At 40.4% G+C, this 57,671-nt stretch carries 39 protein-coding genes, 1 pseudogene and 1 riboswitch (1 of these 41 only partly in view); of the genes and pseudogenes, 32 read left to right on the forward strand and 8 right to left on the reverse strand.

Features of this window, described 5'->3' with window-relative positions; genetic code table 11:
* Both BW724_RS23925 and BW724_RS03315 read left to right on the forward strand, forming a co-directional pair.
* A partial coding sequence (locus BW724_RS23925) for a hypothetical protein (RefSeq protein ID WP_205160356.1) occupies nt 1-213 on the forward strand: 213 nt, incomplete at its 5' end.
* A 61-nt stretch (nt 214-274) separates the two neighbouring features.
* Nucleotides 275-1,207, forward strand: coding sequence for a S1C family serine protease (locus BW724_RS03315; protein WP_088073665.1), 933 nt, complete (start codon nt 275-277; stop codon nt 1,205-1,207).
* A 658-nt stretch (nt 1,208-1,865) separates the two neighbouring features.
* Here BW724_RS03315 and BW724_RS03320 read toward each other — a convergent pair.
* Nucleotides 1,866-3,058: pseudogene (locus BW724_RS03320) on the reverse strand (IS3 family transposase).
* Nucleotides 3,059-3,914: 856 nt separating this feature from the next.
* On the opposite strand from BW724_RS03320, the gene BW724_RS03330 reads away from it, so the two are divergent.
* Both BW724_RS03330 and BW724_RS03335 read left to right on the forward strand, forming a co-directional pair.
* Nucleotides 3,915-4,409, forward strand: coding sequence for a DUF4352 domain-containing protein (locus tag BW724_RS03330; protein WP_088073666.1), 495 nt, complete (start codon nt 3,915-3,917; stop codon nt 4,407-4,409).
* Between the two features lie 294 nt (nt 4,410-4,703).
* Nucleotides 4,704-7,259 carry a DUF2339 domain-containing protein gene (locus BW724_RS03335; RefSeq protein WP_088073667.1) on the forward strand — a complete coding sequence of 852 codons (2,556 nt, stop codon included), beginning with the start codon at nt 4,704-4,706 and terminating at the stop codon, nt 7,257-7,259.
* A 79-nt stretch (nt 7,260-7,338) separates the two neighbouring features.
* Here BW724_RS03335 and BW724_RS03340 read toward each other — a convergent pair whose 3' ends face one another.
* Genes BW724_RS03340 through BW724_RS03350 form a run of 3 tightly spaced genes read right to left on the reverse strand, consistent with a single transcriptional unit; the run spans nt 7,339 to nt 10,473 of the window.
* Entirely contained in the window at nt 7,339-8,373 is a 1,035-nt protein-coding gene (locus BW724_RS03340; RefSeq protein WP_088073668.1) for an ABC transporter permease, read from the reverse strand.
* Nucleotides 8,345-9,316 carry an ABC transporter ATP-binding protein gene (locus tag BW724_RS03345; RefSeq protein ID WP_088073669.1) on the reverse strand — a complete coding sequence of 324 codons (972 nt, stop codon included), beginning with the start codon at nt 9,314-9,316 and terminating at the stop codon, nt 8,345-8,347. Before BW724_RS03345 ends, BW724_RS03340 begins: the two co-directional genes overlap by 29 nt.
* A 2-nt stretch (nt 9,317-9,318) precedes the next feature.
* Entirely contained in the window at nt 9,319-10,473 is a 1,155-nt protein-coding gene (locus tag BW724_RS03350) for a COG1470 family protein (protein ID WP_088073670.1), read from the reverse strand.
* Nucleotides 10,474-10,714: 241 nt separating this feature from the next.
* Here BW724_RS03350 and BW724_RS03355 point away from each other — a divergent pair, with 241 nt between their 5' ends.
* From BW724_RS03355 to BW724_RS03395, 9 genes are all read left to right on the forward strand, one after another.
* A complete protein-coding gene (locus tag BW724_RS03355; protein ID WP_088073671.1) occupies nt 10,715-11,281 on the forward strand; it encodes a sigma-70 family RNA polymerase sigma factor in 567 nt (188 codons plus the stop codon).
* Between the two features lie 17 nt (nt 11,282-11,298).
* Nucleotides 11,299-12,132: an anti-sigma factor gene (locus tag BW724_RS03360; RefSeq protein WP_088073672.1), complete on the forward strand. Its 834-nt coding sequence runs from the start codon at nt 11,299-11,301 to the stop codon at nt 12,130-12,132.
* A gap of 879 nt (nt 12,133-13,011) precedes the next feature.
* The gene (locus BW724_RS03365; RefSeq protein WP_088073673.1) at nt 13,012-13,746 is read left to right on the forward strand and encodes a DUF1287 domain-containing protein; all 735 of its coding nucleotides are present in this window, start codon (nt 13,012-13,014) and stop codon (nt 13,744-13,746) included.
* A gap of 311 nt (nt 13,747-14,057) precedes the next feature.
* Nucleotides 14,058-14,169, forward strand: a riboswitch (SAM riboswitch).
* 145 nt (nt 14,170-14,314) lie between these two features.
* On the forward strand, nt 14,315-15,457 hold the full coding sequence (locus BW724_RS03370; protein WP_088073674.1) for a methionine biosynthesis PLP-dependent protein: 1,143 nt from the start codon (nt 14,315-14,317) through the stop codon (nt 15,455-15,457).
* Nucleotides 15,450-16,730, forward strand: coding sequence for a cystathionine beta-lyase (gene metC / locus BW724_RS03375; protein WP_088073675.1), 1,281 nt, complete (start codon nt 15,450-15,452; stop codon nt 16,728-16,730). The genes BW724_RS03370 and metC overlap by 8 nt, the downstream gene beginning before the upstream one ends.
* Nucleotides 16,731-18,722, forward strand: coding sequence for a bifunctional homocysteine S-methyltransferase/methylenetetrahydrofolate reductase (locus tag BW724_RS03380; protein ID WP_088073676.1), 1,992 nt, complete (start codon nt 16,731-16,733; stop codon nt 18,720-18,722).
* Nucleotides 18,706-22,167, forward strand: coding sequence for a methionine synthase (metH, locus tag BW724_RS03385; protein ID WP_088073677.1), 3,462 nt, complete (start codon nt 18,706-18,708; stop codon nt 22,165-22,167). The genes BW724_RS03380 and metH overlap by 17 nt, the downstream gene beginning before the upstream one ends.
* Before the next feature lie 1,211 nt (nt 22,168-23,378).
* A complete protein-coding gene (locus BW724_RS03390; protein WP_088073678.1) occupies nt 23,379-24,668 on the forward strand; it encodes an MFS transporter in 1,290 nt (429 codons plus the stop codon).
* Nucleotides 24,669-24,753: 85 nt separating this feature from the next.
* Entirely contained in the window at nt 24,754-25,740 is a 987-nt protein-coding gene (locus BW724_RS03395) for a DUF4003 family protein (RefSeq protein ID WP_176371271.1), read from the forward strand.
* A 65-nt stretch (nt 25,741-25,805) separates the two neighbouring features.
* Here the strand turns inward: BW724_RS03395 and BW724_RS23930 are convergent, their stop codons facing one another.
* On the reverse strand, nt 25,806-26,516 hold the full coding sequence (locus BW724_RS23930) for a YecA family protein (RefSeq protein ID WP_088073680.1): 711 nt from the start codon (nt 26,514-26,516) through the stop codon (nt 25,806-25,808).
* A 204-nt stretch (nt 26,517-26,720) separates the two neighbouring features.
* Between BW724_RS23930 and BW724_RS03405 the strand changes: the two genes are divergently transcribed.
* The 6 genes from BW724_RS03405 (at nt 26,721) to BW724_RS23440 (ending at nt 31,733) form a co-directional block, all read left to right on the forward strand.
* Nucleotides 26,721-27,173, forward strand: coding sequence for a MarR family winged helix-turn-helix transcriptional regulator (locus tag BW724_RS03405; RefSeq protein WP_088073681.1), 453 nt, complete (start codon nt 26,721-26,723; stop codon nt 27,171-27,173).
* 337 nt (nt 27,174-27,510) lie between these two features.
* Entirely contained in the window at nt 27,511-28,461 is a 951-nt protein-coding gene (locus BW724_RS03410; RefSeq protein ID WP_088073682.1) for an ABC transporter permease, read from the forward strand.
* On the forward strand, nt 28,454-29,404 hold the full coding sequence (locus BW724_RS03415; protein ID WP_088073683.1) for an iron chelate uptake ABC transporter family permease subunit: 951 nt from the start codon (nt 28,454-28,456) through the stop codon (nt 29,402-29,404). Before BW724_RS03410 ends, BW724_RS03415 begins: the two co-directional genes overlap by 8 nt.
* On the forward strand, nt 29,398-30,156 hold the full coding sequence (locus BW724_RS03420; RefSeq protein WP_088073684.1) for an iron ABC transporter ATP-binding protein: 759 nt from the start codon (nt 29,398-29,400) through the stop codon (nt 30,154-30,156). Before BW724_RS03415 ends, BW724_RS03420 begins: the two co-directional genes overlap by 7 nt.
* 340 nt (nt 30,157-30,496) lie before the next feature.
* Nucleotides 30,497-31,501, forward strand: a complete 1,005-nt coding sequence (locus tag BW724_RS03425; protein WP_088073685.1) for a siderophore ABC transporter substrate-binding protein — start codon at nt 30,497-30,499, stop codon at nt 31,499-31,501.
* A gap of 82 nt (nt 31,502-31,583) precedes the next feature.
* On the forward strand, nt 31,584-31,733 hold the full coding sequence (locus BW724_RS23440) for a hypothetical protein (RefSeq protein WP_176371272.1): 150 nt from the start codon (nt 31,584-31,586) through the stop codon (nt 31,731-31,733).
* Between the two features lie 1,140 nt (nt 31,734-32,873).
* Here BW724_RS23440 and BW724_RS03430 read toward each other — a convergent pair.
* Both BW724_RS03430 and BW724_RS23445 read right to left on the reverse strand, forming a co-directional pair.
* The gene (locus BW724_RS03430; RefSeq protein WP_176371273.1) at nt 32,874-33,722 is read right to left on the reverse strand and encodes a nuclease-related domain-containing protein; all 849 of its coding nucleotides are present in this window, start codon (nt 33,720-33,722) and stop codon (nt 32,874-32,876) included.
* 611 nt (nt 33,723-34,333) lie between these two features.
* The gene (locus BW724_RS23445; RefSeq protein WP_176371274.1) at nt 34,334-34,510 is read right to left on the reverse strand and encodes a hypothetical protein; all 177 of its coding nucleotides are present in this window, start codon (nt 34,508-34,510) and stop codon (nt 34,334-34,336) included.
* A 324-nt stretch (nt 34,511-34,834) separates the two neighbouring features.
* Between BW724_RS23445 and BW724_RS03435 the strand changes: the two genes are divergently transcribed.
* From BW724_RS03435 to cydC, 5 genes are all read left to right on the forward strand, one after another.
* Nucleotides 34,835-35,587, forward strand: coding sequence for a response regulator transcription factor (locus tag BW724_RS03435; RefSeq protein ID WP_088073687.1), 753 nt, complete (start codon nt 34,835-34,837; stop codon nt 35,585-35,587).
* 977 nt (nt 35,588-36,564) lie between these two features.
* A complete protein-coding gene (locus BW724_RS03440; protein ID WP_088073688.1) occupies nt 36,565-37,929 on the forward strand; it encodes a cytochrome ubiquinol oxidase subunit I in 1,365 nt (454 codons plus the stop codon).
* Nucleotides 37,926-38,948 carry a cytochrome d ubiquinol oxidase subunit II gene (cydB, locus tag BW724_RS03445; RefSeq protein WP_235848881.1) on the forward strand — a complete coding sequence of 341 codons (1,023 nt, stop codon included), beginning with the start codon at nt 37,926-37,928 and terminating at the stop codon, nt 38,946-38,948. Before BW724_RS03440 ends, cydB begins: the two co-directional genes overlap by 4 nt.
* Before the next feature lie 9 nt (nt 38,949-38,957).
* Entirely contained in the window at nt 38,958-40,742 is a 1,785-nt protein-coding gene (gene cydD / locus BW724_RS03450) for a thiol reductant ABC exporter subunit CydD (protein WP_088073689.1), read from the forward strand.
* Nucleotides 40,729-42,441, forward strand: a complete 1,713-nt coding sequence (cydC, locus tag BW724_RS03455; protein WP_088073690.1) for a thiol reductant ABC exporter subunit CydC — start codon at nt 40,729-40,731, stop codon at nt 42,439-42,441. The genes cydD and cydC overlap by 14 nt, the downstream gene beginning before the upstream one ends.
* A gap of 1,481 nt (nt 42,442-43,922) precedes the next feature.
* Here cydC and BW724_RS03460 read toward each other — a convergent pair.
* Nucleotides 43,923-45,383 (reverse strand): glycoside hydrolase family 5 protein, encoded by a 1,461-nt coding sequence (locus tag BW724_RS03460; protein ID WP_088073691.1) that lies wholly within the window; start codon nt 45,381-45,383, stop codon nt 43,923-43,925.
* A gap of 394 nt (nt 45,384-45,777) precedes the next feature.
* Between BW724_RS03460 and BW724_RS03465 the strand changes: the two genes are divergently transcribed.
* The 8 genes from BW724_RS03465 to BW724_RS03500 form a co-directional block, all read left to right on the forward strand.
* Nucleotides 45,778-47,130, forward strand: a complete 1,353-nt coding sequence (locus BW724_RS03465; protein WP_088073692.1) for a GH1 family beta-glucosidase — start codon at nt 45,778-45,780, stop codon at nt 47,128-47,130.
* A 190-nt stretch (nt 47,131-47,320) separates the two neighbouring features.
* Nucleotides 47,321-48,646 carry an extracellular solute-binding protein gene (locus BW724_RS03470; protein ID WP_088073693.1) on the forward strand — a complete coding sequence of 442 codons (1,326 nt, stop codon included), beginning with the start codon at nt 47,321-47,323 and terminating at the stop codon, nt 48,644-48,646.
* A 293-nt stretch (nt 48,647-48,939) separates the two neighbouring features.
* On the forward strand, nt 48,940-49,884 hold the full coding sequence (locus BW724_RS03475; RefSeq protein WP_088073694.1) for a carbohydrate ABC transporter permease: 945 nt from the start codon (nt 48,940-48,942) through the stop codon (nt 49,882-49,884).
* A gap of 13 nt (nt 49,885-49,897) precedes the next feature.
* Nucleotides 49,898-50,746, forward strand: a complete 849-nt coding sequence (locus BW724_RS03480) for a carbohydrate ABC transporter permease (RefSeq protein WP_088073695.1) — start codon at nt 49,898-49,900, stop codon at nt 50,744-50,746.
* A 119-nt stretch (nt 50,747-50,865) separates the two neighbouring features.
* On the forward strand, nt 50,866-51,465 hold the full coding sequence (locus BW724_RS03485; protein ID WP_088073696.1) for a YesL family protein: 600 nt from the start codon (nt 50,866-50,868) through the stop codon (nt 51,463-51,465).
* Nucleotides 51,466-51,554: 89 nt separating this feature from the next.
* A complete protein-coding gene (locus tag BW724_RS03490; protein ID WP_088073697.1) occupies nt 51,555-52,577 on the forward strand; it encodes a LacI family DNA-binding transcriptional regulator in 1,023 nt (340 codons plus the stop codon).
* A gap of 1,083 nt (nt 52,578-53,660) precedes the next feature.
* Entirely contained in the window at nt 53,661-56,531 is a 2,871-nt protein-coding gene (locus tag BW724_RS03495) for a carbohydrate-binding domain-containing protein (protein ID WP_235848882.1), read from the forward strand.
* A 104-nt stretch (nt 56,532-56,635) separates the two neighbouring features.
* On the forward strand, nt 56,636-57,671 hold the 5' portion of the coding sequence (locus BW724_RS03500; protein ID WP_088073698.1) for a gluconokinase. 509 nt of this gene lie beyond the right edge of the window; only the first 1,036 of its 1,545 coding nucleotides appear in the window; it begins with the start codon at nt 56,636-56,638; its stop codon lies beyond the right edge, outside the window.

Genomic DNA, 57,671 nt, shown 5'->3' on the forward strand with positions numbered 1-57,671 from the left:
CACGGAATGGAGACTGAAATAGAGCGGAGGAGCGATTTGAGTCTTCATTTTCACGAAATGGAGACTGAAATAGAGCGGTGGTGTGAATTGAGTCTTCATTTTCACGGAATGGAGACTGAAACAGAGCTGGGACAGGATTTGAGTCTTCATTTTTTTAATTTGAGGGAATATAGTAGAGCTTCCAGTGCCCCGACAAAGAATGAATACCACTAGGACTCAGAACAACAAAGGCCGGGCAGTTTTTGCCTGGTTTTCTTAGAACTTTTCATATTTAATGTTTGAGCAGTATAATGAAATTATAGTTCCTTCAATAGAAAACAGATATCATTTTGTGGATCCATGTCAGGAGGGGGACATTATTAGTTATAGAGACGATGAAAATAGTACGAATAGCCATGACGAAAAACAACATAAAGCAAAGGAAGATGAGCTTTATTTTGATGGCGAAAAGTATTATACAAGGGAAGAGTTTTTTAATCCGGAAGATGAAGAAGAGACAAAGCCACCTAAAAAGAAGAGATGGTTAAGGGTTACGATTGCTTCTATTTTGACCATTGCATTATTAACAAATGTTTGGCAAATGTGGCCACGACTGTTTAATTTTGATTCCATTGAATTTATACAAATATCAAGGGAATTATCGCAGAATGATGACGTGCAATTGTATAAGGAATCAATTGTTGTCGTCAGGGCAGGTGGTAGTAAAGGAACGGGTTTCTACATTTCAGAGGATGGATATATCATTACCAACCAACATGTTGTCGATGATGCGAATGTTGCCACCGTTACGTTTCAAGGTGGAGATGCCTATCGTGCAGAGGTAATTGAGACAAATGAAGAGATAGATATTGCTGTTTTACATATCACTGATGATGCACCAGATCATCCCGTCTTGGAGTTTCATGATACTTGGGAAAGGGACATGGACGTTTATGTTATAGGAAACCCATTATTTTTTAATTTCATCGCAAACAGAGGTCATGTGATTGGCATGACGGAAGGCCGAGAAGTGCCATTCCTCATGCTGGATGCACCAATTTATAGAGGGAATAGTGGTAGCCCAGTGATTAATCAAGATGGAAAAGTCGTGGGCGTGGTCTTCGCTACGAGTCGAATAGATGTTGATGGCGAGCGCATGCGGGTGGGCCTCTCCGTGCCAGTGGATTATTTAAAAAACTATTTAGAGTTTGAAATAGAAGTAGACTAGAACTAGAGTGCCATAGAGTGTGCTCATTTCATAAGGTTGATTATTAGAAGGGTAAGTAGTTAATGAAGGAGGCGCCATTTTAACTTTGGTGGTCTCTTTCAATGTTTTGAGCATAGAAAATTGATTTTTGGGGGGGAAACTGGTAGTGAGGGTCTGGAGTGATGGCCGCAGACTTTGGAAATGCGGACTGAAAAATGAGTATGTATGAAGTTCAGTCCGCAATCTTAGAAAATGCGGACTGAAAACTGAGAATGTATGAAATTCAGTCCGCAATCTTAGAAAATGCGGACTGAAAACTGAGAATGTATGAAATTCAGTCCGCAATCTTAGAAAATGCGGACTGAAAAATGAGTGTGTATGAAGTTCAGTCCGCAATCTGGTCCTCTGTCAAGAAAGTAGACAAAAATTAGAGAGAAATATCGGTTATATGAGTTGATTTTACAAACTTCCGTTAAAGAATTCTGATACTTAATATTCTTATAACTTGGTTAGATGTCCATCAGCTGGGTTCTCTCGTTTCTTCGCAACTTGACACGGAGCCTCTGCGGGCATGTGTTCCTAGCCACGAAGCCACATAGGTTACAGAACCTGTGGCTCGCCAAGGAGGCTAACATACCCGCCACTCCGTGTAAAGTTGCTTTGTGTCTGCCACTTGAGATTATGCGGCACTTTCTCCTTTGTCTGCTTTTTGCTTATTGCCATGGAGTTTTTCGTACTCATTTGGCGATACATAGCCTAATGTCGAATGGCTCCTTCTTGCGTTATAAAAGCTCATGATGTACTTCCATATTTCCTTAGCTGCTACTTCACGGTTCTCAAACTTCTGTCTGTACACTAGCTCTTTTTTAAGTGAGGAAAAAAATGACTCCATGCACGCATTGTCATAACAGTTTCCTTTACGACTCATACTTATTTGCATGTTACATTCCTTAAGCCGATCAATGTAATCCTGAGAGGTATACTGACTTCCTCGGTCAGAGTGGTGGATTAACCCTTCCCCTGGTTTTCTTGAACTAATAGCTCGTTCCAAAGCTCTTAATGGCAATTCTTTTGTCATCGTTTTATCTGTAGCCCACCCTATGATTTTTCGGGAGAACAAATCCATCACTGTCGCTAAGTACAACCAACCCTGCATTGTCCAAATATACGTAATATCCGTTACCCAAACACTATTTGGTTTGTCTACTTCAAACTGTCTATTTAATAGATTAGGGTAAATTGGATTTTGATGCTTAGAATCCGTTGTTACCACAAACTTTTTCTTCGGTGTTGCTCGTAACCCCATTTCCCGCATATATTTACCAACAGTTCTTTCAGCTATTTTAATCCCAAGTTTCCATAATTCCCTGGTAATCCTAGGGCTACCATAAACAGACCTATATTCAAAGAATAGCCTACGGATCTTTGCCATTAACCTCTTTTTTCTTTGCTTACAAGGCAAGTTGTTTTCTTTGCTGGTTTTTATCCATTTATAATATCCACTCTTTGAAACCTTTAGGACTTCGCACATCTTCACAACTCGAAATTCCTTTCGGTGCTCATACATAAAGTTAAACTTAACTATCGGCCTTTCATGAAGATGTGCGCCGCCTTTTTTATAATCTCATTCTCCTCCTTTAATTCATTAATTTGATCTAGCAGTTCTTTCTCACGTTTCTTGTACTCTCCAGGTGTAATATATTCTGTTCCTTCTTTACTTTGCTTTAACTTTTCCCGATACTTTTTTACCCAGCGATATATGTTTTTGCTTGAGATATCCATTTCACTACTAACCTCTGTAGCTTTCTTTCCTTCTTCTACTACTAACTTAGCGATATACTCTTTAAACTCCTCATCATAGGTTTTAATCATTTTGACACGCTCCATTTCTAGATTATGGTTTTATTCTCTCCATAACGTGTCCACTTTATAGTCTAGACCCAATCTTAGGAAATGTGGACTGAAAAATGAGTATGTATGAAGTTCAGTCCGCAATCTTAGAAAATGCGGACTGAAAAATGAGGTGGTATGAAATTCAGTCCGCAATCTTAGGAAATGCGGACTAGATTTCGAGTTAGAGTAGAATCTAGTCCGCAAAACTAGAATGTCCAATTACATGATTACATTACCCCCTGCCAACATGACAATAGTTCCCCCCTCTCCCACACCATCCAGCCTTTATTAGTAAAAAATGAAACTGTTTAATGATTTTTATCGTATTTATTAGTAGGTGGATTTTTCAATAGGAGGAGATGGAGCACAGAACACAGAGCGCAGAACACAGAGCGCAGAGTGCAGAGCGCCGATTTGGTTTCACTTTACACCGACGTAAACGATGACTATTGTAGGTAGAATTTCATCCTATTGTTTCCAGTATTTAAAAGGGGGTATAATTAAATTATAGGAGATTTTATCTAGGGGAGGTGGACTCTTCAAGGTAGTAATAAAGGAATTCATTAATTTTTCCGAGCCTCAGCAGTTGAAGTCATTCAACTACAACCGTAACTCATACACTCCATTGCCTCAATGATTTGTGTTTACAAATTATGACACTAGCACATGAATTGGTTCGCAAGATTCGCAACTTCGCAACTTCGCAGATTAGCACATTCATATACTCATAGAATGAGATACAAACTTCATTTTGAAACAATACTTCGTTAAGTAAGTAGAGAAGGTTTTTTCACATTACCATTTTTCTTAAAAAATAACATGGGGGGAATTTGGAATGAAGAAATTATTGCTTCTTTTCATCACAGGGCTCTTTATTATAGCTGGTTGTGCGGAGCAAGCGACTAGCACATCAGCAGATGAAGGGGAATTCCTAGCACTTGGTGAAACTGGCGCCATATCCAATATGGCAGGAGATTATGAAATTACCGTTGAACGAGTTCAACGATTTGAGGAGTATGACGGACGTACACCAGCAAAAGACTATTTTTACCTTATTGATATCGAAGTAGTGAATACAGGAGATAGTGTATTGATCGGCAACGATATTATACGTTCAACCCTTGTTGGTGATAATTGGGAAATATCGGAAAACTGGTATAGTGCTTTCTTGAAGGAGATTCCAGAGCAACTCCAACCAGGGGAAAGTGCTGAAGTGGAACTATTTTTTGACCAAGTTGATTCAGAATCCTATCGATTAAACTTTGCAATTGGCTTAGCGAAGCCATCGAGTGAAAGCAGATGGCAGTTTTCAAAAGGAGATATAGAGTAATAATTTAGGAAAGCAATAAAAAGAAGGGACAAAGCTGATGATTGTACACAGCTTTGCCCCTTTTTTTTTCACCAAAAAAATCTATTATAGTATGTTTCGAATTACAGATTGACTAAATAATTCCAATTAAAAAAGGATATCTAATTCCCCTATCGAATAAGAATGTAAATACTACCTCGGATACGACAAAAGTGCGCAGAGTTATTGGAAATCAGAGGGTTGTTAATACTATATACCAGCAACCAGCATGTTTATTGACTAACCTATTCTATTAACCGGTTGGGGGTAATAATAATGGACGAGTATAAAGAACGGCTCCAACGAATGATTGATCAACATAACATATTGGAAAAGGAGCTAGAAAGTGCACTGAAGGAGTATGAATCCCACGATTTTATGAAAGAAAACAAAGAGCTACGAGAAAAGTATGAGGAATTTAAGAAGCAACTTCAAGTTCTTAAAGAGAAAGAAGCAACTCTACGCATCGAAAACGGAAAGCTGCGATCAGCGCTTCAAGAGCAAATATTGGATGAAAAACTCAGTATTCTAAAAGTCTCCCAGGAAAAACTTGATACATATTTTCAAAAAAGATCCGGTTCCCATAAAAATGAGTTACAGTTGTTTGAAGAGGAGACCCAAAGGAAAATAGATAAATTAGTAAAGGAAGCGGAAGTAAATCTAGGCAAGGAAAAGCATCAAGTTTATATGGATCTTAAAAAAGTATCTCATGAATTAAATGAACGAATTGCCCAACATCGAGCGGAACAGGCAAAGAAAGAAAGGGAATTATTAAGGGATACTGCGAATCAATTTCTGGAGCATGGAGAGGGAGAGATCCCTGAAGAAGTGATTCAAAAACGTATAAAACAAAATCAAGTTGAAATGAAAATCGGGCTGAACTGGATTAACAGACTAGGAATCCTATTGATTATTCTAGGAGTTGGCGCAGCGTTTCGTTATTCATATGCAAACTGGTTTAATGATTATTTCAAAGGTGGGTTATTCTTTCTCCTTGGACTCATCATGATTGCTGGTGGAGAGTTCTTCAGTCAACGTCAGAAACGCACCTTCGCTTTAGGGTTACTTGGTGGAGGAATAGGAGTCCTATACGGTTCTATCTTTTTTAGCTATTTCTTACTTGAGATCATCGGATTATTTCCGGCTTTATTATTGTCCGTGTTAGTAACAGCAACGGCAGTTGTTTTATCTGTTCGATATCAGTCCCGAACGATTTGTTCTTTTGGACTCATCGGTGGGTACTTGCCACTATATTCGTATATTCTTGCCTTCGGTCTAGAAGGGGCAGCTGTTTATATGGCTATGGGGTACTTATTGATCTTAAACTTGTCGATCTTGATCATCGCTTTCCAGAAACATTGGACAGTCGTACACTATATAAGTTTTGCATTTAACATTCCGTCTATGTTTGTACTCATTGCCCTTTCATCAAGTGATTACATGAATTTGATCTATTCTGTATTAACCTTCCTAATGTATCTTGGTATCACGATTGCCTATTCGTTTACAAAGAAGGTTGCACTTAAACTTCTGGATGTCATTTTGTTAGGCTTGAATACATTTATCAGTTGTGTCGTTCTTTACTGGCTATTCAACCAGCTTGCATGGGATGATTTTAGAGGTCTTCTCGCTTTAATATTTAGCGTTGTTTACGTTGGATTAGGGAAGTTTGTAATGACGTATATGCCTAAAGAGCGAATAACAATGGTCTTGTTTTATGGAACAGCACTAACATTTGCAATTCTAATGATTCCATTCCAGTTCCAATTTGAGTGGGTCGTACTTGGGTGGCTGATCGAAGGGGTTGTCCTAATCGCTTATGCACATTGGGCAAAAATAAGGTCGGTGGAACGGGCAGGTTGGCTTATTTTCGTACTCTGTCTCAGCATTTTTTACATTGAAGCATATTGGAATGTCGTATGGAGTTGGGATATTAGCACGCAATTTAACCTGAAATACTTCTCAGTAATGCTCGGTATGTTATTGATCATGGTGTACTATTTGCTCCAACAACAAAAGTTGGGAGCAACAGCAAATGTTTTCCCAAGCGTTAGGGGATTCATTGATTATTATAAATACTTTGTATTAGGAAACTTGTGGTTCTATATGATTTATCAATCACGTTACTTTTACTATGAATGGGTACCAGTAGATTTCACACATTTTTCCTTTTATGAATGGATGATGATGTCATTTTTAACAATCGGTTTGTCTTATGCACTTACGAAAATTCCATTATTATATGACCGCACCGTTAAGTATTATTGTTTAGTGCTTTATGGCATTGGTTCTTTCCTTGGGCTGATGGTGACGATGTTTTTGCCAACATTACAACAAGAGTTCAGTCAAAACACGACAGTTGAGTTTCTTGCCTTAGGGCTGTTAATCGTATTTAATGTTCTTGTCTTTTTTAGCGGTAGAGATCTCTTACTTACTATCATTCGTCAAAGGTATCAAAACTTGGAACTCTATCCACTAATTCTAGGGGTTTACTTATTAGGGGTAATGGCTGCCTTTTTAACCGTACAATTTCACCTAGGTGATGTGAGTCTATTATTTACTTCCGTCTTCCTAGTGATGGCCATCAGCTATATCTCTTATGGCTTTATGAAAAAATTTGTGTATATCCGCCGGCTCGGTTTAGGATTAACGATCCTTTCCACAGGAAAACTCATACTTTATGACTTGTCTTTTTTAACCGAAGGCAGCAAAATAATAGCTTATTTCAGCTTTGGAGTTGCTTTGCTTGGTATTTCCTACATGTATCAAAAGGTCTCGAGTCAGCAAGATGGCCAATCGAAAGAGGAGTCAGGGAAAACGTTAGGGCAATAGAAAAAAGTAGTGCAGGTCAAACTCAGCACGAGTAATTCCTGCACTACATCTTCCTTCAAGTATCATGATATTCCGCGACCTAAGCCCTAATCTCCTGTCTCATAAAAATGACGTACGATAAAGCAAAGCACAGGAGAGTTGCAGCAATTAACCCAGTTAGTTGTGGCCAGATGAGAAGGAGGCTCTGACCTAGGGGTAATGTGCTAGGGATAGCCCCCACCACTTGTTCCATCGTTAATGGGCCAACAGAACGAATAGACGGTGTTAATAAGATTGTTGTTATATCACTGAATAGGTAGTTAGGGTTTAAGTTTGATAAAACTTGAGTAAATCTGCCATCAGCTTCATTTCCAATACCACCAATAATGTTGACTATCATGGAATAAAAGACACCGAAAAACAACCATATGGCAATACATGAAATGGCTGAAGTGGCCGGCTGCTTAAACCTGATAGAAAACAAGATGGATAGATTCAGCCAAAAACCGATGTAAACGATGCTCATGAGCATGAATACAATAATGCGCCAGAATTCATCCCAAGTAGGCGGCAGACCAGTTGCTAAAATACCGAAAGCCATTACGAGAAAACCTAGAGTGAAAATTAATACTGCAATCATAATTAGTGTAGCTATATATTTGGCATTGATTAAATAATCACGTTGAATTGGCTGAGATACGATTCTGCTTAGCGTACCCCTATTTCGCTCAGCATTAATAGCATCAAATCCTAGGGCAATTCCTAGTAATGGACCTAGAAAACTAATAAATGTGATAAAAGGTGGCAACGTGCCGTCAGGGTCAGAGATCGTAAATAGTCTCAAGAACAAAAAGGCATTATTGGCATCAATATTAGCTGCAACGTCTCGTATGTTTGTTAAGGCAGTGTAGAGTGAGCCGAGACAAGTGAGTAAAATAATCAGGAACAGAATCACAAATCGCCAACTCCTGATTTGGTCAGCCATCTCTTTTTGCACAATCACCCAAAAAGGATGTGGAGCCCTTTCACCCTGGTTTCTTTCTTCAATATGTGCATCTGTATTTGCCTCGTCTCCATTCTTTAATTTGACCTTTTTTCCAGTGAAACTAAGTCGTTCTAGGAATGGGAGCTTCATGATTACCACCTCCTTGGAAGTACTGATGGTAAATTTCATCTAAACCATATTCTTTTATAGAAAGTTCGAGTAGGGATTTCCCTGAATCCATAATAAGGTGGACAAGGCCTCCTGTGACGTCTGTTTCACTTTTGACATGAAGGTTTTGCTTATCAACTTTCTCCACTTCAAAAACACTTGGATGATTTTTTATCATCGTTATGAGTTCGTCACTCACTTCTGAAACCTTCACAATTGTCGTTATTCCCTCTTTTGAAAACAATTCTTGAGACAGCTCATCTAGTGTACCTTTAGCAAGCAATTTACCATCTACAAATAGACCAACTCTGTCACATATTTGTTGGACTTGGTGTAAATGGTGGGAGGATAGGAGAACTGTAATCCCTTGTTCCTTACTAAGTTTTTCAATAAGCTGTAGTAAATCTTGTACCCCTTGAGGGTCGATCCCTAAAGTTGGTTCATCGAGAACAATCACGTCTGGTTCTTTAATGAGAACATCTGCGAGTCCGAGACGTTGCTTCATTCCTCTAGAGTATTTTCCGGTTTTTTTATTCATCGCTTCCTCTAGACCAACTTCTTTTAGAAGTCTCGTAGCCCGTTCAGTAGCTTTTCCCCGTGGAACGCCATTGAGCATTGCAGTAAGAACGAGGTTTTCTAGTCCTGTCCGATCCTCGTAAAAGCCGACGCTGTCAGGTAAATAACCTACCCTTTCCTTTACTTTTTTAGGTTCCCTTGTTGAGTTAAAACCACAAACCTTGACTTGACCTGAGGTTGGCTCTGTTAGTCCAAGCATCATTAATATCGTTGTAGATTTCCCTGCACCGTTTGGACCAAGGAGGCCGAACACTTCACCTCGCTCAACCGTTAAGCTTAAATGGTCCACCGCGAGAACACCATCATACTTTTTTGTTAAGTTCTCAAAAGTAATGATCGGTTCAACCATCGTTATCTCCTCCCATACTTACGTATTAAAAAGAAGATACCTGTGATAACTCCAAGGATAATTAGGATACTGATCCAGCCCCAAAGCATCGATGTCTCCACTTGGATTCGGAATTCCTTCTTAGATTCTGCTTCGTCAGTACTTGCTGTCATTTCCACAACGTAATCTCCAGCAATAGCATTTTTACTTGCAGATATGGTTGCCCTAACAGTTTGTGATTCGCCTGGCTCTAATGTACTAATCGTACCTGGGGAAAACTCTACATCCCAATCCATTGGTGTATTGGAGCTGAATGAAATATCCGTCAGGTCACGAGTACCGGTGTTTGTTACTTCCATCTCAAATGTTTTATCACGCCCAGCAGTAATATTACCGCTTAATAGCCCACTAGGAGTGGAAAAATCAATATCGTATTTTCCGGTAATGACGGCTTCTAACTCTAGATCAGCACTAGTGGCGTTAGTTGATGCACTGACTGGAATGATATATTCACCAGCTTCTACAGATGGTGGTGGGAAAACTACCACATTTATATTCTCCGTTTCATTGGAGTCAACGGAAACAGATGTTACATTATTTCCACCTACTTGGAAGGTTACATTCCAACCAGGCCCAGCTTGCGCTCTCAAAGAATAGTTTTGCTCTTCAGCTGTTCGGTTCCTAAGGGACAAGCTGTATGAAAAAGACGCATCTGCATCTCCTTCCATGTTGGCTTGTTCCGTTGTTAATTCTGTTTCAAAGGTTCCCCTTTCAGAAATAGTTAATGTAATTGGTAGATTTTCAGAAACACCTGATTCCGAAGATGCAGCAACGGTAAAACGATAGTCACCTTCTTCCACCTCTAGGGGAACATTCACGTCTACTGAAATAGATTGTTCCTCATTTGGTCGGATTGCCAATTGATGAAGTTCATTTCCTGATGCTGTAATATCGTAATCCCAGTCACCTGGAAGCCCGTTTACTTCAAAAGAGACGAGCTGAATTTCATCTGTGTGGTTGGTAATATCGAAAGAGTAGTTTACATTTTCTCCAGGTGTTACGGAGATTCCGGTGTAAGGTGTATAAAGTGTTAAACCAGTTTGTGCCAATGCACTGGACCCAATGGCCACTATGAAAGTAGTTAAAAATGACATTACTAGAATGAGTTTTTTTAACATGTGAGATTACCCCCTTAATATTTTTTCAATAATGGTACGTCAGTAAATGCTAGGTTGGATTTATAAATTTTAATTTTTATTTTGGAGGGGCTTTACATTTGAAATTATATTGGGAATGGTAATACGATTTAATTAGTAAATTAAAAAAGTTTTCAAAAATAGAAATCCATTTGATCGGAAATTACGTAATATAATAGAGAAGGATAAAATGAATTGATATTGTCATTAGGGGTGAATTGTCGTGATTCATACACCTGAAAGCAGTAAACAATTGATGGAGGAAGTCAAAAACGGTTCACCTGTTGCCTTTGAACAGCTCTATGACCGTTACTCCAAACTTGTTTTTAGCATAGGGTTGAAGATGTTAAAAAACAAAACGGACGCGGAAGATCTTACACATGAAGTTTTCATAGAAATCTATCGAAATCCATATAGTTATGATTCGACCCGTGGGACCGTTGAAGCTTGGATTGCAGTTAAGGCGCGCAGTCGAAGTCTTGATTTCCTACGCCGGAGTAAACATGATAAGACAGTTTACGGTGATGAATTAATGATGGACAGGATTACTGATCCAGGACTAGTGGAAGAAGAAGTGTTGACGAAGGCTGAAAGGGAGGAATTGTTAGTTGCTATGAAGTCCTTACCGGAGACTCAAAGGAATGTCGTATATAGTAACTACTTTCAAGGAGAATCCCATCGTGTTTTAGCTGAAAAACTTAATCGGCCTATTGGAACCATTAAATCTCTTGTAAGATATGGCATAAATAATATGAAAAAGTATTTTGAAGCCCAGCAAAAAAGTTTATGAACAAGAGGTGAAGCAAAATGAGCTGTAAACACGGATTTACTGAGGAACTAATATATGACTTTGTCGCTGGGAATCTAGACGTTGTTTTTGCAAAACGGGTAGAAAAACATTTAAAGGTGTGTGATGATTGTCAATCAATCTATCACACATGGGTAGAAATATATGAGGGAAATACTAGTGTAGTGAAGGGACAACCGCCTACTAGTGTGAAAAAGCGAGTGATGGGAACCGTCAGAAAAGAGCGTAGTCGTGTATCATTTCTGAAACAACCAGCCTTCCTTTTCTTGAGTGTAGGTGTCACGATAGTCTTTTTACTTATTGGTGTCACATTGGGACAAACGACCTCTTATGAACTAAGTGACGGGGACGAAGGGCTTGATGGCGTGCATGGTGGCGGGATTGAGGTTACGGAAGGACTTGGGGGGCTTCCAGCAGAGAGGGAGGATGTGGAATTTTCGGCTACTGCGAGGTCGGAATTGGAATACAAGGAGCAAATGGAATCTCTGCAGCCGTTCCTAGTGAAAGAGGAAACGAATGTTTATGAGATACTCCCAGAATACAATGAAAACATTAAAGGTTACGTATGGATAAATCAAGATTCAAATGAGTTGATGCTTTTTGTAGATGGACTTCCTCCAGTTGCGCTTAAAGATTACCAAGGGTGGGTTCAAACTGCGAATGAGGTTAAGAATGCAGGTGTCATTAAGACTTCTGGAGAAACAGGGTTAGTTTATTATCAAGACCGAAGTATTAAAACATTAGAACATATTATGTTAAGCAGGGAGCCACTAGGTGGCAGTGATGAACTGACGGACCCTAACCCTGTGTTTATCCAGCTTAACTCAAGGTAGTTGGGGCGGGGCATTATTGAGAGTGGAGCGGATAGTTCACTTTGTGAGGTAATCCCTTTGATTTCGGGCACTATGACGTGGTTATAGTGCCTTTTGTATTTGTCTCATTGAGGTTTCGGGCGCTATTGATGGTGGATAGTGCCCGGAGCGAGGTGTGCTTATTTGATTCGGGCACTATTGGGAGCGGATAGTGCCCGGAGCGAAGTGTGCTTCTTGGTTTGGGGCACTAATGATGGTGGATAGTGCCCGGAGCGAAGGGTGTTTATATGTTTGGGGCACTATTGAGGTCGGATAGTACCCGGAGCGAGGTGTGCTTGTATGTTTCGGGCACTATTGAGAGTGGATAGTGCCCGGAGCGAAGTGTGCATATATGTTTCGGGCACTAATGATGGTGGATAGTTCCCGGAGCGAGGTGTGCATATATGTTTCGGGCACTAATGATGGTGGATAGTACCCGGAGCGAGGTGTGCTTGTATGTTTCGGGCACTATTGAGAGTGGATTGTGCCCGAAGCGAGGTGTGCATGTTAGTTTCGGGCACTATTGAGGTCGGATAGTTCCCGGAGCGAGATGTGCATGTTAGTTTCGGGCACTATTGAGGTCGGATAGTGCCCGAAGCGAAGTGTGCTTCTTGGTTTGGGGCACTGTTTGATGGTGGATAGTGCCCGGAGCGCGCGACCCACGCAGTTTTTGGGCACTAATGCGATGGAATAGTTTTCTTCACCTCAAACCAAAAGTCACCTAACAATACAAACCGTATACAACCATGAATTACCTCAATTTTGAAACATTTTCTTTCTTCATTCCGTCTGTTTAGTAAGAAGAGCGATTAGTACGGAGTAAAGACTAGAACAAGGTACTTTACGAGGAGGGGCTAGCCTATGAAGAAGGAAAAGAAACGCAGAAGGTTTAAGAAATCGTGGCTTAAAATAGCTACAATAGCTATAATTCCTATCATATTAATTCTTCCTTTCTATAAAAACGGTATAATTCTAGATTTCTTAGGATTTGAACTAGATAATCCGTTCGCTACGAGTATAGAAGTCCCTGATGATTTTTCACAAATAGATTCAAATAATAGTGGCATTCCAGATCCAATTGAGATGGTTGTGGAAGCACGAAAAGAAGTGGAGCAGAGGACTACTTATAGAAGTGGGTATTATGCAGGTGGGTATCCGCCTGATGATGAAGGAGTTTGTACAGATGTCATTTGGCGCGCTTTAAAGGCGATTGATGTGTCACTTAAGGATTTAATGGATGCTGATATTGAGGAGAATACAGAATTATATCCTAGAGTGGACGGTAGGCCTGAGCCCAATATAGATTTTCGTCGTGTCCCAAATCAATATGTGTTTTTTGAGAGATTTACGGAGTCCTTAACCACCGAAGTTATTCCGGGCGATGTTGAAAACTTGAGAGAATGGCAGCCAGGAGATATTGTTTTGTTTCTGGAAGGCTTTCATCACGTAGGTATTATTTCAGATCGGCGAACAAAGGATGGCGTTCCTTATGTAATACACAACACATGGCCCCATGCGGCAGAAGTGAAATTAACCTCCTTTAGTACACCGATTGCTGGCCACTACCGATGGAACTATGAAGCACAAGATTTATAGATTTAGAGTGTTGATAAAACTCGGGTGTTTTATATAGATTGATACAGCTTTAATTTAAAGACCTTCCCGAACGTGAAAGCCCACTCCACAAGGTGGGAGTATCAGGCTCTAGGCTCTATTAAACTCTGCTGTTAAAAAAAACTAAAATTAAAACGTAAGCATGTTTATTTACTTGATTGCATATTCTCAAGTATTATCAGAGTAGGATGTACAACCCTTGAAGTTTTGCAAAATTAATTTTTTTCAGTAAAATCGTTGACGTAAATCAGAATAACACTTATAATCACATTTAACTAATTGAATAAGATGGACTCTTATCAAGAGAGGTTGAGGGATCTGGCCCTTTGACGCCTCGGCAACCATTGAATTTTTATTCAACAGGTGCCAAATCCAGCAGAACACTGCAGTTCTGAAAGATGAGAGGTCCGACGAACGGATTATTCTAAATAATTCAGATGATGTCGACCTCTTTTATTATAGGGGTCGATTTTTTTCGTTTACACGATGCAGTTATTAAGAGGCAGCGCTAAACGAATCAAATCCCTAAGATAGATTTGGAGGGTATACAATGAGAGATGGAAAAGAAATACCATGTTGTACCAAAGAAACAGAACTTGTTCAGATTGGAAATAATCAAGATTTGAAAACTGGGGCAGTAAATACGCCAGTTTATTTTTCCACAGCATATAGGCATACTGGGATTGGAGAATCTACAGGGTATGATTACTCTAGAACAGCTAATCCGACACGGACAGTTTTAGAAGCGGCGATTGCAAAGCTAGAGCATGGGGACAGGGGATTTGCCACAAGTTCAGGAATGGCAGCGATCCATACAGTATTCGGACTTTTTAAACAAGGTGATGAAATCATTGTTTCGAAGGACATATACGGAGGAACTTATCGACTGTTTGAGCAGGTGTTGAATCAGTACGGGATCAGCTTCAAATATGCAGATATTCGGAAGCCAGAAGCGTTTGAAGCACTCATAACTGAAAATACAAAGGCATTATTTATTGAATCACCTACGAATCCATTGATGCAAGAAGCGGATATTAAGGTTTTTGGGGAGTTGGCAAAAAAGAAAGAAATACTTCTGATCGTAGATAATACCTTTTATACACCGTTATTACAGCAGCCAATCAAGGACGGAGCGCACATCGTTATTCATAGTGCTACGAAATATTTAGGAGGGCACAACGATGTTCTTGCAGGATTGATCGTTACTAAGGGAGAAGAGCTTAGTGACAAAGTATTTACACTCCATAACGGAATCGGTGCGACATTGTCTCCGATGGACAGCTGGCTGTTAATACGGGGTATGAAAACATTAGCCTTAAGGCTGCAAAAACATGAGGAAAATGCAAAATTAGTTGTGAAATACTTAGAAGACCATGAAGCAGTGCAGGAGGTTTTATATCCAGGTAGAGGTGGGATGATCTCCTTCAGAGTGAAGAAGGCGGAATGGGTTGACTCCTTTTTACGTAGCTTGCAGCTCATTACTTTCGCAGAAAGCTTAGGGGGCGTAGAAAGCTTTATTACGTATCCAGCAACTCAGACCCACGCAGATATTCCCGAAGAAGTAAGGTTTGAAAATGGCGTGTGCAATAAACTACTTCGTTTTTCTGTGGGGATTGAAGGGGCGGAAGACTTATTGAAGGATTTAGATCAGGCGCTACAAGCAGCTCGTAAGGAGGCTACTACAAATGAGTAACGACAAATTACATTTTGAGACAAAATTGATTCATAACGATCAAGCGTTGGAGAAGGAGCATGGTGGTGTTAGTGTACCAATTCATCACACCTCCACCTTCCATCAGTTTGAAATAGATTCATTTGGAAAGTACGATTATTCCCGTTCTGGTAATCCAACAAGGGAGGCTCTTGAGGAAACGATTGCCCACCTTGAAGGAGGAACGAGGGGCTTTGCTTTTTCATCAGGAATGGCAGCTATCTCTACTGCTTTTTTCCTCGTATCCAAGGGAGATCATGTGCTCATTTCTGAAGGTGTGTATGGTGGAACTTTTCGATTGGTCACGGAGGTCCTTGGTCGATTTGGGGTGGAATACACCTTTGTAGATGCATCTGATGTGGAAAAAGTAGAGGCGGCTATTCAACCAAATACAAAAATTGTGTACCTTGAAACGCCCTCCAATCCACTGTTGAAAATTACAGATTTAGAGGAAGTTTGCAAGATTGCGAAAAAACACGGCTGTTTGACTTACGTTGACAACACCTTTTTAACACCAGAGCTTCAAAAACCTCTAGAGCTTGGTGCTGATGTTGTGCTACACAGTGCCACAAAGTTTTTAGCGGGACATAGTGATGTCGTGGCTGGTCTGGCTGTAGTAAAGGACCCTGAGCTAGGGGAGCGCCTTGGTTTTCTCCAAAATACATTTGGGGCAGTGCTTGGCGTGCAGGATTGCTGGTTAGTACTAAGGGGATTGAAGACGCTACATGTACGGATGAAGCATTCTCAAGAGTCCGCATACAAGATTGCTAGATATTTAGAAACGGTACCTGAGGTGAAGGAGGTTTATTATCCTGGCTTGGAAAACCAAGAAGGATATTTGACACAAGTGAAGCAATCTAAAGGTGCTGGAGCAGTGTTATCGTTTTTGCTAGAAGATTACGATGCAGTTAAAGTTTTCTCTAAGCACGTTAAGCTTCCAGTTTTCGCAGTAAGTCTCGGGGCGGTAGAATCTATTTTGTCTTATCCTGCTAAAATGTCCCATGCTGCTATGCCAAAGGAAGAAAGGGAGAAAAGGGGCATTAAAGACGGCTTGCTCCGTTTATCAGTAGGGTTAGAAAATGTGGATGATTTGATTGAGGATTTTGAACAAAGCTTCAAGGTGCTTCGAGCGGAGTGTGCAGATGGGACTGTGAGTACGGAACAGGCAGAAAAGGCTGATCGTACAGAACGAGCAGAACGAGCGGAAAGTGGAAGGCAAGTGGAAGTGGCAAAGCAAGGAGGAGGGGCTGTTTAAATGGGTTTTCTAGACGATATAAAAAAGGAAGTCATCATAGCCGACGGAGCGATGGGAACCCTTCTCTACTCTTATGGAATTGGAAATTGCTTTGAAGAGCTGAACCTGTCCCATGCTGAACAGATTAAGGGGATTCATCAAGCTTATTTACATGCAGGATCACAAATGATACAAACAAACACTTATGGTGCGAATTACGAGAAGCTAGCTCGATACGGATTAGAAGATGAAGTGAAACGAATAAATGCAGCTGCCGTCAAGATAGCGAAGGAAGCTGTGAAAGAGTTTAAAGATGAGGAATTGCGATTACTGAAGGGGAATGAGGCTTCCCTAGAAAATAAATATATATTCGGAACGATCGGTGGGATTCGGGCGTTACCAACAAAGCCCGTACCACTTACAGAAATAAAGCGAAACTTTCGTGAGCAACTGTACTGTTTGCTCATGGAAGGGGTCGATGGTATTTTACTAGAGACGTTTTACGATCTTGAGGAGCTTTCTACAGTGTTGGAGATTGCTAGGCGTGAAACGGAACTTCCTATCGTCGCTCAAGTATCCTTACATGACAAAGGCTTTGTTCAAGGTGGCATAGCTCTCCAAGATGCCTTAAGTAGATTAGAAGATTTTGGGGCAGATGTAGTTGGTCTGAACTGTCGAATGGGGCCGTTACATATGATTAGCTCCCTCGAGCAGGTTCCCATTCCACCGAAGGCATATTTATCTGCCTATCCAAATGCGAGCTTGCCGAGTTATTCGGAGGGCCGATATCACTACTCATCAAACTTTGATTATTTTAAGGAATCAGCAGTTTCTTTAAGAAATCAGGGAGTAAGGCTGATTGGAGGTTGTTGTGGGACGACACCTGAGCATATTAAGGCTATTGCCAGCGCGGTGAAAGGGGCGGAGCCTGTTTTAGAAAAAGAAGTCTTTGCTGTAAAACGTGAAAGTGTATCAGTCCAAGACGTAACTTCAAAAACGGATAGTCATTTAAAAACTGAAGCTGAAGTTGAAGCGTCAGAATCATCGCCACCTTCCACCTCATTAGTAGACATTGCGAAGGAACGGGAAACCGTAATTGTTGAATTTGATACGCCAAAAAACTTAGATACGGCGAAGTTTTTAAGAGGTGCTCAAGCACTGAAGGAATCTGGTGTTGACGCTATTACCTTAGCAGATAATTCACTGGCGACTCCTAGAATATGCAACTTAAGCATGGCTGTTCAGCTGAAGCAGGAAATTGAAGTTCCGCCCCTTGTTCATATTGCATGTCGTGACAGAAACTTAATAGGAATGCAGTCGCATTTAATGGGGCTTTCCACATTAGGTATCAATAATGTGTTAGCCGTTACTGGAGATCCAGCTAAAGTAGGGGATTTTCCTGGTGCAACGTCTGTGTATGACCTATCATCTATTGAACTCATTCAATTAATTAAGCAATGTAATAAAGGGTTATCATTCACTGGCAAGCCACTTGGAAAAGGGACAAACTTTACGGTTGCTGCTGCGTTTAATCCGAATGTAAGACGATTAGATCAGGCTGTAGTACGAATGCAGAAGAAAATAGATGCAGGTGCAGACTACTTTATGACACAGCCCGTTTATTCTTTGGAAAAAATTGAGGAGCTTCACCAGCACACAAAGGGTATAGATGCTCCTGTTTATCTCGGAATTATGCCACTGACTAGTTATCGAAACGCTGAATTTTTACATCATGAAGTGCCTGGTATTAAATTGACGGATGATGTAAGGGAAGCGATGGCAGCACATAAAGGAGATAAGGAACGCTCAAAGCAAGAAGGGTTGGCAATTGCGAAGCATTTAATTGATGGGGCGATGGAGTATTTTAACGGAATCTACTTAATCACTCCGTTTTTACACTATGATATTACGGTGGAATTGACGAAATATATACGCCAAAAGGCAAAGGAAAGAGCAGGCTTAAAGATAGCAGAACCTGTGGGAAGGAAGGTTTTCGATGGGAACATTATTTGAACAGCAGCTGAAGAATAAAATCTTAGTTTTCGACGGGGCAACAGGTACGATGTTTCAACAAGCGGATTTAACGGCTGACCATTTTGGTGGAGAAGAATATGAAGGCTGTAATGAGTATCTGAATATTGTATCACCAGAGGTCGTGGAGGAGGTACATCGTCGCTATTTAGAAGCAGGCTCAGACATGATTGAAACAAATACATTCGGTGCCACGAGCATTGTCTTGGATGATTATGATCTCGGTAGTGAGGCGGAGGAGATCAATTATCAGTCTGCCCTCATTGCTCGAAAAGTAGCAGATGAGTTTTCCACAGCGGAGTGGCCGAGGTTTGTAGCTGGATCCATGGGTCCTACGACGAAAGCAATCTCCGTTACTGGCGGCGTAACCTTTGAAGGGTTAATTGATACGTATGAAGAACAAGTGCGTGGACTGCTCCGTGGAGGCGTGGATGTGTTGCTCTTGGAAACGTGTCAAGATATGCGTAATGTGAAAGCAGCTTACATCGGCATTCAACGAGCATCTGAAGCGTTTGGAAAAGAGCTTCCCCTGATTGTTTCAGGTACGATTGAACCAATGGGAACAACTCTAGCGGGACAAAACATCGAGGCTTTCTACTTGTCATTAGAGCATATGAAGCCTGCCATGGTCGGACTTAACTGTGCGACAGGTCCAGAATTTATGCGGGACCACGTTCGCTCATTATCCAATCTAGCAACGTCAGCAGTGAGCTGTTACCCGAATGCTGGCCTCCCTGATGAGGAAGGGAACTATCATGAATCTCCAGAATCTTTGGCTAAAAAAATAGCTGCATTTGCTGAAAAAGGTTGGTTAAACATGGTAGGTGGTTGTTGCGGAACCACGCCAGAACATATTCGAGCTTTGGCGGAAGCGGTGAAACCATATTCACCAAGGGAAGTCCCTTCTGATCATCCGCACGGTGTGTCCGGGATTGAACCGTTAGTGTATGAAGATGATATGAGACCACTAATGGTAGGGGAGAGGACCAATGTAATTGGATCGAGAAAATTTAAGGGCCTCATTGCAGATGGTAAATTCGAAGAAGCTTCTGAAATTGCAAGGGCACAAGTAAAGGGCGGCGCCCACATTATTGATATTTGCCTTGCTGACCCTGACCGTGAGGAACTTGAAGACATGGAATTGTTCCTAGAGCAGGTGATTAATAAGGTTAAAGTACCCCTCATGATTGATACAACTGATGAGCTAGTGTTGGAAAAAGCACTTACCTACTGTCAGGGGAAAGCTATCATCAACTCCATTAATTTAGAGGACGGGGAAGAACGTTTCGAAAAGGTTGTGCCACTCATTCATCGATATGGTGCTGCAGTCGTTGTTGGAACGATTGATGAAGTGGGAATGGCAACGACTGCTGAAAGAAAGCTCGAAGTTGCGAAGAGGAGCTATGATTTATTAGTCGAAAAATACGGTGTGAATCCACGTGATATTATATTCGATCCACTTGTTTTTCCAGTAGGGACAGGTGATGCACAGTACATTGGCGCCGCAAAGGAAACGGTAGAGGGGATTCGACTGATTAAAGAAGCTCTCCCAAAATGTTTGACAATACTTGGAGTTAGTAATGTCTCCTTTGGGCTACCTCCTGTTGGAAGGGAAATTGTCAATGCAGTTTTCCTATACCATTGCACGAAGGTTGGTCTTGACTATGCTATTGTCAATACGGAAAAACTCGAGCGCTTTGCCTCTATTCCAGAGGGGGAAAGAGTGATGGCGGAAGAGCTGTTATTTGAGACGAGTGACGAAACGCTGGCAAAACTAGTTGAGTTTTATCGTGGAAAAAAATCCACATCTAAAAAGGTTGTCTCTAATTTATCTTTGGAAGAACGTCTTGCACATTATGTCGTTGAGGGGACAAAGGAAGGGCTCCTCCCTGACTTAGAAAAGGCACTAGCTAAGTTTTCCGATCCATTAGATATCATTAATGGCCCGTTAATGGATGGCATGGCAAAGGTTGGGGAGTTATTCGATAAGAATCAGCTGATCGTGGCAGAGGTGCTTCAAAGTGCGGAAGTCATGAAAGCCTCTGTTGCCTACCTCGAACAATTCATGGAGGTCAACGAAAATCGTTCGAAAGGGAAAGTGCTCCTAGCGACGGTTAAGGGCGACGTACATGATATTGGGAAAAATCTAGTCGAGATTATTTTAAGCAATAATGGCTTTAAAGTAGTAGATTTAGGAATTAAAGTTACATCACAAACCTTAATAGAAGCGGTCCGTAAAGAAAGTCCAGATATGATTGGGTTATCGGGTCTATTAGTAAAATCGGCACAGCAAATGATGCTGACAGCGCAGGACTTACGCCAATCGGATATTTCTATTCCTATCTTAGTTGGTGGCGCAGCATTATCAAGGAAGTTTACGGAAAATAAAATTGGACCTGAATATGAGGGACCTGTTCTTTACTCTAAGGATGCAATGGATGGTCTTAGCCTTGCAAACCAACTACAAAATCCTGAGGAAAAGAAAAAGATCGTTAAGAAGCTGGAGTTGAAAAAAAATGAAGAGGCCGCACAGAAAGGGGTTTTGGGCGATAGTGCTAAGGGTGTCGGAGCGAATGCAACTGCAACTGCTACTGCTGTAAAGGTGAGATCCAATGTATCCACGGAAGTTCCTGTGGTCGTCCCGCCAGATTTGAAGCGTCACTTATTGCGCGATGTGCCGTTACAACACGTGTCGCCATATTTAAATTGGCAAACGTTATTAGGGAAGCACTTAGGAATCCAAGGGAAAGTGGAGCGTAGATTGGCGGAAGGAGACGCAAAAGCTCTTGAATTGAAGGAGCTAATCGTGGACCTCCTTAAAGAAGGGGAAAAAGATAGTTTAATCTCCGTTAACGGCATGTATCAATTTTTCCCAGCCCAAGCAGACGGCGATGATATCATCATTTATGATCCAGTTGACCAAGGCAAAGTAATTGAACGATTTACTTTTCCAAGGCAGCCTGAAAAACCTCATTTATGTCTAGCCGACTTCTTACGTCCAGTATCCAGTGGTGAAATGGACTATGTTGGCTTCCTTGCAGTCACTGCTGGAAAAGGAATTAGAGAGCAGGCGCAAAAATGGAAGGAACAAGGCGACTATTTGAAGAGCCATGGCATCCAGGCCCTCGCTCTAGAATTAGCAGAAGGAATGGCAGAGTACGTCCATCACTTGATGCGTGATCAATGGGGCATTCCTGACCCAGCCGACTTTACAATGCAGGAGCGTTTTCGTGCGAAATACCACGGGGTACGTGTTTCTTACGGCTACCCAGCATGTCCAGATTTGGAAGACCAAGCAAAGCTCTTTGATTTGATAAAACCTGACGCTATTGGGATTAATCTAACGGAAGGCTTCATGATGGAGCCTGAAGCATCTGTTACAGCCATGGTTTTCGCTCACCCAGAAGGACGGTATTTTAGTGTTTGATAGGGTGGTTTGTGGCTATGGTTGTTGAATGCTGATTTGTGGTTGCTGAATGGTGATTTTGGTATTTGGTTGATTTTGTGGGGAATTTTGTGTTTGTAAGGAGTAGTTCAGGCTAAATGTAGTCTGAACTGCTTTTTTTTGCTGGGGAGCTGGAGTTTGTGCTGGGGTGGGTGTTGCTCCGGGCACTAAGACAAAGAAATAGTGCCCGAAGGTCTTAACTCGCCGTTGCTCCGGGCACTAAGAGCAAGCAATAGTGCCCGAAGGTCTTAACTCGCAGTTGCTCCGGGCACTAAGAGCAAGTAATAGTGCCCGAAGCGCCTAACTCGCCGTTGCTCCGGGCACTAAGAGCAAGTAATAGTGCCCGAAGGTCTCAACTCGTAGCTGCTTCGGGCACTAAGAGCAAGGAATAATGCCCGAAGGCCTTAACTCGCAGTTGCTCCGGGCACTAAGAGCAAGTAATAGTGCCCGAAGCGCCTAACTCGCCGTTGATCCGGGCACTAAGACAAAGCAATAGTGCCCGAAGGTCTCAACTCGTAGCTGTTTCGGGCACTAAGAGCAAGTAATAGTGCCCGAAGCCGCCATCTCACAGTTGCTCCGGGCACTAAGAGCAAGTAATAGTGCCCGAAGCAGCTAACTCGCCGTTGATCCGGGCACTAAGACAAAGCAATAGTGCCCGAAGGTCTCAACTCGTAGCTGTTTCGGGCACTAAGAGCAAGTAATAGTGCCCGAAGCCGCCATCTCACAGTTGCTCCGGGCACTAAGAGCAAGTAATAGTGCCCGAAGCCACCATCTCAGAGTAGCTCCGGGCACTAAGACAAAGAAATAGTGCCCGAAGGCCTTAACTCAGAGCTGCTCCGGGCACTAAGAGCAAGAAATAGTGCCCGAAGGTCTTAACTCGCCGTTGCTCCGGGCACTAAGACAAAGGAATAGTGCCCGAAGCCGCCATCTCACAGCTGCTCCGGGCACTAAGAGCAAGAAATAGTGCCCGAAGCCCTCAAATCGCCGTTGCTCTGGGCACTATCACTAGATTCATCTCTCGCAGCTCTACTGTCCGCGCATTCATGCATTCATTCATTAGATAGTTCGCCCCCCATTAGATACTCCGCAGCCCCCCAATTCACCATCCACAACATCATTCCGAATCCATATCCCTTGAAAATTTCGTATCTCGAAATATATAATAGGAGTAGATAATTAAGGAAGTGACCTTCATGCATGATAAAAATTGGAAACGGAATTTGTACATTTTAATGGTCTGTCAGTTTTTTGTGATGGCTGCCATGACAATGATCATCCCCTTTTTACCCCTTTACCTTCAAGATTTAGGTGTTACTGACCCGCAGGCAGTGAGTCGGTGGTCAGGAATTATCTTCGGTGTTAACTTTTTAAGTGCCTTTTTATTTTCACCACTTTGGGGAAAACTAGCTGATCGCCATGGCAGAAAACTTATGCTGCTTCGATCTGGATTCGGGATGGCGATTGTAATTACATTAACAGGTTTTGCCACAGGACCTTGGTCGTTGTTTTTTCTCAGGTTCTTAAATGGAATGATTTCGGGATTTATTCCTGCTGCTATCGCACTGATGTCCATGAGTACACCGAAAAAACAAGTGGGATATTCACTAGGTATGTTACAGGCTGGAGCCGTTGCAGGTGGTATTTGTGGTCCTTTATTCGGGGGGATCATGGCTGATTTCATGGGCTTTCGAATGATTTTTTACGTAACAGGAGGGACCATTTTAATTGCTGCTTTCGGAGTCTTATTTTTTGTAAAAGAGAATTTCCAGAAAAAAGAAGAGAAAGTAAAAACCAATACATTACAAGACTTCAAAAAAGTTGTATCCACTTCACCAATTCTTTCTTTATTTGTGGTATTCTTCGTAGTTCAATGTGCGTTGATCGGAATTAATCCACTACTATCTTTGTTTGTGCAAGAGCTGACCCCATCACAAAATATTGCGTTTTACGCAGGGCTTGCCATGTCAGTGATGGGCTTTGCGAACATGTCAGCTAGTCCGTTTTTAGGAAAGCTTAGTGACAAAAAAGGGCATCACTTTGTATTATTGTTAGCTCTGCTGTTTGCTGCAATTGTCACACTGCCGCAAGCCTTCGTAGCCTCCTATTGGCAGTTAATTGCTTTCCGATTTCTGTTAGGGCTTTGTTTGGGCGGCCTCCTTCCATCTATTAATTCACTGATACGTCATTTGGCACCAGTTGGGATGGAAAGTAGAACATTTGGTTTTTCCAATAGCTTTATGTATCTGGGCACGATGCTTGGTCCGACGGTTGGTGGATGGTTAGCCTCTGTTGCAGGGATAAGAAGTCTATTTATTGCCTCCTCCATTCTATTATTCTTAAATGTTCTCATTGTAAAATATCGTGTTGTGCCAGTGATGGTTCAGAGGAAACGTGATGAGAAGCGGGAAGATTTACAGAAGGAGAAAAAGCAAGACAACCGACAAAATAACGCCAAAGAGAAACATCATTTAGGGCAGGCGTAGGAAAAAAAGAAATCGGTTAAATGAAACTTTGATCAAACCATCACCGTAACTATAATATAGTTAATTTACGAAGGATGGGATGAAGATGGGGCATGATCTAGAACGAACCGTTAATGATTATACAAAAACTTTTGTTCAGTTAAAGAAAAAACTGAGGTGGCATGTCTCTGATGAACGAACGTTGATGATGGTGTCAACCCTTTATTTAATGAAGGGAAAAGAATTTGATATAGAAAACTTCCTAGATGTTTCTGAATATATTAAAAAAAGTGTGGGGATGTTTTCCTCACTGAAATCTTCGCAACGATTTTCTACTGCGGCAATGCTAGATTTAAAGTATGAAGACCCTAAGGAGAAATTTCATGAGTACCTCAAAGCATACGAAGAGTTAGTTGCTGGTGGTTTTCACAGGGGGAACTTTACTTATATTGCTGCATTAGGCGTGATGACTGCCGATTTGTCTTCAGCAGGATATGAGCCCCTAGTTAAGCGAGCGATGGAAGTGTACAAAGGGATGAAGAAGGAGCACGTCTTCTTAACTGGACAAAGTGATTATCCACTAGCTGTTCTTTTAGCACAGCAAGAACAGAATGTAGAAGAGATGATGGTTGTAATAGATAATTACTATCGTGGTTTAAATAAGGAAGGATTTAGAAAAGGAAATGACCTTCAGTTTTTAAGTCATATATTATCTCTTCAAACGGAAATGGGTACAGATTTACTAATACATCGTTGTTGTGACTATATTGATAGTTTTAGAAAAGCAGGTAGAAGAATGAAGCCCATGTATTACCCTGTAATTGGATTGCTTGCGATTGTTGGGGAAGCCTCTCATAATGTTGAACGTGTAATGAGTTTGTATGAACGATTAAATAAGGAGAAGCCTTTCCGTTGGCATAAGGATATGAATTTTCTGATGGCGGTAAACTTTTTGGTTAAGGATAAAGTGGAGGACGGAAGTTTGTTAAGCGCAGGAATACAAACGACCATTGAAGCCATCATTCAAGCACAGCAGGCTGCAATGATCGCTGCCATGTCAGGTGGGGCTGCAGCTAGCAGTAGCAGCAACTAAATTCAAAAGGTACCTTTTTCACATTGCCCAGTGAAAGAAGGTACCTTTTTATTTTTATGAAGCACTTAAACTAAGTCTTCCATTCGTTCTTTCACGCCTTCTAGAGCGTCTTGATCCTCAGACATAGCACGTGCTTTTTCATAAAGCTGAACGGCTTTTTCTTTATCAACATTAGCTAATTTAGGGAAGATGAGGGAGTTATACATATCGCCCCAGCGAATATATCCCCATGGATTATCGTATTCTTTTGTTATTTGCTCAAACAATCTTTCCCCTTTAGTAACTTCACCGATTAAGAATAAACCTTCTGCTGCTGCTGTTCCCATATTAAATAAAAGGTTGGAGTTAGATTCAGGGAAGTGGTGTCTAAACTGTTTTGCAAAATCAATTCTTACTTGTATGTATCTTTCATCTTTATGGCCAGCTCTCTCCAGTGCCATGTCAAAGTCCTGCACCCAATTGAACAACAGATGGTGACCTGTCATTCTATCATCTATTAATCTATCTGCTTCCTGTATGTCTTTGATATCACTAACGGCAATCCATTCTAGGCATTTCATCCAAGCTGCAACCCAATAATCACATGCTTGACTAGCTTCGTTTTTGTAAAAAAAAGTGTAGCCTTGTTCAATATCGCGGTCTACTTCTTCAAAAGGTGCGTCGATCGTAATTGATGGCTGGATCTCCTCCTTGTTTAAGTTTATACAGCATTTTTTATATTTTTTTCCACTGCCACAAAAACATGGATCGTTTCTGCCGATGTCCATTCTATTCATCACTCCTCTTATATATTATTGTAGACTATAGTGGACGATTATGACAGAATTTTCAAATGTTAAGGAACACTATTTTTCTTATAAAACCTTTTCTAACATACTAGGAAATGGTAATGTATTAATGATAGGGTAGATTGCTTATCACATACGATTATTTTCAAGGTATGCTAAATAAAACAATGACAGGTTGAATAGGAGATCGAGATGGATTATCGCAAATATGTTTTAGCTGAATCAGTGGGTTACAGGATTACTGCAACAGCAAGATTAGTCATTAATCGGTTGAACAATAATTTTAAGGCAAGGAATCTCCCTGTGACACACGAGCAGTGGGCAATCATGATTCGGCTATGGGAAGAAGATGGTCTCACACAGTACAAACTCTCACAGCTTACGGGGAAAGATCAACCTAGTGTGTCGAGATTAATTAATAACTTAGAAAAAAATGAAATCGTCACGCGTGTATCACATCCAGTGGACAAGAGAACCAATCTAATTTTTCTCACAGCAAAAGGTAAAAAAATGCAGGTTGGTTTAATTGAGCAGGCCCAAAAGACAATTGATGATATATCAAAAAATATATCCGAGGAAGATATGAATACCTTTTTAAAGGTCTTAACTCAAATTGATGAAAACTTAACGGAAGAACAGGAGTAGTGCTCTACGGCGAGAATCGTAGAGTGCTTTTTTGTTTTAAGGGGAAGGCTAGAGGCGTCTGCCCCTCTAGTGAAAGTAGTTGTGGGGACAATGAAAACAATTATCATTTGTAGAAAGTAGTTTCGTTCATACTTAGAACACGCTATGTATATACATTATTCTTGGGAATCCCCTATTGAAAACTTGTTTAAACAAATTGTTTGTTAATTTATCATTGACAATGATTATCAATAGCAATTATAATGACATCAGTGAAGTGATGAGAATAGTTCTCAATTAGAATCATTCTAAATAAGATCCAAGGATCAGAAATAGCCGTCAGTAAGGTGTTGTTTTCATGAAGAAGAGGTATTTAGTTCTCGTTTTAGTAATTTTATCAATAATATCGATTTTCCTTGGAGTCATTTCCATATCTCCAAAGGATATTTTTCAGTTAACTGATAATCAAATTCAAATATTACTACAGAGCCGAATTCCGAGGCTTATCAGTATTATCATTGCAGGAATGAGCATGAGTGTTGCAGGCCTTATTATGCAACAGCTTTCAAGGAACAAATTCGTTTCTCCAACCACGGCAGGGACAATGGATTCTGCTAGATTTGGTGTCTTAGTTTCTCTAATGCTTTTTACATCTGCAAGTCCTTTTGTGAAAATGGCAGTGGCTTTTGCTTTCGCATTATTGGGAACATTTATCTTTATGAAAATTCTAGACAAAGTTAAATACAAGGATGCAATTTTTATCCCATTAGTGGGGTTAATGTTTGGTAATATCATTGGATCTATCACAACATTTTTCGCATTGCAGCATGATCTTGTTCAAAACATGTCTTCCTGGATGCAAGGGAATTTCTCACTCATCATAAGTGGAAGATATGAGCTATTATACTTGAGTATTCCACTGTTAATACTTGCTTATCTATATGCAAATAAATTTACTGTTGCAGGGATGGGAGAAGAGTTTTCTACAAATCTAGGATTGAATCATAAGCGAGTGGTGAATACGGGATTAGTCATCGTGGCGTTAATTACTACGGTAGTTATTTTGACAGTGGGCATGATTCCTTTCTTAGGACTTATCATTCCGAATATCGTTTCCATTTATCGCGGTGATAACTTGAGGGATAGTCTTCCACATACAGCGCTGTTAGGGGCTATATTCGTTCTATTTTGTGATATTCTCGGTCGAATTGTGATTTACCCATATGAGATCCCAATTGGTTTGACAGTAGGTGTAATAGGAAGTGGGATTTTCCTTTACCTATTATTGAGGAGAAAAGCCTATGAGTAATAAAACAAAGATTATCATACTTGCAGTAGGCGTACTCCTGTTAATAGCATTATTTATGTTTACAAACTTAGGCTCCAACTTAAGCTACATATTGCCAAGACGAGGATACAAAATTCTTGCCATTGTTTTAACAGGTAGTACGATAGCTTTTGCAACGATTATCTTTCAAACGATAACGAATAATCGTATTTTAACACCAAGTATCATGGGGCTTGATTCTTTATATTTACTTATTCAAACATTCATTATATTCGTCTTTGGATCAACGAGCATGAGTGCTGCGAATCCTAACCTTAATTTTTTTATCTCTGTAGGGCTTATGATCGCGTTCGCAGGATTGTTTTACAAGATTCTATTTCGGGGCGAAGATAGGAACATTTACTTCCTATTATTAATAGGAATTATCTTTGGAACATTCTTTAGTAGTTTGTCCACGTTTATGGAAGTGTTGATTGATCCGAATGAATTTTTGGTGGTCCAGGACAGAATGTTTGCTAGTTTTAATAATGTGAACACAGATATTTTAACAGTTTCCCTTGTACTGATTGTGGCAGTTGTCATCTATTTTGCTAGATTCTTTAAGTATTTAGATGTGCTGGCTTTAGGGAAAGAGCATGCAGTCAATCTTGGTGTGGACTATGATTATGTTGTAAAACGGCTGTTAATTATCGTAGCAATCCTGATCTCTATTGCTACAGCTTTAGTAGGACCTATCACATTTTTAGGACTACTCGTGGCAAATGTCACCTACGAGTTTTTGAAAACACATGAGCACAAGGTTTTAATTCCAGGTGCAGTGTTAGTTAGTATTGTTGCCCTTGTTGGGGGCCAATTAATTGTGGAACGAGTATTCAGTTTTTCCACGACATTAAGTGTCATTATTAACTTTATCGGTGGCGTGTACTTTATCTATCTCTTATTAAGGGGGAGTAAAAATTGGTAGTAGTTGAAGGTGTTTCTAAGCTATATGGGAATAAAGCTGTTATTGATGATGTTTCTGTAAAAATTCAGAAGGGGAAAATAACTTCGTTTATTGGCCCAAACGGTGCTGGAAAAAGTACTTTGCTTTCCATGATAAGCCGTTTAATCGCAAAAGACAGTGGTGAGATTAGTATCGACGGGCAAGATCTTGGAAAGTCCAAGAGCAATGATCTAGCCAAAAAGATTTCCATCTTAAAGCAATCAAACCATATAACGATGCGCTTAACCGTACGTGATCTGGTAGCCTTCGGACGCTTTCCATACTCTCAAGGTCGCCTGACGAAAGAGGATAAGAGATTCATCGATGAAGCGATCTCATATATGGAGCTTGAGGATATACAAAATAAGTACTTAGATCAACTGAGTGGTGGACAAAAGCAGCGTGCTTTCATCGCAATGACAATTGCTCAAAATACAGAGTATATTTTGCTAGATGAACCATTGAATAATCTAGATATGAAACACTCTGTACAGATTATGAAAGTGCTACGTCGTCTAGTTGATGAACTTGGAAAAACAGTAGTCATTGTCATTCACGACATCAACTTTGCATCTTGCTATTCTGATTATATCGTAGCCTTAAAGGACGGACGAATCGTAAAGGAAGGTCCAACCTGGGACATTATCCAAAGCGATGTTTTAAAAGAAATATACGGTTTGGACATGGAAGTTCAATGTATTAATGATAACAAGATTTGTGTGTATTTCTCTTAGTGACGCTTCAAGGAAGGCTGCTTCTGTAGGTAGTGTTTAAAGAAGGTAGCTTCTGGAGTTTGTGTTTAAAGAAGACAGCTTCATGGGTTTGTGTATAAGACAGCTTCAGGACCTTAGTGAGGGAGTTTGGAGTTATTTAGGGGAGTTTGGTGACTGGTTTTGTTGCTTTTTTGTGGCTGTTGCACGCTAGTTGTTAAATTTGCCAGAAGTGGGGGCTTGCTTTGGCTACATTAAGTGGCTCGCTACGGGTACATTTGGTGGTTTGCTATGGTTACATATGATGGCTCGCTTCTGGCAGAAAAATATATATAAATTTTAATTAAATAGGGGTGGATATACGATGAGAAGTAAGTGGTTGGTAGTTTTATTAGCTTTATTTTTAGCTATCGCATTGGTAGCTTGTGGCACAGATGAAGAAGGAAGTGCAGATGCTGGATCTGAGACGGGAGCGGCTGATTCTGAAACTGGTGAGGATGCTGAATCAAGTGAGGGTGCTGAATCTGACGCAGCTGGAGAAGTTGTTGTTGAGCACGAATTAGGAGAAACAGTGATTACGAAAAACCCAGAAACTGTTGTAGTATTTGATTTCGGTATTTTAGACTCCCTTGATCATATGGGTGTGGACGTTGCTGGAATTCCACAAGCTAACGTACCTTCATACTTAGATAAATTCGCAAGTGATGATTATTTTAACGCAGGTGGACTGTTCGAGCCAGACTTTGAAGGAATCAGCGAATTGCACCCTGATTTAATCATTATTTCAGGAAGACAACTTGATTTATACGATGAGTTTTCTAAGATTGGACCAACGTTATTTGTTTCCCTAGATAATTCGAATTACCTTGAATCATTTTCAAACAATATGAGATTGCTAGGTGAAATTTTTGAGAAAGAAGACTTTATCGAAGATGAACTAGCAAGAATTGATGACGAAATTGCTACGATTAATGAGAAAACTTCAGCGGTTGAAAATGCATTAGTTATTCTTGCAAATGACGGAAATATCAGTGCATATGGACCAGGATCACGCTTCGGTATGATTCATAGCGAATTTGGTTTAGATCCAGTGGACGAAAATATTGAAGTTTCAAACCACGGAATGAACGTATCATTTGAATACCTTGCAGAGATGGATCCAGAGTATTTATTCGTAGTAGACCGTGGGGCAGTTGTTGGTGGCGAGTCATCTGCACAACAAATTCTTGAAAACGACTTAACTGCTGGAACACGTGCTTTTGAAAATGATAATGTTGTTTATTTGAACCCTGAATACTGGTACATTGCTGGCGGCGGCTTACAGTCAGTTAGCGAAATGGTAAAGGCAATAGAAGAAGGGATTCAATAATTTTTTTGTGACTTTTTAGGGTGATAATGATTATCATTATCGATGGTGGTGTTTGAATCGGTTGATGTCGGGGGCGCTGTGGATGTCGATGAAGTTTTTCGGTATCGGTATCTGTGGGTATCGATCTCGATGTCTGTATCGGTCGGTGTTCGATGTCGTTGCAATTGTAGTTGCATTTTTCGTTGGAGGTTCTAGGTGTCGGTTCGGTTTATTAGATAGTGGATTAGGTTAGGTAAGGCTTTAGTAGATAAGGTTTGGTGGGAAGTACAGGAGGGGTTATCATACTCATTCTGTACTTCCTTTATTTGTTTGTTTTGATGTGAGGGTGGGGGCAGGGGGTAAAGGTAAAATAAATTGAGTTTAATTGCCCGAAGCAGCTGGTTGGCGCGTGCAAAGGTAAAATAAATCGGGTTTAATTGCCCGAAGCAGCTGGAGGAAGCATGCAAAGGTAAAATAAACCGAGTTTAATTGCCCGAAGCATGTGGAGAGAGCGTGCAAAGGTAAAATAAACCGAGTTTAATTACCCGAAGCAGCTGGTTGGCGCGTGAAAAGGTAAAATAAATCGAGTTTAATTGCCCGAAGCATGTGTCGAGCGCGTGCAAAGGTAAAATAAATTGAGTTTAATTGCCCGAAGCAGCTGGTTGGCGCGTGTAAAGGTAAAATAAACGGGGGTTAATTGCCCGAAGCCTGTGAAGAGAGCGTGTAAAGGTAAAATAAACCGTGTTTAATTGCCCGAAGCAGCTGGAGGAAGCATGTAAAGGTAAAATAAACCGTGTTTAATTGTCCGAAGCATGTGGAGAGTGTGTGTAAAGGTAAAATAAACCGTGTTTAATTGCCCGAAGCCTGTGGAGAGCGCGTGCAAAGGTAAAATAAATTGAGTTTAATTGCCCGAAGCAGCTGGTTGGCGCGTGCAAAGGTAAAATAAACGGGGGTTAATTGCCCGAAGCCTGTGAAGAGAGCGTGTAAAGGTAAAATAAACCGTGTTTAATTGTCCGAAGCATGTGGAGAGTGTGTGTAAAGGTAAAATAAACCGTGTTTAATTACCCGAAGCAGCTGGTTGGCGCGTGCAAAGGTAAAATAAATTGAGTTTAATTGCCCGAAGCCTGTGGAGAGAGCGTGTAAAGGTAAAATAAACCGTGTTTAATTGCCCGAAGCCTGTGTAGAGCACGTGCAAAGGTAAAATAAACCTAGTTTAGCTGCCAAAAACAGCAGCAGTGAATGCTATAAAAAAACTAACTTAAGTTTACTTTCCGTACTGGTAATAAATAAAAACTCATACAATGTAAACATTGTATGAGCCCGAACTAATACATATAGTATTTACCTCAACTGAAAGTAAAGTATTACCTCAATTGAAAGTCCTAGTATCTCCTTATTTGAGAGTGTAATATCTATTTTTATAGCTTAGGTGGGCAATCAAATTCCTATTCAACACTCTCCTAATTGCTTTAATTGGTATCTCCTTTCCACACCATTTGAAAATCTCAATCGTGGTAATTGGTTCTTCTGGAAAAAGCAAAACAAATTCTTTTACATTCCTTAAGATAGCATCGTCGAATAATTCTACTCCATGACATTGAGGGCATTTTAGGTGACGATTGATAGACTTCATGAACACGTCTTCGCATTTCGAACAACGGACGCCTTTCGCTAACATTTCAAGACTATACCCTGGAATTCGGCTCCTACTCGATTTTTCCACAGATAATGAAACGAGGCGTTCTGCTGCTTGTATATGTTGTTTCGATATTTCAGAGTTTCCTTTATTTAATTGTTTAATAAATTGATCAAGTTGTGTTGGGAATATGATCGGTTGGTCCTTTGGAGCATTATACAAGGTGAACTGAGGATTGGGAAAAATCACATTGGCACGAATTGGAATCGAAATGCGATAATACTGAAGAAGTTTTTGCAGTAAAGTCTTTGTTCGGTCTAATTGTTTCAATGGGTTTGCGGTAATATTTCCGTTTGGAGAAAACCACTCGCCGTTGTCGATATAGTAATCACCTTCTTGACTTTTCACTTCCATTAAGAACAGCTGCCCGTGTAAAAATGATAGTTTATCAATTTGAAAAGTGTTGTTGTTCCAATCAAAAAGGATTCCATTGATGTGTAGCGATGGGCATTCTAGTTTTTCAAAAAGCTTGTCCACAACCACTTCTCCTTCATAGCCTTTCTTCAGTGAGTTGAAGATGTATTTATCATTATTAGATAATTCCATCCTCCCATTCAAAATAGTGAACATCATCAATTCATAAGATTTCCTGCGTTCCAAAAGTATCATGGGAACATCGCTTCCTTTCTTGAATATATTAAATTATTTTAGGGGGTGCCTAAAATAGAAAAACCTAAATTTAAATGGCGCTATTAGTAATGGAAGAAACTAGCTTAGAACGGTTGAAAATATTTTTAGAAGAAACTGGGTTTGGGCGGTTGAAGATAATATAGAAGAAACTAACTTAGATAGTTCGGTGATAATCCCACTAGACCTTTTGAGGACACTCGAATGGAAAAAACTAAACTTGGTCAAGATTTTTTAGGGAGACAGTAAAAAGCGGCATTATGAAAGTTGTTATAGGTGATATATATAATAGAAGAAACTAGTAGTGGATTAACAAGGATAGTAGAATTGCAAAGAGGTTGATGGGGAGACCTGTATGATTTGATGAAGGGAATCCTGATCGAACTACGAGGGTACTATTTTTATCCCATTTGATATATCATACCACATAATTGATAGTGTTAGTTGAAATTCTTCCAGTACGTAGCCTTCCATTTAATTATACAAATGTACATTACATTTGTTAAGTGGATAAAAACTCAGCCACCCCCCTAGGCAACGAAAGTGTAATAAATCACTAGTGCGATGATGAAAAGGATTGATACGAAGAGGAGAGCACCTTTAAATTTTTTGAGGGTAAACTTTTCTCCTGAATCCATGAATAACTCCAAACTGACATATAGAATAACTAAGAAGCCAAGTCCAACTAATAATAGCTGCGATAACATCCTATCACTCCTAAATTTCCTTAAAGAATATAAAACTAAAACATTAACATCAAAAGTTCTCGAAAGAAAGCAACCTCCTATTATTACGAATGCCTGAGATAAAAGTTTCAAAATCTCAGCTTGTAAACTTGAAAAGGTTTCTCTCATTTAGATAATTGAGAAAAACAACTTTCTTGTATCTTTTGTATAAAAATTCAATATATTACCAATTTGGTGTGGTTTTGTTTAAAATGAAAGTACAGAGTGTTCACTGCTTCTATGTTAATAATTGTAATTTAATTGCGGATATTGCTTATGCTCTTATACATTTAGGAGGAAGATGCGATGTGGAGGCGTAATTCTATCAATGTACTTATCGTAGATGACGAACCAGATATGATCAAATTAATAAGCCTTATACTAACAAAGTACAGGAAGGACCGTATTACATCTGCTGTCAACGGATTAGAAGCAGTGGATTTAGTTAGGTATCAAGAATTCGATGTCGTTATTTTGGATATTATGTTACCGGGAATTGATGGATTTGAAGTATGTAGAAGAATGCGCCATTTTACGAATATTCCTATCCTCATGTTATCTGCTAGATGTAGTGAAGAAGATAAGGTTAAGGGTCTAGAAGTTGGGGCAGATGATTATTTAGTAAAGCCTTTCAGCGCAAAGGAGCTCCTGGCTAGAATTGATGCCATCTATAGAAGAGTTCATCAATATGATCAGAAAGAAAATGGTGTTGTATTTAAGACCGGTGCGATTGAATTAGATCTTATTGGAAGAAAAGTTAGACATTTCGGTCATGAGGTCAAGCTGACTAAGAAGGAATTTGATTTACTTCAACTTTTTATTCAGCATAAAGGACATGTTTTTTCCCGCCAACAGCTCTTGGATCACATTTGGGGAGTGGACTTCTTAAATGCCACTACAAGAACTGTTGACACGCATGTAAAAACGTTGAGGCTGAAGTTAAAACAAAGTGGTAGCTGTATTCAAACGGTTTGGGGAATCGGATATAAATTTGAATGCGTTTCAGCTAGGGGTGAGGATAAATATTTGGGTCCGGAACCGGAAAAATTAGACCTGTGATATGGGGCGAGGCTATGTTGGTTTACTCGTAGCATGGTGTTTGTGGGATTCAGTTAGTTGATGATTCTCTATCTAAATTGGTGTAAATTGGTAGGTTTAGGTTTTGTATGCAATCAGTTTGTGCTTAAATGCTATGTGCTAACAAAATCAATTTCAGAAGGATTCATATTAGGCAGTAGAACGAGTAGTTTCGTTCTACTGTTCTTTTTTGTGTGATAAAAAGCGAGTTGTTACAGCTGCCTGCTGAGTTTAATTGCCCGAAGGAGTTGGAGGGGGGCGCAAAGGTAAAATAAATCGAGTTTAATTGCCCGGAGCAACTGGAGGAAGAGCGTAAAGGTAAAATAAACTGAGTTTAATTGCCCGAAGCCGTTGGAGGAAGAGTGTAAAGGTAAAATAAATCGGGTTTAATTGCCCGAAGCAGGTGGAGAAATCGTGTAAAGGTAAAATAAACCGGGTTTAATTCCCCGAAGCAGTTGGAGGAAGAGCGTAAAGGTAAAATAAACTGAGTTTAATTGCCCGAAGCCGTTGGAGGGGGCGGGCAAAGGTAAAATAAATCGAGTTTAATTACCCGGAGCAGTTGGAGGAAGCGCCCAAAGGTAAAATAAATCGAGTTTAATTGCCCGAAGCAGTTGGAGGAATCGTGTAAAGGTAAAATAAACTGAGTTTAATTGCCCGACCAGATGAGTGCATTACAAATAGGTAAAACATCGCCCCTCCCTCCTCTTAAAATGTCATAAACACTCCAAACATATCTCACAGAAATTTCACAATTCCCTCCTAAACTAAAATATAGATGATAATCATTATAAAGAAAAAACTAGTATAAACACAGCGAACATACGAAAGACTCAAAAACTAGTCTAAGCACACAAACACACTAAGAACTCTAAGCACTTAAAGCACACAAAGGACTCAAAGCACTCAAACCACACAAACCACACAAACCACACAAAACACACTTATGGGAGGGGAAGCAGATGTTAGATGTATTGTTGTTGTCGAGGATTCAATTTACTTTTACAGCTGTCATTCATTATTTATTTGTTCCATTGACGATAGGACTTGCAGTATTTATAGCCTATATGGAATTTAAGTACTGGCGAACAAGTAACCCATTGTACGATAAGATGTCGCGTTTTTGGACGAAATTATTCTTAATTAATTTTGCTATTGGACTTGCAACAGGGATTACGATGGAATTCCAATTTGGTACGAACTGGGCAGCTTACTCTAGGTATGTTGGGGATATATTTGGAGCGCCACTAGCTGCTGAAGGAGTATTTGCATTTTTTCTAGAATCGACATTCATTGGTTTACTCGTATTCGGAAGAAACAAAATATCAAAGGGAATGCGGTTTTTCGCGGCACTCATGATCGCCGTGGGGACGAATCTATCTGCGTTTTGGATTATTGCCGCGAACTCTTGGCAGCAAACACCAGCAGGGTATGCGATAAATAACGCGATGAATAGGGCGGAATTAGCGAGTTTTAGGGAAGCTGTATTTAATCCTTCGACAATGGTGAGGTATTCCCACGTTGTTATTGGTGCATTAATTACTGCAGCTATATTTGTGATTGCTATCAGCGCTTACTTTTTAATAAAAAACAAAAATGTCATGCTTGCCAAAAAATCGATGCAAGTTGCTATCGTTATAGGGCTAGTATTTACTGTGCTTCAAGGCTTCTCAGGACATACGCATGGGGCACTTGTAGGAGAGACACAGCCTGAAAAGCTCGCTGCATATGAAGCGCATTGGGAAACGCAAGAACGGGCGCCACTCTTATTGTTTGCTATTCCAGATACTGCAAACGAGACGAATAGATTTGAAATAGGTATTCCAGGACTCCTTAGTTACCTTACTTTTAGTGATTTCAATGCATCAGTGACGGGGCTACAGGAATTCGCAGCAGAGGATAGGCCGCCTGTAACGGGGAACTTTTATGCCTTTCGAATCATGGTTGGGTTAGGAATATTTATGATTGCTTGGATGATTTATCTTTCGTTTCAATTGAGAAAAGGTAGGTTGTGGGATAATCATCTAGCTTTAAAGGTGTCATTATTTATTTTACCAATGCCTTTCCTAGCAAATATATTTGGTTGGATTGTTGCCGAGTGGGGAAGACAGCCTTGGATCGTATATGGTCTCCTTCGAACAGAAGACGCAGTATCTCATCTGAGTGTAGCCGAGGTAGCAATTTCATTAACTTTATTTGTAACGATCTATCTCTTCCTGCTGTATCTGATGATCTATTTGATGCAAAAAGAAGTTCGGAAATTTGATATGGATAAGGATATAAAAACAGTTATAGAGGATGACAAGAAAGAGGGGGTATTAGGATGATCGACTTAAATATGATTTGGTTTTTCCTTGTAGGAGTATTGATCATTGGATACGCCGTCCTAGACGGATTTGACCTAGGGATTGGCAGCCTCTTTTACGTGCTTGGGAAAAACGATGAGGAAAAAAAGACCCTAGTGAATTCTATCGGTCCAGTATGGGATGGGAATGAAGTGTGGCTCTTAACTGGGGCAGGGGCACTTTTTGCTGCGTTTCCTTTCGTCTACGCCACTGTTTTCAGCGGTTTTTATCTTGCAATGATGCTCGTACTATTTGCATTAATCTTTCGGGCTATTGCCATTGAATATTACTTTAAGACAGATGATGATAAAAAGATGCAAAGGTTGATGGGGAAACTATTTTTTATTGGAAGTCTAGTTCCCTCCCTTCTTTTTGGGGTCGCCATAGGAAATGTGGTTGTAGGAATTGAGCTTGATGCCATGTCTAACTATGTAGGCACATTCTTTCAACTATTAAATCCATATGCACTCATTATAGGTGTAGTAGGTTTAGCAGGATTTTTACTTCAAGGGACGACATATACTATTTTGAAAACTGAAGGGGCGCTGCAAGAACGGGCAATCTCTTTAACTACCTTGTTCATGCCTATTCTCCTAATTACGTGGATTGGAGGGACTGCTGCTACCCAAATTTATGCACCGCACATGTTTGATAACTTTTTCAATAATTGGGTGTTATTGATTTTCCCATTCATTACGCTCATTAGTTTAGTTACGATCCCGTTCCTGTTAAATAGAAAGCGATATGGTTGGGTATTTATATCAAGCTCATTCATTATTCTCACTAAAATTTTAACGATTGCGATTGGGCTGTTTCCAAATCTCGTCATTGCAACGAACCCAATGAAAAATCTAACCATCTATAATGCATCATCAACAGATTTAACCCTTACTGTTATGCTCATAATCGCTTTGATTGGTATGCCCCTTGTTATTGCTTATACAGCTTACGTTTACTATGTTTTTAGAGGGAAAACTCCAGCGGAGCGGGAAGGATATTAATGGTAACCGATGATTGATAGAAGGTTAAATGACTGGGCGATAAAAAATAAGCGGTTAATGAGCGGCAATATTTTATTAAGCATTCTTAGTGGTGCAATCATTATCGGACAGGCATATGTCATTGCCACGATTGTACAGCTTGCTTTTTTACAAAAAGAGGGGTTGAGTTCTTTACTCCCCCTCTTTGCCCTCTTATTCACTCTCTTTCTACTAAGAAGCATCTTGGATTATGCAGTAGCCAAGGGGAATCTAAGATTTGCTAGCAAGATGAAGGGGATATTTAGGAAGAGTTTGATGGAAAAATATATTGGCTCCAGTGTGTTGCATGCGAACCGTTATAAAACAGGGGAGCAAGTGTCATTATACACAAGTGGTGTCGAGCAACTGGACGATTACTATCGAAGTTATCTTCCTCAGCTGATACAATCTTCCATCATTCCAGTGATGATACTAGTCGTAGTGTTTTTGAATAATGTCTATTCTGGATTAATCATGCTCATTACAGCTCCCCTCATACCCGTTTTTATGATGCTAATCGGGAGTATGGCGGAGAAGAAAACGCAAGAACAATTAGAGAGCATGCTGAGGTTTTCTGGACATTTCCTAGAAACTTTAAAGGGGATTGTTACTTTAAAGTTATTTGGCAGGAGTAAAACTCACGGGGAGCAGGTGAAACTGCGAAGTGATCAATTCACGGAAGCCACCATGTCAGTGCTCAAAATAGCTTTTTTATCTGCGTTGATGCTCGAGGTGTTGGCAACCATCAGTACCGCTATGATTGCGGTGGAAGTGGGGCTGCGTTTAGTATACGGCCAGCTAACGTTCCATACGGCATTCTTTGTGTTACTGTTGGCACCTGAACTCTATCAACCTTTAAAAAACCTAGGTGCTAGTTTTCATACAGGTAGAAATAGTATTGCTGCTGCAAAAAAAGTATGGGAAGTACTTGATGAGGAGGACAGGCCTGTTCAGTGGGGGGAAAAAGAACTTAATAGCCTTTCCAGAGTTAAAGAGTTAACGCTGAAAAATGTATCTTATCAATTGGAGCAACAGGGAAGAGTTGATGAGGGTAATGGTAACGGTTTGTCCGAAACTGCGGAGATTTTATCTGACATTTCGTTACAAATGACTAGAGGGCAGCGTGTGGCAATAATTGGTCCTAGTGGTGCTGGGAAAACGACGTTGTTGAAGGTGGTACTCGGACTCCTTTCCCCATCTGAGGGAGAGATATTGGTGAACGGAACTCCATTACCATTTTTTTCAGAAGAAGAGTGGTTATCACAAGTGGCTTATGTCGACCAGTTTCCCTATATATTTAGTGGCTCCATCTTTGATAATGTTGCATTAAGTAAGCCTGAGGCAAGTGAGAAGGAAGTTCAGAGGGCGTGTGAATTTGCAGGGGTGGACCTTTTCGTAAGTGAATTTTCTAACGGCTATGAAACTATCGTTGGTGAAGGGGGAAGGGGTCTGTCTGGTGGGGAAAAACAACGGATCGCATTAGCACGGGCATTTCTGAAACGTGCTCCCATTGTTGTTTTAGATGAACCAACGGCAGGATTGGATCTAGAAACAGAGGCTATCTTAACGAAGTCCATTGAAACCTTTAGTGAAGACGGAATGGTTCTAATGGTAGCCCATAGATTGCAGACGATCTTAAAAGCGGATGTTGTCTATCTTCTTGAAAATGGAAGGATTAAGGGAGCTGGGAGTCATGAAGAATTGATGACTGCATCGCCTGCGTATCAAAAAATGATGTCTGCTTATCAAGGGGGAGTGAGTCATGAAGTTTTATAGATTACTAAGGCTCATGACCAAAGAGAAAAAATATATCTGTTTGGCAATACTCTTTGGGTTTCTTGCAGCAATTAGTTCCATTGGACTTTTAGGTGCAGGGGGATATCTTATTTCCCAAGCTGCACTAGAGCCCCCTTTATATACATTGACCCTAACTATTATTGCAGTACGATTTTTTGGACTTCTTCGAGCAGGAAGCAGGTATGGGGAACGATATATGTCGCATAAGGCTACTTTCCGAATTCTTGGCAGGCTGCGAGCGTATGTATACGACCTACTCGAACCAGTTACTCCACAAATATTTTCTAAATATCGAAGTGGTGATTTACTGGCACGGATGGTTTCTGATGTAGACCGACTACAATTTTTTTTCCTAAAAGTTGTCTATCCGCCAGTAGTGATGGTCATTGTCTTTTTGCTCACAGGAATATTTTTGATCCGATTTTCCTTGTTGTTAACGGTTGTTCTATGGCTTGGTTTCTTTTTCGTGGCCATAGCAGTTCCAATGATTCTTTCTATGGTGCAAAAACGAATGAAGCCTGTCCTTAGGGAGAAAAATGGTGCATTATCAAATGAAGTAAGTGAACTCTTCTACGGATTCACTGATTTAAAAACGAATTTACAGCTATCGAAAAAAAATGAAGCAACGGAATATGAATCCGCGGAGCTAATTAACGCGCAAGAACGGGAACACATTGTTCAATTGAAGGGAGAGACTATTGCGAAGGGGATCTCCTTTATGGTTGCTTTGGGTGTGTTATTTCTTGGTGTTATGTTAGTGAATGCAGGCGAAGTAAATGGTGTCATGCTGGCGCTCTTAGTGTTAGTGAGCTTAACGGTGTTCGAAACGGCTACTCCGATGGTAGAATTGCCGGGGCATATCGAAGAAAGTCATGAAGCAGAGAGGAGAGTCTTTTCTGTTTCTGATCAAGATTTGAAGCCTATTGTGGAAAAGGGAGAGATTGGGGTTGCAAGTAGTAGATTCCCCCAATCCATCACTTTCCAGAATGTTTCATTTGCGTATCCAGGGAATGAAAGGTCGTCTTTGAAGGGTATATCATTCCGAGTAAATCCAGGTGAGAAGGTTGCCATCGTAGGCCCTAGCGGTTCTGGTAAAACAACGGTCCTCCAGTTATTACTTCAGTTTTACTATGGGTATTCTGGAGAAATTAATATTGGAAATCACGATATTAAGCTTATGAACGAAGAATCGACTAGGGAATTATTTAGCGTTGTGATGCAAGAAAATTATTTTTTTCAAGACACAGTTAAAAAAAATTTACTCTTAGCAAAACCTAATGGGACAGAGGCGGAGTTGAAGCGGGTACTAGAAGCAGTATCCCTTCAGAAACTCCCGCTGGAAACGATGGTAAATGGAATGGAGATATCAGGTGGAGAAAGGCAGCGACTTGCCATTGCTCGAATGCTGTTAAAGGATGCCCCAATTGTCCTGCTAGATGAGCTGACAACGGGAATTGATTCTATTACTGAACAGGAAATTTTCTCTGTACTTTGGCCACATGTTAGGGGGAAGTCTGTCATCTACATCACCCATCGCCTTCGTGACCTACATCTGATGGACAAAATCATTGTGATTGATAAGGGGCGTATTTTGGAGCAAGGGACTTATAAAGAGTTAATGAAAAAACAACATGGTTATTTTCGACGCTTGAAGCAACTGGAGCAAGAGCTTGTATAGACCAGTGCTTTAGTGTTTTGTAAAACAATTGTGTGTTTAAGTTGGCAACGGGATTTGGGTTCTGGGCATGTGGAATTGAGGAATTGTGGGTCTCTGGATCTGTGGAGTTATGGAGTTGAGAATTTTGGAAATGTGGAGTTGTGGACCTCTGGTTCCGGCAGTTTACACCTCTGGCCCTGTGGAATAGTGGAAGTGTTAAATTTTGGAATTTGGAGTTGTGGGCCTCTAGAGCTAAGCAACTGCAGTTTACGTGTCTGGGCCAGTGCACCTTGCAATTCGCACTTATGGACCTCGAGGCTCTGGTGCTCTGCACTTTGTAGCTTGGAATTCAACCTCAAAATTCGCCTGAAATATAAAACAAAGTGCTCCCTGTCATAAAAGTGATGGGGAGCACTTTTATTTATTGTATGGGGAACTTTCAGGGAGGGATAGTGCCCGAAGCCCGTGGCTCTCAGCAGTTCCCGGCACTATGAAGCCGAGATAGTGCCCGAAGCCCGTGACTCGAAGAAGCTCCGGGCAGTATGAAGCCGAGATAGTGCCCGAAGCCCGTGGCTCGTAGAAGCTCCGGGCACTATGAAGCCGTGAAAGTGCCCGAAGCAAGTGGCGCGGATATGCTCCGGGCAGTATGAAGCCGAGATAGTGCCCGAAGCCCGAGGCTCGCAGAATCTCCGGGCACTATGAAGCCGTGAAAGTGCCCGAAGCAAGTGGCTCGTAGAAGCTCCGGGCACTAAGAAGCCGAGATAGTACCCGAAGTGCGTGGCGCGGATATGCTCCGGGCACTAAGAAGCCGAGATAGTGCCCGAAGCGCGTGGCGCGGATCTGCTCCGGGCCCTAAGAAGCCGAGATAGTGCCCGAAGCCCGTGGCTCGTAGAAGCTCCGGGCACTATGAAGCCGTGAAAGTGCCCGAAGCAAGTGGCTCGTAGAAGCTCCGGGCACTAAGAAGCCGAGATAGTACCCGAAGTGCGTGGCGCGGATATGCTCCGGGCACTAAGAAGCCGAGATAGTGCCCGAAGCGCGTGGCGCGGATATGCTCCGGGCACTAAGAAGCCGAGATAGTGCCCGAAGCCCGAGGCTCGCAGAATCTCCGGGCAGTATGAAGCCGAGATAGTGCCCGAAGCCCGTGACTCGTAGAAGCTCCGGGCACTAAGAAGCCGAGATAGTGCCCGAAGCCCGTGACTCGTAAATGCTCCGGGCACTATGAAGCTGTGAAAGTGCCCGAAGCCCGTGACTCGCAAATGCTCCGGGCACTATGAAGCTGTGATAGTTCCCGAAGCCTGCGCCCTGAAGCACCTCCGGGCACTAACAAGCAGGAATAGTGCCCGAAGTCCGCGCACCGCAGCACCTTCGAGCACTAACATCAAAAAAAATACCGGGCGGTTTTTGCCCGGTATACTCATAAATTAGTATTGTGTTCAAATCTATCTAATCGAACTAAATTTTCCAAATAATTATATGATTTCACTTAGGCTGACAAATAAAATCTAATTAGAGTGTTTTTCGATTATTTTAGCCAGGCCATCGTTTACTTTACAATGCTTCAAAGAAAATGATTGCAATACATCATCAAGTTTTTCCTCAGACATCCCTTTAAACAGTTTTACAAACTGAGGTTGCAACACTGCGGCAACATAATTCGTTAAAGTCGCCCGTGAAAGGCAATTTAAATTAGCACCTGCGTGGAACTCCTTATCGTCAATCACGTTTGCCATCAACTGACTCATTTCCTTCAGTTGCTTTTTGATAGGGGGCTCTGGTAACCACGACATCCAATCGTCCGTTCCTAATTGCTGCTTCTTATGGATAAATCCTTCGATTAACTGCATATAGTCTGACCTTTCATCTAGGGTGACTAACCCCATCACCCCCACATCTTTATAAGTCCAGGTAGACCAATGGGCGCCATGCTCCTCAAACACTGCAATTTGGTCATCCATTGCTCGCAGTCTGTCTTGTACTTCCGAGGCGAGGCCATTATAAACGGAACCAAACTCTCCAACCCAGAGGGGAACTTGATGCTGTTTCGTATATACGGTCCCTTCATGTTGTGTAAAAACTTCAGTTTGCTTTTCTTTATTCCAGAAGGAAGTAGTATTTTCATTAAATTTCGTAGCAGTGATTTCTCCAGGGTATGCCCCTGGACCAAAGCCTGCAGCGGTATAATTATGACTGCTATATACAAGATCTTCTGCAAAAGGTGCTTCAAGCCCACTAAAAAGGACGGAGTATTTATCCCCTTCCAAAAAGATAATGTGGTCTGGATCAATCTTTCGGATAGCTTCCACTGTTTGTCGATAAACACTATTCATTTTTTCCCAATCAGGTTGATAGTTTTGAAAAAAGCTGTGTGGCAAATCACCATGTGGCGTGTTAACGCAAGGCTCATTCATGATATTATAGCCAGCAATCACGCCTCTGCCCTTGTATCGTCTTGCGAATTCTTCCCATAATGCAATAAAACGATTTTGATAGTCCGCGTTATCCCAAAAGAGGCTGTGATTCACATCATTATCAGAGTGCCAATGGGCATTTTGAAACCCTTGAGCGGCATGCATATCTAAGATGACGTATAGTCCATGTTTTTCGCATAGATTAATAATAGTATCAAGTCTTTGAAATCCCTCTTCAATATAATTGTAAGGGTTTTCATCATTTTCGAAATGACGATAGTTCAGCGGGATTCGGATAGAGTTCATGCCAGTATTTTTGATAAAAATAATGTCGTCTTCGTTGAAAAAATGGTTGAGAAAACGATCGAAGAAAAATGTCGCTTTGTTTTTCCCGAGTGTTTCATTAAATAATTCCCTTAATGTATGTTCACTTCCACAATGGCCAGTAATGAAGTCCTCCATATTCATCCAGCCGCCAATACCAGTTCCCCTTAGTTGAATGTTTTGTTGAGATTGATTAATGATTTTGCCACCTTTAACTTGTAGTAACTCCATAAACACAGCCTCCTTTGATGTGAAAAACTGACTTACTACCATTCTATCATACAGTAGGAGCAGCGGAATGACGGTGTTTGTAATTCATGTTACAAAGAAGTTTAAATTTTGTAAAATTAGTATTGCAATTTAAAATACCTGGGATTATAATGATTACGAAAGCGGTTTCTTAGTTAAAAATGGAAAACTGTTTTATGACTTATTTTGAAGTAGTGTTGTTATTTATAGTGAACTCAGTTTTTTTATAGGTAAGATATTATAATATAAATTAAATATATTATATTTTTATATCATTTTTCCGAAAGCGCTTTTGTAAAAACTCACATAGCACGCTTTTAGGAGGTGATTAGAAACTTTAGTATCAAAATATGATTTTATGAAAGGGGTTTCATAAATGGCGATTATACAATTTCCGAAAGATATGAAATGGGGTACAGCAACAGCCTCCTATCAGATAGAAGGGGCTGCAAATGAAGGAGGGCGAGGGCCGTCCATCTGGGATACCTTCTCTAAGACTCCAGGTAAGGTAATGAATGGTGATAATGGGGATATAGCATGTGACAGTTATCACCGTTATGAAGAAGATATTTCGTTAATGAAAGAACTAGGAATTACAACGTATCGCTTCTCTGTAGCCTGGCCGAGAGTTTTGCCAAACGGAACAGGGGAAGTGAACCAAGAGGGATTGGATTTTTACCATCGGTTTATTGATAAATTGTTAGAAAATAATATTGAGCCAATGTGCACCTTATATCATTGGGACTTACCGCAAGCATTGCAGGACATAGGTGGGTGGAATAATCGAGAAACAATTGATGCCTTTGTTGAATATGCAGAGCTTATGTTTAATGAGTTTAATGAAAAAATAAAGTGTTGGATTACAATAAATGAACCGTGGTGTGCGTCATTCTTATCCAATTACATAGGGAATCATGCACCGGGATTGCAGGATTTACAATTAGCTACAAATGTAGCCCACCATCTATTAGTAGCACATGGGAAAGCTGTTAAAAAGTATCGTGAAATAGGTGTTGAGGATGGCCAGATTGGTTACGCCCCAAACGTTGAGTGGAACGAGCCATACAGTGACAAGCAAGAGGATATAGAGGCATGCTACCGTGCAAACGGATGGTTTATAGAATGGTTCATGGATCCAGTTTTCAAAAGTGCTTATCCAGAAAAGTTAGTGAAGTGGTTTGAGGAGACTGAGGGAGTTACTGTCCCTATTTTAGAGGGAGATATGGAGACGATCTCTGAAAAAATTGACTTTTTAGGAATCAATTATTATACAGGAAGTGTTTCTCGGTTCAATAAAGACGGTGGACTTTTTCAGCATGAACGAGTAGATCAAGGGTATCAAAAAACAGATATTGGTTGGAACATCTATCCTGAAGGTTTCTACCATGTTCTTAAATACATTAAGGATAGCTACGGTAATATTCCGATTTATATAACAGAGAATGGTTCTTGTTATAACGAAGAACCTGAATCTAATGGTCGAGTGAAGGACGCTGGGCGCGTCAATTACTTGAAACAACACCTTACAGCATTAAACCGTGCCATGAGTGCGGGGGTCAATATTAAAGGCTATCTTACTTGGTCCTTGTTGGATAACTTTGAGTGGGCCGAAGGATATACAATGCGATTTGGAATTGTCTATGTTAATTATCGAACCTTAGAGCGTGTGAGAAAAGATAGCTTCTATTGGTACAAACAAATAATTGATAACAATTTTTTTGAAGTATAAAGTCACCCATTCATTTTAATTTAATATATTTATGTAGTTTTCGAAAGCGCTTTATGTTGTTGGATGATTTGTGTAATTTTTCGATGGTTCATTTTCAATTCTAAGCTTGATAAGGGGGTGAATTCACTAGCCTGACGGTATCTGTTGCACTGTTTTTGTAAAATTAAAAAATTGCAAGGGGGAAAAAGTAATGTCAAAGTTTTTAAAGCTTTTTGCTGTAATGATTTTAGGGATTCTATTAGTTGTTGCCTGTAATGGAGATGATGATGCAGAAACAACTGGCGGAGGAGATCAGGACGGAGACGCAGACGACGGAGAAGAAGTGAGTACTGAAAGCTTCGGTGATGGTGAAATTGAACTTGTTTTCTGGGAATTCGGAAACACTGGTTATGATGTTCTGATTGAAGAATATATCGCTGATAACCCACATATATCTATCAATCTTCAAAACAGCGATATGGACGATAATCACGATAATTTATTCACGTCTATCTCCGCTGGATCAGGGGCACCTGACATTGCGATGGTAGAAGTAGGGGCAATAGAAAGATTCCGAGCTGCTGGTGACTCTTTTCATAACTTATTAGATTTCGGTGCTGGAGATGTGGAAGGGAACTTTTTAGATTGGGTATGGAGAACTGCACAAAGTGCTGACCAATCTACTGTGCTAGGCTTACCGACTGATATTGGACCTACAGTAATGTTTTATCGCACAGATGTTATTGAAGAGGCAGGATATGACTCTTCTCCTGAGGCGGTTAGTGAATTAATGTCTACTTGGGATGATTTTGCTGCATTTGCTCAAGAATTGCATGACAAAACTGGTAAGCAAATTGCAGATAACTTTGATCTTATCTATAACGCGAAGCGTGACCAATTAACTGAGCAGTATTTTAATACAGATGGTGAGTTGGTTCTTGAAGGTAATAGCGGACTGAAAGAAGCTTACGATTATACTGTAGATCTATTAGAAGCGGGTCTAATTGGTGATTATGGACTCTGGTCTGGTGAATGGTTTGCTGGTATGGGTGATGGCTCATACGCAACAATGTTAGCTCCAGCTTGGATGCAAGGGGTAATAAAGGATAATGAGCCAGAAGAAGGTGTTTGGTCCATTACCACAATGCCTGAAGGTGCTGGTAACTGGGGTGGTTCATTCTTAACAATCCCATCTGAAACAGAGCATGCAGAAGAGGCTTATGCATTCATTGAATGGTTAACAGCTCCTGAACAGCAATTGAAAGCGTTCTTAGGATACGGTTTATTCCCATCAGCTCCAGCTGTATATGACATGCCAGAATTTATTGAATATGAAGATGACTACTTCGGTGGTATTCCAACAGCAGTCATTTTCTCAGAAGCAGCGGAAGCGGTTGTCCCTGTTTATAAAGGAAGATACTTCCAGCCTGTAGATGATGAAATCAAAGAAGCGTTTGAAGATGTAGCAGCCGGTACAGATCCAGAGGAAGCATGGGAAGGTGCTTTTGATAGGATCCAGAGAATCGTTGATAGATAATCCTTCGTTTTCCGTGGGTGGCTGGTGAGCCTCCTCCAAATTACGCCTAAAAACTTGCCCACGTCCTGTGGGCAACGGCGTAATGTCGGCGTCATGCCGCATTCATCTGCGAGGTCTCACCCCTGCCATTCTTTCCACAAAAACGAAGAGAGCATCACGAATGTGCTTAGAATTATCTTGGCTGATTCGTTATAACAACTAATATTAAAAAATATAAGTTGAAGGGATTCTCACTTATAATATTTAATACCTTTTTGCTAGATTAAAGATAGTTCTTTGAAGGGGGGAAAACAATGGAACCCGTGGTAAAAGGGGATACAAAAACACCAACGGTTAAAGGTGGACGGTGGACAGAGAAGAAAAAGACAGCTTTAGCTTCCTATACCTTTATTTCACCGTTCTTTATTTTATTCACAATATTTGGCTTGTTCCCTATGGTCTTTAGTTTTTACTTATCTTTCTTTCGGTGGGATGGCTTAACCCCAATGGAGTATGTAGGCTGGAGGAACTTTGAATTTATTTTCTCCGATCCTCTGTTTTTCTCATCAATAAAAAATACCTTTCTTATCGGGATCATGGGTACACTTCCTCAAATTTTCATAGGTATTTTATTAGCGTTTGCTTTAAACTCTGCGTTGGTCCGATTTAGGAATACATTCAGAACACTTATTTTTTTGCCATATATTACATCAATTGTAGCTGTAGCGATTATTTTTGGTGTTGTATTTAATAATCAGGATTTTGGTTTTGGAAACTATATTTTATCTCTTTTTAACATTGATTCTGTAAGATGGAATACGGAATATTGGCCTGTTAAGATCGCCATTTCAACAATGGTATTCTGGCGATGGGTAGGGTATAACACAATCATTTTCCTAGCTGGCATGCAGAGTATTCCTAGGGAATTGTATGAGGCTGCTAAAATTGATGGTGCTTCTGTATCACAGCAAATCAGGTTAATTACAGTCCCTATGTTGAAGCCGTTTATATTATTTGTTGTTTTTACTGCAACAATTGGAAGTTTTCAGTTATTCACTGAGCCATTAATTTTCTTAGGAAGAGGGTTACGTGAAGAAGGTATTACAATGGTAGCCTATTTATGGAGAGATGCCTTTGTTCTCAACTCATTTGGTACAGCATCAGCAGCTGCTATTGTATTATTTTTGATCATTATTTTCATAACGGCGTTAAATTTACTGATTACCAATCGTATTGGCCGTACTAAGAAATTAAGTTAGGAGGAGGTTCAGGATGGCTGCGCAAAAAGAAGTCGGGTCCAAATTTTCACTTCGTAAACTATTTGTATATGTCTTTTTAGTTCTTGGATCATTGTTATCTCTCTTTCCTTTTTATTATATGTTTGTCTTTGCAACACGAATAAACAGAGAAATCAATCAAGTGCCACCACCATTTACACCTGGGACTGATCTTGTTGCTAACTTTCAAAAAGTACTAGATTCGATTGATTTCTTTGGTGCCATGTGGAATTCCTTGGTTGTGTCATCAGCCGTAACATTCGGAACCTTGTTCTTGTGTTCCTTGGCAGGCTATACATTCGCGAAATTAAATTTTAAAGGGAAGAACATTTTTTTCATAGCGATTTTAGTTACAATGATGGTTCCACCTCAGCTTGGATTAATACCACAGTATTACATTATCACAACGTTAGGGTGGTTAAATGACTACCGAGCCATTATCGTTCCTGGTTTAATCAATGCCTTTGGGATCTTTTGGATGAGACAATATATTAAAGAAGGTGTACCTTTTGAATTGATAGAGTCTGCCAGAATTGATGGCTGTTCCCATTTTAGGACGTACTGGAATATAGTTGTTCCAATGATATTACCTGCCTTTGCCACTTTAGGTATCATTGTATTTATGCAAGTGTGGAACGACTTTTTATGGCCGTTAGTAGTGTTAAGAGACCCAGCGATGCACACTTTACAAGTCGCATTGCGTTCACTAAATGATGCCCGGCAAATTGATTATGGGATGATTATGTCAGGTACATTTTGGGCGACAGTCCCATTAATAATCGTTTTCCTAATGTTTAATCGCCTATTCATTGATAGTTTATCAGCGGGTGCTGTAAAAAGTTAATGTTGGTTGCTTTGAGATCAAGGACCTCTACTTATTATGAAACAATAGTCTTTTTATCAAATTAATTTATTTTGTTGTTCTAATACGGTAAAATGAAATTACATTTTGAGGTGGCTGAAATGGGCAAAATAATGGAGATCGCAGAAGTTATCTATAAGTTTGTTGCTCTTAATTTTTTGTGGTTATTATTCTTTATACTGGGGCTTGGTATATTTGGTTTTATGCCAGCAACTGTGGCCCTTTTCTCTATTATTAGGGATTGGCTAAAAGGGGAAAAGGATATACCGCTTTTTTCTAGCTACCTAAAATACTTCAAATTAGAATTCATTCGTTCAAATATAGTCGGTCTCCCTTTTTTAGTTATATTTTATGTCATCTATGTTAACTTTTCTTTTGTTTCTTACTATTATAGTGATGGAGTTCAATTGTACATTTATATTGTGTTGAGCGCTGTTGCAATCGTGGTTTTAATGACCTTTGTTAATTTATTTTCTGTGATGGCGCATTACGAGTTTAAAGGGTTACAATATATTAAAGTAGCAGTAGGATTGGTGTTTTATAATCCTTTTAAAACATTGATGCAAGTGATTTGGATTATGGCTTATTTATTAATAGCTATTTTCCTTCCGAAATTATTTATTGTGATTGGAGTCAGTGTTTTTGCTTATATACTGATGGGAATGAATTACACTTTTTTTCAAAGGTTTAATGCTGCATAATTACGATGTTTGAGTTGAGTTTATAGGGGGATTATTTAGGTTCAGTTTTTGAAATCTATGCGACGTTTCATTAATAAGGGGAATGACGAATGACAACAATATATGATATTGCTAAAAAGACTGGGTTTTCCATATCCACTGTATCAAAGGTACTAAATAATTACACTGATGTAGGGGATAAAACTAGAAAAATTATAAATGATGCTGTTAAAGAAATGGGATATTACCCTAGCTCAAGTGCAAGAACTTTATCTACAAAGAAGTCTTGGACAATTGGGGTAGTGAATGTGGAGAAGCTAGGATTAGAACACCCGTTTTTCAGTGGTGTTATTGAATCGTTTATGAAAAAAGTAGAGGCTGCCGGCTATGATCTTCTGTTTGTTTCTGACAAAATCGGTAATAAATCACAAACCTATTTAGATCATTTCCGTTATCGTGGTGTAGATGGCGTCATTATCGTTTGTATTTCAAAAGACGATCCCTATATGGATATGTTAATAGAGTCTGAAATACCAACGGTTTTAATTGATATTGAAAGCAGAAAAGCTAGCGTTGTCAGCAGTGATAACCATTATGGGAGTGAGCTCGCAGTCAATTATTTAGCATCATTAGGTCATAAGAAAATCGCGCATATCAGTGCTGAAGAAAGATTGTTAGCAGGAGCTCACCGGCTGGAAGGCTTCATGCAGGCGATGAAAAAAAATGATCTACACATTCAAGATGGATATATTGTTAGTGGTGGCGTCTTCACTATTGAAGGTGGCAAAGAAGCGATGGAAAGGCTTCTGGACTTATCAGAGCCCCCAACTGCAGTTTTTGCTGCTGGTGACTTAATGGCTCTTGGTGCCCTAATGGCCATTAGGGAGCGCGGATTAGATGTTCCAAATGATATTTCCCTAATCGGCTTTGACGATCTCCAGATGATTCAATATACGACACCAGCTTTGACGTCTATAAAACAGGATACGGCTTTAATTGGCAGAACTGCTGCAACCATTTTACTAGAACAAATGAACAATGAGGATGAGCCACAGCAGCATGTATCCGTTAAGGTCCCAGTATCCCTTGTGGAACGGGATTCATGTAAAAAATTAACTCCTGTAAAGAACTAATTTAGATTGTGGTTCGATTCGATGTAAATAGTGTTTCTATACTGGACTGATAAAACATCTCGCTTGTTTGATATAGCGAGGTGTTTATTTGTTTTGGTGTTGTTTTTTGGTGTTGAGCAAACTTCTTGGTCTGAGTTTAAGTTGATAAGCGCACGCACGCGAAAAATTTATGTGTTTAAGTGTTGCATACTAAGGAACAGTTTTTGAATTTTGGCACGGGAATAGGGCGATAAGGTATAAAGCAAGGTCATACCGACAGATTTGAAGATTTGAAAATGAAAACAGTCGATAAGAGGGGTTCATACCGACAGATTTGAAGATTAGAAAAGGAAAACAGTCGATAAGAGGAGCTCATACCGACAGATTTGATGTTTGAAAACGGAAAACTGTCGATAAGAGGGGTTCATACCGACAGATTTGAAGATTAGAAAAGGAAAACAGTCGATAAGAAGGGCTCATACCGACAGATTTGTAGTTTTGAGAATGAAATCTGTCGATAAGAGGGATTCATACCGACAGATTTGAAGATTTGAAAATGAAAACAGTCGATAAGAAGGGCTCATACCGACAGATTTGAAGATTTGAAAATGAAAACAGTCGATAAGAGGAGCTCATACCGACAGATTTGAGATATTTCCACATCAAACAGTCGATAAGCCAAGGCTAATCAAGAGAATTTGCCAAAAAAAGATATGATAAGCTGCTCAATTAAATGAACGAGTATAAACTACTAAAATAGATTGAGCTTGATATTTATATAGGAAACTATTGTTAATTTTTTTGTGTTCATTTATAATTGTACGTAAGCGCTTTCGTAGTTTTATATACTTAAGTTTAATGAATTGGGAATTTAATGAGTTAGCGTTGTGGTCGTTTGAAAACCATATTGCGCTAATGTTTAGGAGGAGATAACCGCTTTAACCAGGAAAGAAGAAATAGGCACATAGTATTGCTAGAAATATGTTTTTTTCGAAAGTTTACGAAAGCGTTTTCGCGAACGTAAGCCGAACAAACCAAAAATTAATCAACTGTGAACCACACCTAGAAGATCAAATAATAAATTTGTTTTAGGAGGGAATCACGTTGTTCAAAATTAAAAAAAAGTATGTCCGGTATTTTTCAATATTTATGACTGTATTATTAATAGGGGCTCTGTTTGTGCCAGCTATTGGGGCTGAAGAATCTTCAGATGAAGAAGAGGATCCAATCGTTGCGCCACTTCCTATAGAAGAACGGCCACACGAGTCAAACTATGATGCTTACCCAAGTTTACTAGATAGTGGTGTGAGTGACAGAAGACCGTCTACTGCTGGTGCACTTGAAGTGAAGGAAGTTGATGGCGTAAAAACTTTAGTTGATGAGTCTGGAACGCCAATTCAACTGAGGGGAATGAGCACTCACGGCCTACAGTGGTTTGGTGAGATTGTAAATGATAACGCTTTCTCCGCACTAGCAAATGATTGGGATTCCAATATGATTAGACTCGCTATGTACGTTGGGGAAACTGGGTATGCAACGAATCCAGAGATGAAGGATTTAGTAGTCGAAGGAATTGAATTAGCCTTTAAGCACGATATGTATGTCATCGTGGATTGGCACGTTCATGCCCCTGGCGACCCGCGTGCTGATGTTTATTCTGGGGCTTATGAATTCTTTGAGGAACTTGCAGACGACTATAAGGATCATCCGAAGTCCCATTATATCATTTGGGAGCTTGCGAATGAGCCGAGCTCAAATAGTAATGGAGGTCCCGGTATACCAAACGATGAAGAAGGTTGGGAAGCTGTGAAGGAATACGCAGATCCAATTGTGGAGATGCTCCGTGAAAAAGGAGATAACATCATTTTAGTAGGGAGTCCGAACTGGAGTCAACGCCCAGATTTAGCGGCGGATAATCCGATTGAGGCAGAAAATATCATGTATTCTGTCCATTTCTATACAGGAACACATCACGGTACAGATGACAGTTATCCAGATGGAACTCCGAGTGAAGATCGTTCAAATGTCATGGCTAACGCGAGATATGCTTTAGAAAATGGCGTTGCTGTTTTTGCAACAGAGTGGGGAGTAAGTGAGGCCTCTGGTGATAATGGACCATTCTTAAATGAAGCGGATATTTGGCTCAACTTCCTAAACGAAAACAATATTAGTTGGGCGAACTGGTCATTAACGAATAAAAATGAAACTTCAGGTTCCTTTATACCGTTTGTCTTAAATGAAACTAATGCGACTGATTTGGATCCTGGTGATGATCAAGTTTGGGAGATCGAAGAATTAAGTGTATCAGGGGAATATGTAAGGGCGCGAATTAAAGGGATTGAGTATGAGCCAATTGATCGGACTCCTAGGGAGGACTTTACGGAAGTCATTTGGGATTTTAATGATGGCACCACGCAAGGGTTTGGTGTGAATAGTGACAGTCCTGTTGAGGCGACGCTAGAGAATGCCAATAATACACTAAAAATTACTGGTCTTGATGCAAGTAATGATTTAGGTGCCGAAGGGGAGGCATATTGGGGTAATCTTCGGATTTCTGCTGATTCTTGGGGAAGTTCAGTCGATTTGATAGGAGCTGAGCAGTTAAAAATTGACGTACTTGTAGAGAACCCAACGACTGTCGCAATGGCCGCTATTCCACAGAGTAGCCAATACGGTTGGGCAAATCCAGCTAATAATTCTATCGTTGAAGAGAGTGATTTCGAGGAATCCGAGGATGGATTATATAAAGCAACTATAACTATTACAAGAGATGACTCTCCTAATCTTGATAACTTAGCAACTGACCCAGAAGGAAGTGTAATGAATAATATTATCTTATTTATTGGAACAGACAATGCTGATGTGATCTACCTTGATAATATTGCAGTTTCTGGTAACCGTGAATTTATTCCAGACCCTGTGGAACATGATCCAATTGGGGAGGCGACTTTGCCTTCTGACTTTGAAGACGGTACACGACAAGGTTGGCAGTGGAGTTCGGATTCAGGTGTAAGGACGGAGCTCACAATAAAAGAAGCCAATGGTTCCAATGCACTTTCTTGGGAATACGCTTATCCCGAAGTGAAGCCAGGTGATGGTTGGGCATCTGCCCCGCGTCTAGATTTTTGGTACGAAAACTTAGTTCGAGGAGATAATGAGTTTGTTGCCTTTGATTTCTACCTAGATCCAGTAGAAGGGCGAGCAACAGAAGGGGAAATTGAAATCAATCTTACATTCCAACCACCGAGCTCAGGCTACTGGGCCCAATCTGATGATGTATTTATCATTGATTTAGAAAACTTGAGTGAAGCAACAATCACAGAGGACGGCTTGTATCATTTTGAAGTAGAAATCGATATGACTAATATCGAAAATCTGCAAGATGATACGGAATTACGTAACATGCTACTTATTTTTGCAGATGTAGAAAGTGATTTTGCTGGACGCGTTTTCGTGGATAACATCGGATTTGATATGTCTTTAGAGAAAAAAGTAGAAGTATTAGAAAAGCAGGTGCTAGATTTAGTACTTGAGCTAGAAGCAATTGAAGCCTCTGGTAAAGAAGCAATCCAAGAGTTAGAAGCCAAAATAGCCGATCTTGAAGCACAGTTATCTGCACTCCAAGATGAAGCGGTAAGCAAGGAACTAGAGGAACTGCAGCAACTTGTTCAAGAGCTATTAGACCAAATCGCTTCATTAGAATCACGACTTAAAGAGCTTGAAGACCTTGATGAAGACCCGCCGAATGGGGATCACTCAGATGGTGATGATGAATCTGGTGGAGAGCCTGGAACTGGAGAAGGAACTTCAGGAAGTTCGCCAGGCGGAACATCAAATGATGGTAAGACAGCTGATGGTGAAAAGCTACCTGATACGGCAACAAACATGTTCAACTATTTGTTACTAGGATTATTGTTATTGGTTGCTGGTATTGTTGTTTACGTGAAAGCTAGGAAAACATCAATAGATTCCTAATTAAAAAAACTGGAAGCAACCAACTTTAAATGGACGGACCCTCTCCGATTTAGGAGGGGGTCACCCGTCTGAAACACGAATCGATAGTGAAAAAGGTGAGGTAGATGAGAGAAAAGGAAGTTGTCATTGGACTCGACATTGGGACGACAAGTACGAAAGCCGTAATTTATGAACTTCCAAATCTAAAATTACTCGGTGTGAAATCTGTACCATATCCTACACTACACCCCAAATTAGGCTGGGCAGAGCAGGAGCCAAATGTCATTTTAGGTGCTGTTATTGAGTGTATAAACCATGTTCTTCAGTCCCACGCAGCTCGTTCAACAACACCAACTCACTTAATCGCAGTTGGATTAAGTGCCCATATGCATTCTCTTATTGCAGTAGATTATGATGGTAGTCCCCTTACCAACTGTTTGTTGTGGGCAGATACTAGAAGTGAAAATGAGGCGAATTTTATAAAAAATCATTTAGATGGTGAGCAACTTTATCAGCGGACTGGCACACCTATCCATCCCATGACCCCATTTTCGAAGCTACTTTGGTTGAAAAAAAATAATCATGAAGTTTTTCAGAGAGCAGCTAAGTTTATTTCCATAAAAGAATATATATTGCACCAATTATTTAATCAATACGTCATTGATTACGGCACTGCCTCAGCAACTGGAATGTTTAATATCAATAAAAAAGAATGGGATAAGGACATTCTGCAATCTATTGGCATTCGGGAAGAGCAACTATCCACGATTGTTCCACCGACTTATGTTTTGAAAAAAATGAAACTGTCCTATGCAGTGGAAATGGGAATTCAGCCTGGAACGCCGTTCGTCATCGGACTTTCAGATGGAGCGGCGGCAAACATTGGTGTTGGGGCTCTGGGTAAAGGGAGTGCCGTAGTAACAATTGGAACAAGTGGTGCCATAAGAACCCTTTCAGATTCGCCAAAGGTTGATAAGGCAGGAAGGACCTTTTGTTATGCCGTGACAGACGAAACGTGGCTAATTGGTGGGGCGACCAATAATGGAGGAAACGTTTTGCAATGGATAAACCATCATTATGGTGATTCATCAGGCAATGTTGACGCGCTTATTGAAGCAGCAGAAACAGTTCCACCTGGATCCCGCGGATTAGTATTTCTAC

Origin of the sequence: Litchfieldia alkalitelluris (genome assembly GCF_002153425.1) — a bacterium.
In the GTDB taxonomy this organism is placed as follows: domain Bacteria; phylum Bacillota; class Bacilli; order Bacillales; family Salisediminibacteriaceae; genus Evansella; species Evansella alkalicola.

Bases quoted from the DNA above. Each gene is read 5' to 3' on its own strand.
- metH (WP_088073677.1), top strand. From the start codon at position 18,706: ATGGGAACATTATTTGAACAGCAGCTGAAGAATAAAATCTTAGTTTTC.
- BW724_RS03360 (WP_088073672.1), top strand. From the start codon at position 11,299: ATGAGCTGTAAACACGGATTTACTGAGGAACTAATATATGACTTTGTC.
- BW724_RS03395 (WP_176371271.1), top strand. From the start codon at position 24,754: ATGGGGCATGATCTAGAACGAACCGTTAATGATTATACAAAAACTTTT.
- BW724_RS03340 (WP_088073668.1), bottom strand. From the start codon at position 8,373: ATGAAGCTCCCATTCCTAGAACGACTTAGTTTCACTGGAAAAAAGGTC.
- BW724_RS03470 (WP_088073693.1), top strand. From the start codon at position 47,321: ATGTCAAAGTTTTTAAAGCTTTTTGCTGTAATGATTTTAGGGATTCTA.
- BW724_RS03405 (WP_088073681.1), top strand. From the start codon at position 26,721: ATGGATTATCGCAAATATGTTTTAGCTGAATCAGTGGGTTACAGGATT.
- BW724_RS23445 (WP_176371274.1), bottom strand. From the start codon at position 34,510: ATGTTATCGCAGCTATTATTAGTTGGACTTGGCTTCTTAGTTATTCTA.
- BW724_RS03425 (WP_088073685.1), top strand. From the start codon at position 30,497: ATGAGAAGTAAGTGGTTGGTAGTTTTATTAGCTTTATTTTTAGCTATC.
- BW724_RS03335 (WP_088073667.1), top strand. From the start codon at position 4,704: ATGGACGAGTATAAAGAACGGCTCCAACGAATGATTGATCAACATAAC.
- BW724_RS03430 (WP_176371273.1), bottom strand. From the start codon at position 33,722: ATGGAATTATCTAATAATGATAAATACATCTTCAACTCACTGAAGAAA.
- BW724_RS03315 (WP_088073665.1), top strand. From the start codon at position 275: ATGTTTGAGCAGTATAATGAAATTATAGTTCCTTCAATAGAAAACAGA.
- BW724_RS03330 (WP_088073666.1), top strand. From the start codon at position 3,915: ATGAAGAAATTATTGCTTCTTTTCATCACAGGGCTCTTTATTATAGCT.
- BW724_RS03435 (WP_088073687.1), top strand. From the start codon at position 34,835: ATGTGGAGGCGTAATTCTATCAATGTACTTATCGTAGATGACGAACCA.
- BW724_RS03410 (WP_088073682.1), top strand. From the start codon at position 27,511: ATGAAGAAGAGGTATTTAGTTCTCGTTTTAGTAATTTTATCAATAATA.
- BW724_RS03365 (WP_088073673.1), top strand. From the start codon at position 13,012: ATGAAGAAGGAAAAGAAACGCAGAAGGTTTAAGAAATCGTGGCTTAAA.
- BW724_RS03465 (WP_088073692.1), top strand. From the start codon at position 45,778: ATGGCGATTATACAATTTCCGAAAGATATGAAATGGGGTACAGCAACA.
- BW724_RS03380 (WP_088073676.1), top strand. From the start codon at position 16,731: ATGGGTTTTCTAGACGATATAAAAAAGGAAGTCATCATAGCCGACGGA.
- cydD (WP_088073689.1), top strand. From the start codon at position 38,958: ATGATTGATAGAAGGTTAAATGACTGGGCGATAAAAAATAAGCGGTTA.
- BW724_RS03475 (WP_088073694.1), top strand. From the start codon at position 48,940: ATGGAACCCGTGGTAAAAGGGGATACAAAAACACCAACGGTTAAAGGT.
- BW724_RS03390 (WP_088073678.1), top strand. From the start codon at position 23,379: ATGCATGATAAAAATTGGAAACGGAATTTGTACATTTTAATGGTCTGT.
- BW724_RS03485 (WP_088073696.1), top strand. From the start codon at position 50,866: ATGGGCAAAATAATGGAGATCGCAGAAGTTATCTATAAGTTTGTTGCT.
- BW724_RS03490 (WP_088073697.1), top strand. From the start codon at position 51,555: ATGACAACAATATATGATATTGCTAAAAAGACTGGGTTTTCCATATCC.
- BW724_RS03345 (WP_088073669.1), bottom strand. From the start codon at position 9,316: ATGGTTGAACCGATCATTACTTTTGAGAACTTAACAAAAAAGTATGAT.
- BW724_RS23440 (WP_176371272.1), top strand. From the start codon at position 31,584: ATGTCGATGAAGTTTTTCGGTATCGGTATCTGTGGGTATCGATCTCGA.
- BW724_RS03440 (WP_088073688.1), top strand. From the start codon at position 36,565: ATGTTAGATGTATTGTTGTTGTCGAGGATTCAATTTACTTTTACAGCT.
- BW724_RS03415 (WP_088073683.1), top strand. From the start codon at position 28,454: ATGAGTAATAAAACAAAGATTATCATACTTGCAGTAGGCGTACTCCTG.
- metC (WP_088073675.1), top strand. From the start codon at position 15,450: ATGAGTAACGACAAATTACATTTTGAGACAAAATTGATTCATAACGAT.
- BW724_RS03460 (WP_088073691.1), bottom strand. From the start codon at position 45,383: ATGGAGTTACTACAAGTTAAAGGTGGCAAAATCATTAATCAATCTCAA.
- BW724_RS03480 (WP_088073695.1), top strand. From the start codon at position 49,898: ATGGCTGCGCAAAAAGAAGTCGGGTCCAAATTTTCACTTCGTAAACTA.
- BW724_RS03350 (WP_088073670.1), bottom strand. From the start codon at position 10,473: ATGTTAAAAAAACTCATTCTAGTAATGTCATTTTTAACTACTTTCATA.
- BW724_RS03370 (WP_088073674.1), top strand. From the start codon at position 14,315: ATGAGAGATGGAAAAGAAATACCATGTTGTACCAAAGAAACAGAACTT.
- cydB (WP_235848881.1), top strand. From the start codon at position 37,926: ATGATCGACTTAAATATGATTTGGTTTTTCCTTGTAGGAGTATTGATC.
- BW724_RS23930 (WP_088073680.1), bottom strand. From the start codon at position 26,516: ATGAATAGAATGGACATCGGCAGAAACGATCCATGTTTTTGTGGCAGT.
- cydC (WP_088073690.1), top strand. From the start codon at position 40,729: ATGAAGTTTTATAGATTACTAAGGCTCATGACCAAAGAGAAAAAATAT.